Raw genomic sequence first — 52,554 nt, 5'->3', positions numbered from 1 at the left:
CCCAGGGGCTCAGCGAGCCGAGACCGCCCCCGCGCTGCGCTGGCGGGCGCGGCTGTAGGCGAAGGCTCCGCCGATGAGCACGCCGCCGATGGCGACGAAGCTCAGCGCGCGCCACAGCACCCCGGCGGTCGCCAGGTCGAAGGCGACGACCTTGACGGCCGCGCACACGATGGCGCTCAGGCCCAGCTGACGCCACAGCTCGACCTCGGCGCGCAGGCCCGCGACGAGCAGGCCCAGGCCGGCTCCGGCGACGCACAGGGTGTAGCCCAGGCGCGCCAGGCCGACGCCGCCGTCCGTCCCCAGGCCGAGGCCCTCGGCCAGACCCGCGACCAGGCCCATCGCGGCGAGGGTGGCCGCCCCCGTCAGGGCGATGGCCAGGCCCTCGGGGCGCCCGGGGCCACGCTGGTCCGAGCGCAGCTCGACGAACAGGCCGCCCAGGCCGACGGCGAGCATCGGCACGACCACGGCCAGGGGGTGCAGCTCGCCCCAGGGCTTGCTCTTGGTCAGGGTCAGGGCGTCGAACTCGAGCAGCAGGCCGGTGCACAGGACCACGGCGCCGAAGCTCAGCCAGGTCGCCAGGCTGCGGGCGATCTCCCCGCCGGTGCTGGCTCGGGCCAGGGCGGCGAGCACCGGCAGGGCGCCGACGCAGAGCTTGACCGCGACGCCGCCAGGCACGAGCACGGCCGCGCCGACGATCCACATCAAGGTGCCGAGGACGGTCAGGGCGACGTGGGGCTCCTCGAAGCGCGCCCCCTCCTCGCTGCTCTCGCGGGGCCACAGGCCGGCCACCAGGGGCAGCGCGGCGGCGAGGCCACCGGTCAGCGCGACCCAGCTGTCTTCGGTGGGCGCGTAGGCCAAGCTCCAGCCGAGCGCGGCCAGGGCGGGCACGACGATCCAGCCCGCGTGGGTCCACGGCCGCTCGCGCTCACCCGTGAGGTGCACCGCCAGAGCCAGGCCGGCCATGACCAGCCACCACAGGGCCACGCCGGGAGCGTCGATGGCCGCGTCGCCGCGGTCGAAGGCGCCGAAGTGGGCGAAGGGCGCGACGAGGAAGGCCTGGGCCCAGGCGAGCACGCCGAACACGCGGCTGGTCTTGGCCCGGCTCATGGTCTCGAGCTCGGAGCGCGCGGGCTCCATGGGCCGGGGTTGGCGGCGCAGCATGGCCGCGAGGGCGCCGTGCCAGGCGGCCAGGGCCAGCGTGCCCCCGGCCAGCATCACCGGCGCGTCGACGCTGATCCACGCGCCCACGGCCCAGGTCGCCAGGCCCGCGACGAGCAGGCGGATCACGGCGTGGTTGCGCTCGCGCGCCTGGGTCTCGACGTCGCCGTCGGCCTCGAAGCCCTCGAACAGATCGGCGGCGACCAGGCGCCAGGCCGAGGCGGCGCTGGCCAGCAACAGCGCGACGGACCAGACCAGGAAGTAGGGCGCCTGCTGGTCCGCGCCGGTCAGGCCCGCGTCGTGGACGTGGAGGCCGAGCCAGCGGCCGCCGAGGGCCCAGGTCGAGAGCAGGGCCAGGGTCGGGAGCTCGGACCAACGCCGGCGCTGATCCAGGACCATCGCCCCGCCCACGACGACCAGCTGGTAGACCATCAGCTCACCCAGGCGATCGACGGTGGCCGGGACCAACAACGGCGTCGCGCAGGCGGCCACGGTCGCCAGCCGAGCCATGAGCCGCAGCCGCAAGCCGTCGGCGATGACCAGGCAGGCCGCCGCGCCGACGCCCAGGGCGACGAAAGTCTGACCCGCGGACACCAGCTCGTGGGCGTGACGGGCGACGAGCCAGGTGGCAAACCAGGCGCCCAGGCCCGCGCCGCCCAGGGCTCCGGCGACCACCCCGTGGCCGCGCTTGGCCACGGGCCAGGCCGAGGCCGTGAGCAGGGCCGAGGCGAGGGTCGCCAGCACGAAGCGAACGCCCGGGGACAGCCAGCCCTGCTCGATGGCATAGCCCACGAAGAAGGCGAAGCCGACCAGCATGGCCGCGCCGCCGGTGGCCGCGAGCAGGCGCATGGGGTCGAGCTCGCGGCCCTCGTCGCCGGTCTCGAGCTCGAGCTGCGTCGCCGGAGCCTGAACCGGAGCGGGCTGCGTCTCCGCCTTGGCGACCTTCGGGGCGGCGGCCTCGCTAGGCTCGGCGGCCTTGCGAGCCACCGGCGCCTCGGTCTTCTCGACCCTCACGAGCTGCTCGGTCGCGGGCTGCTCGGGCGAGTCCGCGACCAAGGGCACCACCGGGATCTCGGCGATCACCGGCACCACCGGATGGGCGACGACCGGGGTGCCCTGCGCCGCCACGGGCACGGGAACGCCGGGCGTCCCTTCGAGCGCGTCGACGCGCGCGTTCAAGTTCAGAACCCACGAGTGCACCGCGTCGAGGCGGGCATCGAGGGCTTCGATGTCGTCATGGGAAGCCATGTCCCCCCCAACTGGATGACTCGACAGTTGAATCCACGGGCGAATGTCGATGCGCGGGCGCCCAATGAGCTGCACGCCGCGCTCGAAAGCCCGAGCCCGCGACCCCCGAGGGCTGCGCGGACTTTGGGACCTCGATCACACTCGCAGACCGTGAAATGAAGGTCTCAGCCCTCAAACCAGACGACGACAGGTGGCCACGTCCCGACGACTCGGCGCAGACACGACGGTGACATGGCGAGCCCGGGTCCGAGGATGGGTAAAACTCTTCCCTCCACTCCGGTCCACGCACATCACGCCACGTCGCCCTTCAGCGCCATTGGGCCCAAAACTGGGACCTGAACCCACGCGCGACCACACCCAGCGAAACCTGGCCAGACTGTTATGGTGTCGGCCCTGTGATGCCTGGCCCCTTCGTCGCCCCTCTCATCGGCCTCATCCTCGCGGTCACCAACCCCGTCGTCGACCCCCTCGCGGACCCCTTCCGCCAGCTAGACGAGGATCTGCCCACGCCGACGACGACGCGCGCGCCTTCGGGCGCCCCGGGCCATCGCTACTGGCAACAGGAGGTCGACTACCGCATCGCCGTCACCCTCGACGACGCGACCCAGCGGATCATCGGCAGCGAGCGCATCGACTACCAAAACAACTCCCCCGACGGCCTCGATTACCTGTGGCTGCAGCTCGACGCCAACATCTTCGCGCCGGGCTCGGCGGCGGCCCTGACCTCGACCAGCTACGCCCTCGAGCGCGTGCCCTTCTCGGGGCTGGTGCGCATGCTCGCCCGCCAGACCTTCGACGGCTCGGTCACGATTTCGCGGGTCGAGAGCAAGGGCAAGGCCCTGCCGCACACCATCGTGGGCACGATGATGCGCGTCGACCTGGCCGAGCCCCTCGAGCCCGGCAAGTCGATGCGCTTCGAGGTCGACTGGAGCCACGCCGTCAACGAGTCCAAGCGCGTCGGCGGCCGCGGGGGCTACGAGCGCTTCGAGGACGGCAACACCCTCTACGAGATCGCCCAGTGGTTCCCGCGCCTGGCCCCCTACGACGACGTCAACGGCTGGCAGCACAAGGCCTACCTCGGGGCCGGCGAGTTCGCCCTCGAGTTCGGGGACTACGAGGTCGAGATCACCGCGCCCGCCGACCACATCGTGACCGCGACCGGCGTGCTGCAAAACCCCAAGCAGGTCCTGAGCAAGGCCCAGATCGATCGCCTCAAGGCCGTCGAAGACGCCGGCAAGGCCCGGGTCAAGGCCGCCAAGAAGGTCGACGAGACGCCCAAGAAGGGCACCCCCGCGTTCATCGTCACCCCCGAGGAGGCCGCGCAGACCGCCGCCTCGCCCAAGGCCACGGACACCAAGACCTGGAAGTTCAAGGCCGACAACGTCCGCGACTTCGCCTTCGCCAGCTCGCGCAAGTTCATCTGGGACGCCGAGTCCGTGCGCGTGGGCGAGCAGGACGTGCTCGCGATGTCCTTTTACCCCAACGAGGCCGAGCCGCTGTGGAGCCGCTACTCGACCACGGCCATCGCCCACACCCTGCGCAGCTACTCCCACTACACCTTCGAGTACCCCTACCCCGTGGCCATCTCCGTCAACGGCCCCGTCGGCGGCATGGAGTACCCGATGATCTGCTTCAACGGGCCGCGCCCGGAGAAGGACGGGACCTACACCAAGCGGACCAAGTACGGGCTGATCTCCGTGGTCATCCACGAGGTCGGGCACAACTTCTTCCCGATGATCATCAACTCCGATGAGCGTCAGTGGACGTGGATGGACGAGGGCCTCAACACCTTCTTGCAGTTCCTCACCGAGCAGGCCTGGGAGACCGACTACCCCAGCCGCCGCGGCGAGCCCGAGAAGATCGTCCCCTACATGCTCAGCGACTACCAGGTCCCGATCATGACCAACGCGGACTCGCTGCTGCAAAAGGGCAACAACGCCTACGCCAAGCCGGCCACGGCCCTCAACATCCTGCGCGAGACCGTGCTCGGGCGCGAGCTCTTCGACCACGCCTTTCGCACCTACGCCCGGCGCTGGCAGTTCAAGCGGCCCATGCCCGCGGACTTCTTCCGGACCATGGAGGACGCCTCGGGCGTCGACCTCGACTGGTTTTGGCGCGGGTGGTTCTACACCACGGGCCACGTCGACATCGCCGTCGAGGGCGTCACCGCCCACGTCATGGAGCCCCTCGACCCGCGCGAGGCCAAGGCCCTGCAAAAGGCCGAGCGCGACGCCCACCCCGTGACCCAGAGCCAGCGCCGCAACGCCGAGCAGCCCAAGCTCGTCGACGAGATCGAGGGCCTGAGCGACTTCTACAACGAGTACGACCCCCTCGACGTCGTGCCCGAGGACATCGCCAGCTACGAGCGGCTGATGAAGTTCCTCAGCGACGAGGACAAGGCGCTGATCCAGAAGCTGCCCCACTTCACGGCCGTGACCTTCGCCAACCGCGGCGGCCTGGTCATGCCGCTGATCGTCGAGCTCGAGCTGGCCAGCGGGGCCCGCGAGGAGGTCCGCATCCCCGCCGAGATCTGGCGCCGCAACGCCGAGCGCGTGACCAAGCTGTTCATGACCGCCGAGCCCGTGGTCGCCGTGCACCTCGACCCCCACCTCGAGACCGCCGACGCCGACACGAGCAACAACCACTACCCGCCCCAGGTCGAGAGCACGCGCTTTCAGGTCTACAAGAACCCCAAGGGCGGCAAGAACCCGATGCAGCAGGCCCGCGACCGCGAGACCAAGGCGACGGATCAGAGCCAGCCCGAAGCCAAGCCCGAGGCCGCGAAGTGAGCCTGTCTCGCCGCGGTCTGGGCGGCCTGGGCGGCCTGTGCGTGGTCGGGCTGGCGAGCGCGCTGGGCCTCCCGCGTCGCGCCGCGGCGCACCCCTACCACGTCAGCATCGCCGAGGCCCACCACCGCCCCGAGGCCGGGCGCCTCGAGGTCTCCCTGCGCCTGACCCCGGAAGACCTCGACGCCGAGCTGAGCCGGCGCCTGGGCAAGGCCGTGAGCGTCGCCGAGCAGCCCTTCGACGCCCGCAGCGAGGCCGACCGGGAGCTCGAGCGCATGCTCCGGGAGGACTTTCGGGTCATCGGCGCCGACGGCATCCTCTACGGCGTGCACCTCGTCGGCCGCGAGGTCGGGGTCGACGAGGCCTGGATCTACTTCGAGTTCGCCGTGCCCCCCAAGCTGACCGGCCTGAAGCTCCACGTCCGCCTGCTCTTCGAGCTCGAGGTGCAGCAGGAGAACACGGTCAACCTCGTGCTCCCCGAGGGCCGGCGCAGCCTGCTGTTCCGCCGCGGCGACGAGCCTCAGGCGCTCTAGCAGTCGCCCACCCCGGCCGCGCCGGGACCCATGATCCACGAAAGCATCGTCCACGGACTCAGCTGGCGTTGAACCCGTGGGCGGCTGCCTTTCTCGGTAGGACATCGGAGCTCGTTTTCACCGCTCGGCAGACTGGAGGGCGTAGCCCGACCGCCGGGGATGGGCGGTGAAACCACCCCGTTTTTGCGGGAGTCTTTGGCAATGCCCCGAAGCCTTCTATTGTCGACGGGCGCGCCATGGTCATCGAGATCACCCTCTTGCTCGCCGCCGGCATCGGCAACCTCGCCTGGGACGTCACCGGGCGGCGGCTCAGCGCGCGGGCCCGGCGACGCGACCGTCGAGCCCGGCGCGGCGTCGCCCTGCCCCTGCCCTCCGCGGACGAGAGCGCCACCGACCCCTTCGAGGCCCTCGACCGCGTCACGGCCCAGATGCCGCCGGACTTCCTCGAGCGCACCCGCGTGGTCCTCGAGGAGCTCGACCGCGTCGTCGACCACTTCGACCTGGTCCTGCTCCGGGCTCAGGCGGGGGAGTCCCTCGTCGGCGACATCGTCTACGTGGGCGGGGAGGCCCCCCGCCTGCGCGGGCGGGAGCTGCTCGAAGGTTGGCTCGAGGCCGTCGCCCAGCTCCCCGGCGACCTGCGTGAGCGACTCCAGGCCTCGGGCATGCCCGACGCGACCGTCATCGACATCGTCGAGCGCGAGCGCGAGCGCGCCCGCTGGCCCAACGTCGACACCGCGACGCACCTGCTCGAGGCCACCGCCAGCGACTTCGAGCGCACCGTGGTCTTGATGGTCACCTTCCTCCACGGCCTGTCCGCGGAGCCGGGCGACCCCTACCGCTGATTGGGCTCGTCCTCCGCTCCAGCGCGCGTTGGCGGCGGAGCCGTGTGCGGCGTCGGCTCCGGCAACGGTCAGGTGACCGTCAGTTGGGGTCAATGATTGAGTCTGGCTTGCGCGCGACCGTGAAGCAGACGATCGGATCCGCGCCGACGTCGGGGCACTCCACGTCGACGAAGCCCGCCGCCTGGATGTCGTCGACCAGGGTCTGCGTCGCGAGCACGTCCACGCGCTTCGGCGCCTTCCCGAGCCAGCGCATCACGGCCAACATGGGCTTGTAGGGCACCCAGGTGTTGCCCAGGCACACCGTCGACGCGACGAAGAAGCCGCCCGGCTTCAGCAGCCCGTAGATGCGCTTGAGGGCGGCCTGACGGTCATCGAGGAGATGGAGGATGCTGTAGGCGAGGATCCCGTCGACGGTCCCGGGCGCGAAGGTGTCGAAGCGCTCGTCGAAGGGACCCACCTCGAAGCTGAGGTTGGTGACGCCCTCGCGCTCGACCTTGCCCTCGGCGATGCGGATCATCTCGCTCGAGATGTCGATGCCGTGGATCCGAGCCGCGTGGTCGGCCAGACGCAGGGCCAGCGAGCCCGTGCCGCAGCCGACCTCGAGGATCGTGTCCGCGGGCTTCATCTTCCCCTGGGTGATCGCGATCTTGCGCTCGAAGGCGTCGGGGTCCTGGACGGGTCGGGCGGCGTAGCGCGGGGCGAGGTCGTTCCAAAATGTAGCTTCGGTCGGCATGCGGCGGTCCTGCGTGGGGGTCGCTCTTCAAGCTACGCTGGAATTCCCATCGGCGCCGGGCGCATCGATCGGACGCTGCGGTGCATGAACCGGACACTCCCCGCGGAAGGTCGGGGCGGCGGCCTCGAACAGCTCGCGGATCTTCGCTCGAATCGCCCTCAAACGCGCGTTGTCCCGGAGATCGGGGTGGCACACGAGCCACAGCTCGCCGACGTGGCGTGGGGTGTCGCCGGCCAGCCGGACCAGCGAGGGCGCTCGATCGCCGACGTAGGTGGGCAACATCGCCAACCCCAAGCCCTGACGCGTCGCGCGGACCATCAGCTCGAAGGAGGAAAAGCGCCCCCACAGCGGGAGCGCCGGGTAGGCCGAGGTCGCGACCATGGCCCGCTGCACCCGCGCGTCGTCGAAGCCCAGCCAGCGCGCGTCGGGGCCCTCGGGGTCGAGGCGCTCGACATGCCCCGCGCCCACGTAGCTGGCCAGGTAGATCGGCTGCAGGCGCACGCCGAGCAGGTGCTCGGCCGGGGTCTCGCCCCGCGCCGTCGCTCGGATCGCGATGTCCGCCTCGCGCTTGGACAGGTCGAAGAGCCGGCTATCGACGGCTACCTGCAGCTCGATCCCCGGGTGCGCGGCGAGGAAGGGCCCGAGCCCGATGACGAGCAGGTCGGCGATCCAGTGGTCGCAGCAGGTGATCGACGCCGTGCCCTCGAGGCGCTCGTCCTGGCCGACGAGCTCGCGCTCGAGGCTGTCGACCGCGCCCTCGATGCCCTCGGCGCGGGCGAGCATTCGGCGTCCGGCCTCGGTGAGCGTGTAGCCGTCTCGGCTGCGGTCGAACAAGCGGGTGCGCAGCCGCGCCTCGAGGCCTTCGACCCGGCGCGCCACGGTCGAGTGGCTCACCCGCAGGCGCTTGCCCGCCGCCCGGACCGAGCCCGAACGCGCGAGGGCGAGGAAGTGGCGGAGGTCGTCCCAGTCCACCGCCCTAGAGTAGCGGAGTTCAGGCCGAGGTCAGCAGGACCAACAGCCCCAGGGCCCCGTGGCCGCTCGCCAACGCGAAGGCGCCCACGCGCATGCGCGCCTCGGGGGCGCCGACGAGGACCAGCACGGACATCGAGAGCCCGCCGACGAACCAAAAGAAGGCGGACTCGAGCAGCTCGGCGTCCCCGGCCCCGCTGAGCAGGGCCTGGCCGACGAGCACGAGGATCGCCAGGGCTCCCCACCACAGCGCGCGGTGACCCACGCGGGTCAGCAGCTCGCGCTTGGCCCAGCTCCACCGGGCCGCGGAGCTCAGGCCGCGCCAGCTCAGCTGTGCTGTGGCCACGCTCGCGCGCCGCAGTCGAGGCCAGACCCAGCGCGCAGCGGATGCACACCCTCGGCCCACGGCGCGGCCAGCCGTGACCAGCGCACCGCCCACGCCCTCGCGCAGCAGCTCGCCGCCGCGGACCATGGCCCGGCGCACGGCCTCCACGGTCTCGGGATCGACCAGCAGCTGCTCATCCGGGCCGGATGAGGGCTTCGCGGCGCGGGGTCGAGAATTCGGCGGGCCTTCGGCCATCGCGTCGAGTCTCTCCAGCTCGGCCGGGGCGTCAACTTTTTGGCGCAGGCGCCCCCCCTGGTGGCGAAGGTCCGGGCCTTCGATCCATACTCACCCCGTGCTCCGCCTCGCCGCGCTCACCGCCTTGCTCGCGCCCCTCCTGCTCCAGGGGCTGCTCCAGGGCGAGGCTCCGGGCCGGACGCCGCCAGGCGCGGAGGAGGCCCGCGCCCTCGGCAACGAGGGGGTGATCGGGGGCGAGTCGGACCCCAAGCTGCGCGAGGCCCTCGAAGGCAAAGAGGCCGGGGAAGCGGCCGAGCAGGCGCCCAAGTCCGTCAAGGCCACGGCGACGGTGTGGGCCCAGGCCAACAGCCGCTCGTGGCTGACCTGCAGCAACACCGCCAACGAGGGCGGGCAGCAGCTGTGGAGCTTCAGCGAGCGCGCCAACACCTTCCGCGAGGGTCACCACTGGGAGTACCAGGTCCGGGACTGCCCGAACACGCCGGAGGTCCTGACCATGGCCGTCCGCGTCGAGCTCATGCGCCGCTTCGACCTGCCCGAGGGCCTCGACGAGACCACCGACCTGAGCGCCCTGGCGGCGGACACCGAGGCCAGCAAGCGCCGCGCCCTCGAGTGGATCGACCGGGCCGAGGCGGAGCTGCGCCGCCGTCGAGACCACCGCGCCTTCGGCCTCGAGTACTGGCGCGGCCGGGCCCTGCTTCAGCTCCGCGACTTCGACGGGGCCGACGCCGCGTTCGAGCGCGCCCTCGCCGAAGGAGCCATCGAGGGCTGGAAGCTGCGCCGCTTGTTCGCCCTTGCTGCGCTCTACGCCGGCGACCTCGACCGCGCCCTCGCCTTCGCCTCCCGCGCCCTGCTCGACGCCCCGGGCAACGACCGCGTCGCCTCGCTCTACGTCATGGGCCTGGTCCTCGACCGCGCCGGCGACCCCTCGGGCGCCAAGCGCTACATGATCTCGGCCCTCAACGCCGACGGCGACCGCAGCACCCACCGCGGCCTCGAGACCGCCATGCCCCTGCACGAGCGGCTCTACTTCCGCGCCTTCGCCAAGACCGTCAAGCTCGAGCAGTCCGGCGCCCTGCGGCTGTGGAAGGCCTACCTCGCGCGCAGCGAGCCCGAGGCGCCCGAGCGCCGCCTGGCCGAGCGTCACTTCGAGTCGCTCGAGCCCCGGCCCACCAGCCTCGGCGGCCCCGCGCGCCCCGGTGAAGCCCCCGGCGGCTGACCCGTGCAAGCCGCCGCGCGTTGCAAGCAGGCTAAAAACGTCGTACTGGGGGCCCATGGTCGCATCTCCCCCTCGTAAGCCCGTCACCGTGCCCGACATCCACGCGCGCAAGCGGGACGGCGTGCCGATCGTGATGATCACGGCCTACGACGCGACCTTCACCCGCCTCGTCGACGCCTGCGACGTCGACATCGTGCTCGTCGGCGACAGCCTCGGGATGGTCATGCAGGGCCGCGACCACACCCTCGAGGTCACCGTCGACGACATGATCTACCACGCCCGCTGCGTCCGCCGGGCGCTGCGCTGCGCCCACATGACCGTGGACATGCCCTTCATGAGCTACCAGGTCAGCCCCGAGAAGGCGCTCGAGAACGCGGGCCGCCTGGTCAAAGAGGGCGGCGCGGCCTCGGTCAAGCTCGAGGGCGGCGCCCGGGTGGTCCCGGCCATCGAGGCCCTCGTCGCCGCCGGCATCCCCGTCATGGGGCACCTCGGCCTGACCCCCCAGAGCGTGCACGCCTTCGGCGGCTTCAAGGTCCAGGCCCGCGAGGAGGCCGAGGCCCAGCGCCTGCGCGAGGAGGCCCTCATGCTCCAAGACGCCGGCTGCTTCTCCATGGTCCTCGAGGGCATCCCCGCCCCCCTGGCCACGGAGGTCTCCGCCTCGCTGAGCATCCCGACCATCGGCATCGGGGCGGGCAACGGCTGCGACGGCCAGGTGCTCGTGATGCAGGACCTCCTCGGCCTCGACGACAACTTCAAGCCCAAGTTCGTCAAGCGCTACGCCGAGCTCGCCGACACCGTGCGCGACGCCTTCTCGGAGTACGCCCGGGAGGTCCGCAGCCGCGCCTTCCCTGGGAAAGAGCACACCTTCAAGGCCAAAAAGCGCAAGTCCAAGGACGCCGGCCTGCGCCCCGTCGACGAGCCCGAGGCCGGACCCAGCTCGGGCAGCGACGAGCCCCGCCGCCGCGGCTACGGCCCGGCCTGAGCCCCTCTTCATCGAGCCGCGTCGAGGCAACGCCATGAAGGTCCTGCGCACCGTCGCCGAAGTCCGCGCCTGGCGAGCCGAGCTGGCCCGAGCCGGCCGCCGCGTCGCCTTCGTCCCGACCATGGGCTACCTCCACCAGGGCCACGTGCAGCTCATGCACGAGGGCCGCAAGCGGGTCCCCGCCGACGCCGGCGAGCTCGCCATCTCGATCTTCGTCAACCCGGCGCAGTTCAACGACGCCAGCGACCTGGCCGCCTACCCCCGCGACCTCGACGGCGACCTGGCCAAGGCCCGCTCGGCCGGCGTCGACATGGTCTACCGCCCCGACGACCCCAAGGAGCTGTACCCGCCCCTGGCCAGCACCTGGGTCGAGGTCGCCGGCCTCGACGAGCACCTGTGCGGCGCCACCCGCCCGGGCCACTTCCGGGGCGTGTGCACCATCGTCTGCAAGCTCTGGCAGCTCGTGCAGCCCGACTTCGCCCTGTTCGGCCAAAAGGACTTCCAGCAGCTGGCGATCATCCGCCGCATGCACGCCGACTTGTTCCTCGGCGGAGAGGTCGTCGGCGTCCCGACCGTGCGCGAGCCCGACGGCCTCGCCATGTCCAGCCGAAACGCCCGCCTCGCCCCCGAAGATCGCCGGGCAGCTCTGGCCATTCCCCGCTTCTTGTCCGAGGTGCGCAGCCGCTACGCCCGGGGCGAGCGGGACGCAGCCGCGCTCATTGCCGGGTCCGAGCAGGCGTTGAAGCCTGGCGAGATTCACTACGTGTCCGTGGTGGACGCGGACACGCTGCAACCCGTGGAGTCGACGACGGCGTCTTCGGGTGGGCGGACCCTCGTCGCGCTCGCGGCCTTCTTTGGCGGGGTGCGGTTGATCGACAACCTCGTCCTCGAAGGTTGAGCCGCTACAGGCAAGGTGGCCAGCGCGTCGAGTTGCGCGCCCCCAGAGCGTGGGGGACGCTCGCTCTCCGTGCAGCCGTTATTTTTGACCAACCTCAACCCCGCGAGCCTCCGGCCGGACGAGCACGTCAACCGGGACCGCGAGGCCCAATGGTTGAAGTCTGGGCTGACCGCCTTCCTGCGCGCCCAGTCGCCCCTCAGCGGTGACGCCTTTTGCGTCCTCGGCGACAAGGGCATGGGCAAGAGCCTGCTGACGCGCAAGGTCTTCGATGATCTTCGGCGAACCCACGCAGCGACCGTGCTGCTCCTCGAGGTCGACTGCCGACCGCTCCGCAACCAGCGTCACGTCTACCGCGAGATCGGGCGGCGGCTCGTCGACGAGCTCGGCTATCGCACGAGCGTGCCCAGCGCGCTCAAGGCCGCCGCGCGCTCCTTCGGCCAGCTCGCTCGATTCGAGACGCTGTCCCTGAGCGAAGCCCACGAACAGCTCATCGGCAACAAGATCGAGCTTGGCCTCGAGAGCGGAGAAATGCGCCTGTTTGGCTGGCTCCGGACTCGACTCAACATCGGCCTGGAGCGCTCTTCCCAGGTCATCCGCTCGCTCCAGGGCAAGGTCCAGGTTGACGGACCGCAGCTCCAGGAGGCCCTGTTCGCGCTGCTCCACGACATCGTGACCCAGACCGAGCTGCGCGTGGTCGTCCACCTCGACAACCTCGAAGAGCTCAACCACGAGGCCATGCTCGACGAGAGCACGCGCGAGCTCGTCCGCGCGGACGTCGAGGCGCTCCTGCACCTATCCGAGGCTCCCATGGCCCTCGTGCTGACCATGCGGACCTACTACTCCAGCGTGCTGACTCGCCGCATTCAACGGCGTCAGACGCTGCGCCCGCTCGGCGTCGAGGACCACCTCGAGATCTTCAGGCGCCGAGCTGCCATGGAGCCGACCGACATCCAGCGCGCCCTCGAAGACCCGAGCCTCGACGCGGGCCTGTCCCGCCTCGCCGCCGAAGCTCGGACGCCCCTGGCCTTTCTCGAGTGGACGCGCTACCTGCTCGAAGAGGGGCGACTCGACGAGGAGGAGCCCCTCGAGGTCTTGCGGGCGCGCCTAGACAGCCACTACGCCCAGATCGCCCCCTTCATCCCCAAGGTCGCGTCGCTGTTCGACTCGCTCGAGGAGGTCGTCCCCTTCGAGGCCATCCACCGCGCCTGCGACGGCCGGGACGTGACGGTGCGCCAGCTTCAGGAGCTCCAGGTCATCCTGCCGCGCAACTACTGGGATCCGCAGGACTTCCTGCTCGATCCTCAGCTGGGCTTCCTGCTCGCCAGCGCGTTCACAAGTAGTTGATCCGCACCTTCTTGGTCACCGCCGCCCCCGCGCTCACCTCGAACTTCGCCTTTGAAAAGCGCGGCAGCCCGCTGCCGTTGTTCGTCACCCCGACGCCCTCCTTGGGCATGCCGATGAAGTTGGTCTTCAGCTTCCCGTTGCGATCCTCGTCGTGGAACACGAGCACGGCGTAGGTCCCGGCGGGCAGGTTCGAGAACGAGGTCCGGGCCTTGCCGCCGCTGATCTCGGCGGTGCGGTAGTCGTCGCAGGCCTCCGTGTCACGGGGGAAGCCCGTGGCGCTGGTGTAGAGCAGCGCCACGATGCGCCCGGCGTCATTGTTGAGCTCCGACACCTCGAGGACGATGCGGCTCTCGGCGCCTTCGCTCGCGGGCTCTCGCTCGGGCGCGACGGCGAGCGTCGACAAGAGAGCCGCAACGAGGAAGGTGCGCGTCGCCACCGATCGAGTTTGGCTCACTCGACGCGGAGGTCCAACCAATGGCCGCTGCACCCCCCACGCGGCGTCTACTGGCCCACCCGCGCTCTGATAGAGTGGCCGGCGCGATGAGCTCCGAGTCGGCCGCCCCTCCCAAGAAGTCCCGCAAGCTGCTCAAGGGCTCCGCCGTCGGCCTTGGCGTCCTGCTCGCCGGCGGGGTCGGCTTCGTCAACGCCAAGATCGCGCCGACCGGGACGGGCTACTACGCGAAGATCCTGTGCTCGACGGTGTTCGTCTCGGGCCTCCCCCAAGACCGAGTGGTCGCCGAGGACCTCGAGCCCTACTGGTACGTCTCGGGCACCGTCGACGAGTCCGCCGGCACCGTCACCGCGCGGCTCATGGGCATGGCCCCGCGCACGGCCGTGTACCGCGAAGGCCTCGGCTGCACCCTCGCCATCGACACCACCGAGGCCGAGCTCGACGCGGCCACGCCCGAGCTCCCGCCGCGCCCCGACTGGAGCGCCCTCGATGCCCTGCCCTTCCCCGCGGGCGCCAAGGTCGAGACCACCGTTAGCGGGGCCGGAGCCGTCGAGGGGGTCGACTACCCCAAGCTCGAGGCCGCCCTCGACTACGCCTTCGCCGATCGCAACCCCGAAAAGCCGATCCGCACCCGGGCCTTCGTGGTGGTCTACGACGGCCAGGTCGTCGCCGAGCGCTACGCCGAGGGCGTCGGCGAGCACACGCCCCTGCTCGGCTGGTCGATGACCAAGAGCGTGGGCGCGACCTTGGTCGGCGTGCTCGAGCGCCAGGGCGAGCTCGACCACGCCGCCCCCGCCCCCGTGCCCGCGTGGCACAGCGAGGGCGATCCGCGGGCCGCCATCACCCTCGACCAGCTCCTGCGCATGAGCTCCGGCCTGGCCTTCGAGGAGGTCTACGGGCCCCTGTCCATGGCGACCTTCATGCTCTTCGAGAGCCACGACACCGCCGCCGTGGCCATGGCCCAGCCCCTCGCCCACGAGCCCGACAGCACCTGGTACTACTCGAGCGGGACCTCGAACATCATCGCCTGGATCGTCCGCCAGACCATCGAGCAGCGGGCCAAGGACGCGGGCGAAGACCCCTGGTCCGCCTACGTCAACTTCCCGCGTCAGGAGCTGTTCGAGCCCCTCGGCATGCACACCGCCGTGATGGAGCCCGACCCCTCCGGGACCTTCGTCGGCTCCTCCTTCATGTACGCCAGCGCCCGCGACTGGGCCCGCTTTGGCCTGCTGCACCTCAACGACGGCGTGACCCCCGACGGCGAGCGCCTGCTGCCCGAGGGCTGGGTCGAGTACGTGTCCACGCCCACGCCCAAGTCGGACATGGGCGACTACGGAGCGCAGTGGTGGACCAACGCTGGCAAGCCCGACGACCCCGACACCCGCCGCTTCCCGAGCGCGCCCACGGACCTGTTCCAGGCCAGCGGCTTCCAGGGCCAGGCCGTCATCGTCATCCCCTCCCGCGACGCCGTGATCGTGCGGCTTGGGGTGGCCCATGACCGCACCCACGTGGACATGGACGGGACCATCGCCCAGGTGCTCGAGGCGCTCCCGGAGCCAAGCTAAACCTCGAGCTCCGCTGGTCCGGGTCAGAAGCCGGGCGACCCCCCACATTCCCCCGCGACCACAGCGCAGGAGCTGTCAACGAGTCCACGCCCCGCTCGCGGGGGCGACCCCATGCCCTCTCCAAGGCACGAACCCCATTGCCCCACGACCACAGCGGAGGAGCGGACAGCGACGAAGCGCCCCCGGTCCCCGAGACGACTGCGGGGGCAAAGCAAAACTCAGCGCTGTCCGGCCGCGCGCCGAGCGATGTTGATGAGCCTGTGGAGCAGCTCGAGGTAGGAGAGCCCCGCCGCCTTCGCGGAGCTGGCGAACTCTTCGACGTGGGCGATGTCTCCGTTGGGGTTGGCCTCGAGAAAATAGGGCTCGCCGTCCTCGGCCAGGCGATAGTCCATCCGGCCCCAACCAGTCATCTTGAGCAGCGAGAACGCGCGCTTGCTCATGTCTTGAATGCGCCGCTCGAGCGCGGGAGGCAGCCGCGCGGGCCCGAGCTCGACGCCGACCCTGTCCTGGTACGCGAGGTCCCACTTGACGCGTTGGGTCGCGATGTTGAGGGCGCTCGTCGGAAGCTTGGTCATGCGAAGCTCCCAGACCGGGAAGGCCGTCAGCTGGCGGTAGCCGATGACCCCGCAGTACAGCTCGCGCCCGGAGATGTACTCTTCGACCAGCGCGTCGCCGTGATGGCGATGGATGAAGTCCACGCGAGCGGCGAGCTTGCTCGGGCTGCGAACGACCGAGGCCTGCGCCAGGCCCTCCGAGGCGTCGCCGTGCAGCGACTTCACGATGAGCGGGAAGCGCAGGCGCTTGCGCGGCGGCTTGCGACCCACCGGGACGACGACAAAGTCGGGGGTCTGGACCCCGTAGTGCAGCAGCAGCGCCTTGGACAGCGCCTTGTCCTGGGCCATCATCTGCCCGCGGGGGTTGCAGCCCGTATAGGCGACGCCGCGCAGCTCGAGGTAGGCGAGCACGAGGTGCGAGCCTGCGCGTGAGCCCTGAAACTCCTCGAGCAGGTTGAACACGACGTGCGGGCGGAACTCATCGAGCGCCCGCTCGAGCGGCTCGAGCGAGTCGCTCACTCCCACGACGAGCACCGTGTGGCCGTAGTTCTCGAGCTCGACGCGGACGTCGTACTCAGTCTTGACCCGATCGAAGTGCTCTTCGTCCACCTCCTCGTAGTGAGCGGGCGGCTCGAGGTCTTCGTCGATCAACAAGATGATGCGCAGCGTGTTCACGGTCACCGCCTACATCGCATGCCACTCGCGGCCGCGGTAGAGGTAGGTCATGCTGTGGACAGTCAGCAAGATCGAAAAGTCCATCAGCAGCTGCTGCTTCGGACCCTTCGCCCGGAGCCCGAGCTCCCGGCACCGACCGATCATGTGGCGCAAGACGTAGTCCACCGTGAGCTCCTGCCCTTCGGTCCAGCGGACCACGTGACCCCGGATCTCCGCGGAGTGCTTGCGCAAGAAGGCCGCAGCGGTCGGCGCGCGCTTGCTGTTCGTCCCCTCGTCAAAGAGCCGGCGCAGGTCATCGTCATAGTTGGTCGAGTAGCCAGGGTTGAAGCGCTCGCGCTTTCGCTTGTAGTAGGTCTTGAGGCGCAGGCGAAAGCTCGGGAGAGAGTACGGCCGCTCCCGGCTACGGACCGCCGGTTCAGTGCCGGCGATCGCGTCCATGAGCTGGTCGACGGCCTCGAGCTTGCGCAGCGCAGGCCAGGTGGCGTAGCGCTCGCGCCAGCGCGAGCGCGGGTTGAGCCACACCGCGAAGGTCTCGGCGAAGTCCTCGTCCGGGTGAGCCTGAGCGTACCATGCGTCGAGGTGCTGGACGAAGCGGCGGCTCGCGGGGTTGGGCCGATACCACTCCGGGTAAGGCTGACTCGAAGAGCCGAAGGCCTCGCGCCAGCGCTGCCGACGGTGCAGGCGGTAGGCGTGATCGATCGCGTGGCCGAGCTCGTGGCGCAAGAGCATCATGCACTGCTTGCGGGTGCCGCCTTCGACCTCGAGCATCTGGCTCCGCTCGAGCCGTATCAGCCGCGGGTGCGCGAGGTAAAAGGGGACCCCGACGCCGGGCACCCCCGCCGGAGAGAGCCACTCGTCGGAGAGCCAAAAGCGCGCCCCAAATTCTAGCCCGCGTCGGCTCAGCTCGCGGCGAGCTTGCTCGACCAAGGGCTCGAGCCAGCTGCCTTCGATGCGGAGCCCGAGGTCGCACAGGCGCTGCTCGAGCAGCTCATCGTCGCTCAAGACATCGAGATCGGGTGGAGGGCCTCGCCGCGCCATGACGCCACTATAGCCAGTATGCCACGCGAGGAATCGAGCGGACCAGAGCGCTGCCATGCCCCCCTCTGAGCCCTGCTACGAGTCCGCGCTGAGTTCGACGATCTCGTAGCCGCCCGAGCGCTCGTCCTTCTCGAGCACGAGCAGGTCTCGGTCGCGCGCATCCTCGAGCAAGCGGTTGAAGCTCCGGTAGCCGTGATAGCTCTCCGAGAACTGCGGCCGCTTGCGCTTGATCGTCTGCTTGACCATCGACCCCCACAGCCGGCCCGAGCGATCACGGAGCATGGAGTCGACCGTCTCGATGAGCAGCTCGATGGCCTCCTCCTTCCGCCCCTCCCCCGGCTCCTGCGCTGTCTTCGAGCCTCGGGCCCGCCGTTGACCGTCGCGTCGCTTGTCCCGGACGAGATCATCGTAATAGATGAACTCATCGCAGATCTCGACGAGCAGCTTGCTGGTCGACTGGCGCACGCCGACTCCGACCACCCACTTGCCATTCTCGCGCAGCTTGCTGACTAGCGGAGAGAAGTCGCTGTCGCCGGTCAGCAGCGCGAACACCCCGACGTGGGCCTTGGTGTGGGCGAGATCGAGGGCGTCGACGACCAAGCGGATGTCCGCGGAGTTCTTGCCCGACAGCTTGACATGCGGCACCTCCACGAGCTCGAAGCTGCGCTCGTGGAGGCGCTTGCGCTCGCCCTTGTAGCGCACCCAGTCGCAATAGGCTTTGCGGACAACGACGTTTCCTCGCTCGAGCAGGCGCTCGAGCACGAGGGCGATGTCGAACGCGTCGTACCCCGCTTCGATGGCTCCGAGCGCGACGTTCTCATAGTCCGCGTAGACCGCGATGTTCGGCGCGCTGGTGACCAGCTCGGTCATCCGCTCAAAAGCCCGACGGCGGCGCGCCCATGACCACGGAGCGGATCGCCTCGTGGCAGGCCTCGAACCCGGCGTAGTCAGTCGACGCCTCGACGATGCCGTAGGCTTGGTAGGGGCCCCCGTCCTGGACGCACTCGATCCCCATCTCTTCGAGGTGAAGCCGGCATTCGTCCTCGAGGGCCTTCGTGGTCAGGTGAAAGCTCAAGTATGTGTACTCTTTATCCTCATGCGTCATGGATGCGTTTCGTGGCATGATGCTCCTCGCCCCAAGGGGGCAGCTTCAGTTGTTTGTTGGCTGGCTCCCCCACCGCTCGGGGGGTCGCTGGCTCGTTGGTCATCGTAGCGTTCAATGTCGACGAGCAGCACGTACGGGTGACGGCCACAGCGCGCAACGATCGCTTCGATACCCCTCTCTTAGCACGATCCTCGACACGGCTCAAGGCGCGCCCCGAAGCTGCTCCGGGATCGGAGACACCTCTGCGGTGGGCACGGCGCCTCCCCTGACCAATAATGGGGCGGCCCATGCCCCGCTCGCTCCCCGACACCACATGGTTCTCGCGAGCACCCCTCGAGACCGAGCCCGAGCTCCAGGTCTCGCTGAGCCCCGCCGGCCTGACGGGCCTGGCGGCGGCCCTGTTCCCGCCAATCCGCGCGGTGCCGGCGATCGAGGCCCTGCTCGGCCCCGGGTTCGCCGTCGAGGAGCTCATGGGCCTGTGCTGCGAGCCGGCGCGGGCCGGACGGATCGCCGTGATGGCGGTCGCCCGGGCGCGGGTCGGAGACGACGCGCCGGTCCGCCGGGTCAAGCTCCGGGTCGTGCTCCGACCGCTCGTCGACGTCCCCGAGCCCGGAAGCTTGCGCCTGTCCCTGGCGACCCCGGGCGAGCCCGAGAGCGGAGACTTCGGGTGCTGGACGAGCCCCGCCCTCGTCGAAGAGCCCCTCGACCACGCCGCCCTCGACCAGCTCTCGGCGCAGCTGAGCGAGCGCCTGCGCGGCGCGGCCAAGCAGGCCCTGACGACCCCCGTCGAGGTCCACCGCGTGGCCTACCGCCCCCTCGGCGAAGCAATCGCCTCGGCCCAGCTCGACATCGACGCCCAGGGCTGGGCGAGCCTCGACCTGGCGCTCTTGGCCTGTGAAGACCGGGACGGACCGGGGCCCGAGGCCGAGCTGGCGCTGAAGCTCGAGACGGGCTGGAGCCCCTTTTTCGGGGCCCCCATCGAGCTGCGCCTCCCCGGGCGCTTCCCTGGCGAGCCCGCCCTGAACATCGGCGGCGCGGTCGAGGTGCTCGAGAACCGGCTCGTGTCCGAGGGCGGCGACCTCCACGTCCGCGCCGAGCTCGACCTCAACCTCTCCTATCGCAGCGAGGCGGACGACGGACCGCGCGGCGACATCCAGCTGTCCGGCGTCGCCGAGGCCCGCCTCGTGCCCGGCCCGGGCCCCAGCCTCACCCTCGGCGCCCCCGAGCTGCGTCCGCCCCAGCGCCTTCGGCTCGAGGCGCCGCCGCGCCCGGGCGATCGCGTCGTCGCGCGCATCCTCGACGCCCTGCCGGCGCAGCTGTGGCCGGTGATCCACCAGCCCACGGCGGCCTCGGGGGAGCCCGCCGCCGAGGGGGCGCTGGCCTTCGGCGCCGCCCCGGGCTTTGGGGGCGGACCCCCCCGGGTCCGCTACTTCCGCGAGCGTTCGACCCCGGCCCGCTTCGCGCCCAGGGTCATCCGGGCGAGGGACGGCGCGCAGTGGCGGCTGCAGCTGAGCGAGGCCTTCCTGGTCGGCCTGCTGCGCCAGTCCCTCGACGACGCGCCCTCCCAGCCGAGGCGCGGCGCGAAGGTGTCCGTGACCCGGCTGCCCGATCGCCTCGTCGTCGACGAGCGCGAGCCCGAAGGAGACGCCGCGCGCCAGGCCACGCTAGCGATCCGGTCCAGCAGCTTCGGCCCGAGCTTGCTCGCTCAATTTGGCGACCAGCGCCTCCCGCTGACCCACCTCGGCTTTTCCTCCTCGGACCTCGCCGGCCTCCTCGCCCTGACCCTGAGCATGGTCATCGGCCACGACACCGGCGTGGCCACGGTGCTGCGGACCTCGAGCGCGGGCTTCGACGACGGCGCGCTCGCGCTCGAGGGCCAACTCCAGCCGTGGATCGACACCCAGACCCTGGTTGAGGCCGCGCGCCACTTCGAGCTCGGGGCCCAGAGCGTCCACGGCCGGCTCGGGCGACCCGACGAAGCCCCGTGGGCCTTCCGCCTCGGCTGCGGGGCCTTCATCCACGCGGACGCGCTGTTCGAGCGCCTCGCCCGGGGCGACGAGGTCCTCCACTACCACCTCTCGCACAGCGCCCTGGGCACCCCCTACCTGCGCGGCAACCCCAACGAGGTGAGCTTCGACAACGTCGAGGCGATGCCCTACGTGCCGATGTTCGCCCGCCGCAACGATCCCGACGCGGTCATCGGCGAGGGCGTGGGGCTGCTAAAAGCGCTCGGCGTCGAGCCCAGCGCGCGGCCCGTGCGGCTGGTCTGGGACGCAGACACGCCAGCGCGCGACCGCTGGCCGAGCCCCGACGCGCCCGACCGCTTCCCGCAGACCTACGACTGGACCCGCGGCCGCGCCTGCCCGAGCGCCCCCTCGGCGCGCGTGTCCTCCCGGCGGCGCCGCGTGCTGTTCAACCCCGCGATGGTCCAGCCCGACGCCCTCGGCCACCGCCGCCACGGCTACGACGACGCCGGCGAGCGCCAGGAGTTCGAGCTCCACGCGGGCGCGCTCCGCTGGCGACGCAGCGCCGCCGCGGACTGGATGGGCCTCGAGCCGACGCGCGCGATGACCTACGCCCGCCAGCGCGCCGGCGAGCGCCTCGAGCCGCCGCGCTTCGACCTCCTCGCAACGGGCGGCGCGCGCATCCTCGCCAAGCAAGAGGGCCGCTTTCGCCTGTTCTTCACCACCGTCGCCCCCGAGTTCCACCACGCCACCCCCGGCCACCGCTCGTGCCTGGAGCTCGCGCCGGGGAGCGCCGTCCGCCTGCCTCCCTCGACGCCGGACATGGCGGTCCTGGGCATCTTCGCCGCCCTCGATCCCGCCTTCAACCGCCACCTCGACGACGACGGACAGCCGCGGACCAAGGACGACTGGTCCGCGATGGCCTGGCCGACCCTCGACGCCGCCAACGGGCACCCCTCCCTCGCGCCCTTCACCATCCCCCAGCTGGACGTCCAGGCCCTCGAAGCGGTGCTGCGCGCGCTCATCCACGAGGTGCTCGCGGCGGTGAGCGCCCTCGCCCTCGGCTCGCCCACGCTCGGGACCGTGCTGCTGCTCGTCGGCGTGCTCAGGCCGCAGCTGGAGGCCAAGCTGAGCCAGGCCCTCGCGGCCCTCGACGCCCTCGGCGGTCAGTCCCTCGCGCGCACCACCAAGGCCCTCGGCCTGTCCCCCGACGTGATGCTCGTGCCCGTCGAGCCGGGGGTCTGGTACCACGTCGACGCGCGCCCGCCCTACGACCCGAGCCGGCTGAGCGAGCCGCCGGCCTTCGTGCGCTGGGAGGCCCTGGTCACCTACGAGCGCATCCGGGAGACCGCGCCGCGCTACCGCTTCAAGACCCAGCATGGCGTGCGCGCCGGCCAGGTCCTCGACATCGGCGTCGGCCACGTCTACCGGCACCTGTCGTGGGATGCGTCCAACGGCGGCGAGTTCGACACCCTGGATGCCCTGGGCCGCTTTTGGTACCCGAGCCTGCTCGGGCCCGTCGACGACGGCGGCGGCTTCATCGACGGGACCACCAACTTCTACGCGCTGGTCGAGCTCGAGGTCAGCGACGACGGCTCGCTCCGCGCCCTCGAGGTCCAGCGCCAGGCCCCCGACGACTTCGACCTGCTCGGCGCCGTCGAGGGCATGCTCGACCCGACGAAGGTGCCCGCCCAAGAGCGGCGCGACGACGACCTGCTGCGCGAGATTTCCACCGCGCAGGACCAGGCGAGCTTTCGCAAGAGCTTTGGGATCGTGTGGATCGACGAGCAGAGCTACGCCTCCGACCGCTTCCACTTGCTCCACCCCTGCGACGCCTACTGGCGCCTGGGCAAGAACTGGAGCGCCCTCGGCCAACAGTCTCAGCGGTCCCCGCTGCCCGCCTTCCTGCGCGGGCTCATCGCCAATCACCCGACCCTCGGCGCGCTCTACCCGATCGACGCCGAGGACGAGACCCGCTTCGACCCCGAGTCTTTTTGGTGCCCCTTCGCCAGCGACTGGTTCGAGGGCAAGGCCTGCGTGTCCGCGGACAGCCGCATGGCCGTGTCGCGGCAGGTCGTCCTGGTCACCGGGGCGCTGCCCGACGAGCCGCGCACGCCCGTGCTGTTCAGCGTCAACGCCAGCTACGGGACCCTCGATCGCAGCTGGCGATGGCGCGCCTACCCGGCCCCCGTGGTCCCGGGCACGGACTGGTCCGCGCTGGACTCCAGCCCGGCGGCCGAGCTGTGCGTCCCCGGCTCGCTGCGCTTTCGAGACGACGGGACGATCGTGCTGATCGGGCGCCGCGGCGGCGTCGACGGCCACTGGACCCAGCGCTACCTGCCCGCCGACACCATGGAGGTCCCCTCGGGGCGGGAGCTCGACGCTGCCCACGTCCCCGGCGAGCGGGCTCGCGTCCCCGCCCGCGGCTACGCCCACCCGTGGAGCTTCCTGCCGCGGACCCACCAGGGCCGGGCGCTCTACCCCGACTACGACGCGCAGCTGCACTTCGGCGTGCCGGCCCGCAGCGCGAGCCGCTCGCAGTTCTACCTCGTCGATCGCATCGTCGACGCGGCCGGCGATCGAGCCCAGCTGCTCGCGGGGGGCGGCGAGTGGACGGAGACCCGCGACCGCCTGTTCTGGCCCGCGCCCACGCAGCTGGTTCGGCCTCGCAAGCGACGCTCGCCCTACAACCATCGCCTGCGCTTTCACCTGCGCGCGCGCGGGCACTGGGGAGCGCTGCTGAGCTTCGCGGACAAGCGCGACGACGAGCTCCCGCAGCTGACCACCACCCTCCCGCGGCTCGGGGATCCCCCGCCGCCGATCGGCGAACTCGAGCTCCAGGCCGGGTCCAGGGCGATCACCCTCGAGGTCGGCCGGCGGATCCGTCGCTGGGCGCCGCCCGCCGTGCAGCGGGCCGAGCTCGCCGTCGACCCCATCGCCGGGCTCCTCGCGCTGCGCTTTTACACGCGCATGCCGGGGCTCGCCCGGCGCCACCGCTCACGGACGATCCCGTGGTGGCTCGACAGCCTCGGCCCCGACGGCGTGGACGTCGGCGCGCACCTGCCCACCAACGAGGACCTCGCTCGCCTCGACCCCGAACTCGTCGAGCGCTTCCGGGACGGCGTCGGCCCGAGCGTCGCCGCCATCGAGTCCGACCTGCGCGACCCGACCTTCCCCGCCCTCGACGCGACCCCCCGCGACCTCCCCGACTTCATGATCTGGCGCGCCGAGCTCGGGCGCCTCGGCGACGGCGGCTCGCTCTGGTCCGCGGAGCTCGGCTCCGTCGACGCCGACGGCCAACGCCAGTTCCGCTTCCGACGCCACGGCCACTTCCTCTACGTCGCCACCGCGCGCGCGCCCGCGCTCGCCCAGCAGCTCGCCCCCGAGCTCCGGGGCGGCGGCTTCGGGCTGCGATTGTGGTTCGAGGACGTCGTCGGGCACCTCGCCTGCGCCGAGCAGACCGAGCTGCGGGTCGAGACGCTGGCCTGACTCGAGTCCCTAGCTCAGCGCGCGCAGGGCCTCGGCGATGCGGGGCAGCGCGGCGTCGATGTCCGCCGGGCCCACGGCCCCGACGCTGAGCCGAAACCAGCCCTTGGCGTCCTCCGAGCTGACGCCGAAGGCCTCGAAGGGCACCACCCCGACGCGGGCCTCGTCGAGCAGGTAGCGGCGCACGTCGTCGTTGGTCTCGAGCACCTTGCCCGCGGCCGTCTGCTTGCCGAAGGGGTGCACGCGCACGGTCAGGTAGATGGCGCCCATGGGCGCGGCGCAGTCGACCGGCAGGCCCTCTCGCTTCATCGCCTGCAGCCCGCGATAGAGCCGGCGCAGGCGGTCGAGGATCCCGACCTTGAACTCGGCGTGGTAGGCGGTGATGGCTTCGGGGTCGTCGAGCAAGCCGACGCTGGCCAGCTGCTCGGCCCGGGGCGCCCACGCGCCGACGTGGCCGAGGATGGCCGACATGCGCTTGATGACGTCGACGGGCCCGACCGCCCAGCCCACGCGCACGCCCGTGGCCGCGAAGGCCTTGGAGATGCCGTCGATGAACACGGTGTAGCGGGCCATCTCGGGCACGAGCTGCGGCGGGGTCAGGTGCTCGACGCCGTCGAAGGTCAGCATCCAGTAGATGTGGTCGTAGAGCAGGTAGAGCGGGGCCTCGCCGGCCTGCTCGCGGCGCTGGTTCTCGGCCACGATGGCCTCGCAGATGCCCAGCAGCGCGTCCTCGTCGAACGCCGTGCCCGTGGGGTTGAGGGGCGAGTTGAGGCAGACCATGCGCGCCTTGGGCAGGGCGTCGATGATCGCGTCGCGGGTCGGCAGGAAGTTGGTCTCGATGGCGCAGGGCACCTCGAGCTTGTTGGCCCCGAGCATGTGGCAGTAGTGGTTGTTGTTCCAGCTCGGCACCGGGTAGGCGACGGTGTCGCCCGCGTTGACCACGGCCCGGTAGGTCGCGTAGATGCACGGCCGCGCCCCGCCGGCGATGAGCACCGAGTCGACGGAGTAGCGCAGGCCCAGCTCGCGCTCGTAAAAGCGCTGCACGGCCTCGCGCAGCTCGAGCAGGCCGTTGCTCGGGGGGTAGTTGGTCTGGCCGTCGGCGAGCGCGGCCTGGATCCCATCGCTGAGCTCTTGCGGCACGCGGAACTGCGCCGGCTTGAAGTCGCCGACGGTCAGGTTGCAGACCTCGACGCCGCTGGCCACCAGCGCGCGGATGTCCCCGGCGATCTTGAGGATCTCGCTGCCGACCAGGCCCGCGGCCATGGTCGAGATGCGGCCCTCGGCGTCGCGCGGCGCCGCAGCCAGCTCAGTCAGGTCGTGAATCGCTCCCCCCTCGACGGTCATGGGCGGACTATGCCGCGGGCCCAGGGGGAGGCCAAGGTCGCTCGGGGGGCGGCCAAAGTGCGTCAAGGCTGCGCAGGGCCTTTCGCGGATCCCCGCATGACACCCCAACGACGCCCGTGAAAACTCGATTCCCCCATCGGCTAGCCCCCCTCCGTGGCCCGGCGCGGGTACACTCCTGCGCCATGACGAGCGCTCGCCTTCCGTGGTTGACCTCCCGCCTGCAGGGCTTCGGCACGACGATCTTTGCCGAGATGACGCAGCTCGCCATGCAGCACGGCGCCGTCAACCTCGGCCAGGGCTTCCCCGACTTCGAGGGCCCGGAGTTCATCAAGCGCGCGGCCATCGAGGCGATCGAGAGCGGCCACAACCAGTACTGCCGCACCCACGGCCTGCCCGTGCTCAACGCGGCCATCGCCGAGCACCAGCGCCGCTTTTGGGGCCTCGACTACGACCCCGACTCGGAGATCACCGTCTACGCCGGGGCGACCGAGGCCATCTACGCGACCTTGGCCGCGCTGTGCGAGGTCGGCGACGAGGTCATCTTGTTCGAGCCCTACTACGACTCCTACCGCGCGAGCGTGGCCATGGCCGGCGCCCACGAGCGCCTCGTGACCCTGCGCGGCCCGGACTTCTCCTTCGACCCCGAGCAGCTGCGCGCCGCGTTCACCCCCAAGACCCGGGCGATCCTCGTCAACACCCCGCACAACCCCACCGGCAAGGTCTACAGCCGCGCCGAGCTCGAGCTCATCGCCCAGCTGTGCGTCGAGCACGACGTACTCGCGATCACCGACGAGGTCTACGAACACCTGGTGTTCGACGGCGAGCACCTGTGCCTGGCGAGCTTGCCGGGCATGCGCGAGCGGACCGTGGTCATCTCCTCGGCCGGCAAGACCTTCTCGTTCACGGGCTGGAAGATCGGCCACACTTGCGCCCCCGCGGACATCAGCCGGGCGCTGCGCTCGGCCCACCAATTCATCACCTTTTGCAACGGCACGCCCTTCCAGGTCGCCATGGCGCAGGGCTACCGCGCCCCCGACGAGTACTTCGACACCTTCCGGAGCGAGTACCGAGCGCGCCGGGACAAGCTCTGCGCCGGCCTCGCCGAGGTCGGCCTCGAGGTCCTGACCCCCGCCGGCACCTACTTCGTCCAGACCGACATCCGCCCCCTCGGCTTCGACGACGACTTCGAGTTTTGCCGCATGCTCCCCGCCAAGGTCGGCGTCGCCGCGATCCCGACCTCGGCCTTCTACGCCAACCGCGAGGCCGGCAAGCACCTGGTGCGCTGGGCCTTTTGCAAGACCGACCCCGTCCTCGAAGAGGGCATCCGCCGGCTCCAGCAGCTGAAAGCTTGAGTCAACCACCATGAAGCTCGCCGCCTTGCAGACCGACATCGCCTGGGAGGATCCCCAGGCCAACTTCGAACGCCTGCGCCCACAGATCGCCGGGGCCGCGGCCAGCGGAGCGCGCATGGTCGTGCTGCCCGAGATGTACGCGTGCGGGTTCTCCATGGACACGCAGGCCATCGCCGAGCCCTTCGAGGGGCCGAGCGTGGGCTTTTTGCGCGAGCAGGCCAGGGCCCACGGGCTGTGGATGGCCGCCAGCGTGCCCGTGTTGGCCCCGACCGAGGTCGGGTCCGCGTCCAGCCCCGGCGCCAAACCCAGCAATACCTTCGTGCTGGCCGGGCCCGCGGGTGAGGTGCACCGCTACGCCAAGCGCCACCCCTTCACCTTCGCCAAGGAGCACGAACACTACGCCGCCGGCGAGGACACGCTCACGGTGACCATCGAGGGCGTCCGGGTCAGCGCCTTCATCTGCTACGACCTGCGCTTCGCCGACGAATTCTGGCGCCTCGCCCACGACACCGACCTCTACGTCGTCGTCGCCAACTGGCCACAAAAGCGGCGCATGCACTGGCAGACCCTGCTGCGCGCCCGCGCCATCGAGAACCAGGCCTGGGTCGTGGGCGTCAACCGAGTCGGCGAGGGCAGCGGCCTGGCCTACAGCGGCGACAGCATGATCATCGATCCCTGGGGTGAAGTCGTGGCCGCGGCGAGCCGCGACGCGACCACGCTCTTGGCCGAGATCAGCGCAGCGCGAGTCGCCGACGCCCGGCGCAAATTCCCAGTGCTCGAAGATCGACGCCCACCCACGCGCTGAGCGGGGTCCCTCGCGGGCGAGTCCGCTCTCCTCGCGCGAGTCGACCCCAGCGGGGGGAGTCGCTAAGCTGGGTTGGTCATGAGATCGAGCCCCTCGCCCACGCGCGCCCTCGTTTACTCCGTCGCGCTCGCGGCCCTGCCTGCGTGCCTGGGCGACAACCCCGACTTCGTCCCCCGAGACACGGGCGCCGACGAGGCCGAGACCGACACGGACTCGACCACCACCGACACGGACACGTCGACGGACACCAGCTCCGAGACCAACGACGACACGACGACGGCGGAGACCACCGAGGAGACCACCGGCGGCGAGGGCTGCGACAACGGCGAGCAAGACGGCGACGAGACCGACGTCGACTGCGGCGGCAGCTGTGCGCCTTGCGACAACGGGGGCGGCTGCATGGAGGACACCGACTGCGCCTCGCTCTACTGCGACGAGGGGACCTGCGCCGAGGCGAGCTGCGAGGACGGGGTGCAAAACCAGGGCGAGGCCAGCGTCGACTGTGGCGGACCGTGTGCGCTGTGTTCGGGGACCTTCGTGGCGGAGCTCGACGACTACGAGAGCGGCGACGCGAACTCCCCGGCGGCGGCGATGTTCGACGACGGCTCGTTCGCGCTGAGCTTCAACAACTCGCTCGACAGCCTCCGCGTGCGCTGGTTCGACGCCGAGGGAGCTCCAGTGGGCCTGGGCGAGAACCACGCCATGAGCCTCACTCACGATCCTCCACGCCACGCTCCGCTGGTCGCCGCGCCACTGCTCGACGCCCCCGACCGCGTCCAGGTCGTGTTCTCGGCGACCGCCCCCGACACCCTCGTCCAGCGCGAGTTCTTCCTCGGCTACCACGCTCCTGGAGCGGAGGAGCCCCCCTCGCGGGTCGCCGACGAGATGACCCTGTCCAACGGCGGCGACTTGATGCGCGCCGGGAGCAAGACCACCACGGTCTGGCAAGCTGACGATCAAGTCTGGGTGCGTCGCTGGGACGACGAGATCGGCGAGGGCACCTGGACCGACATCAACTGGTTCCCCGCCGAGACCGATCCCGCGAACTACACGGTGCTCAGCTCCTCGATCCCCTGCGCCAGCGCCGGCCCAGACGGCATCGACGTGGTCGCCTGGGTCCGCTGCTCTCAGCTCGACGAGTCCTCGTGTCAGGTCGTGGCGCGGCGCATCGACGACGACTGGATCGACGACGCGCCGCGGGTGCTCTCGGAGGCCGCGGCATTCTTCGCCGACGTTGCGATCAGCCGCGGTGTCGACGGTCGGACGGCGGCGGCCTGGAAGCAGATCAACGGCCCCGACAGCCTCAAGGCCCAGGCGCGCTTCCTCGACAGCGAGCTCAACGGGCGCGGCCCGGTCTTCGACCTGACTCCCTTCCAAGCCCTCTCACCCGACCCCGACGTCGAGGCCCTGAGCGACGGCAGCTTCGCCTTCGTGTGGATCGACGCCGGCATCACCGGCCCCCGACTCCAGCGCCTCACCGCCCCCGACACCCCCTTCGTCCCTGACCTCGCCGAGGAAGCGAGCTGGCCCGGGCTCGACCTCCCGAGCGACCCCGCCCTGGCCAGCGCCGACGGCCACCTGGTCGTGGTCTGGACCGCCATCGACGGCAACGATCGCCAACTCCAGGGCCAACTGTTCAGCTTCTGACCTGCCCTCTCGCCATGCCTGCCCCCCAGCCAATCGCCCTCCCCCTCGTCCTCGGCGCGGCCCTGGCCGCGGGCGCCTGCCTGGGGCCCAACCCCGACTACGTCCCCCGGGACACGGGCGCCGACGAGGCCACGACCACCGCCGGGGATACGAGCGAGGAGACCACGGCGGAGAGCTCGACCGAGACCGAGACCACCACCGAGGGCAGCGAGACCGACGAGACCGAGAGCGCCGAGACCTCCGAGGGTCTGCCGGAGTGCATGAACGGCCGCCTCGACGGCGACGAGACCGACGTCGACTGCGGCGGCAGCTGTGAGCCCTGCGCCGACGGCCTGGGCTGCGCCGAGGGTCCGGACTGCGCCTCGGGGGTGTGCGAGGACGGGACCTGCCAGGCGCCGACCTGCGACGACGAGGTCGCCAACGGCGGCGAGTACGGCGTCGACTGTGGCGGCCCGTGCATCGTCTGCGCCTACTCGGAATTCGTCGCCGAGCTCGACGACTACGCCGAGAGCTCGGCCCTCTACCCCACGGTCTCGATGTTCGCCGACGGCACCTTCGCCGTGGCCTACATCGCGCTGGACGGGACGCAGCCGCAGGCCCGGTGGTTCGACGGCTTCGCCGAGCCCCAGGGACCCGGCGTGGTCCTCGACGATCAGTACGTCCTCGCCCTCGGCGTCGGGCTGATCCGCGCAGCGGCCGTCGACGCCAACCCCGAGGACCATCGCGTGATCGTCTCGCTGCCGACCAGCTCCATGAGCCAGGTCAGCCTGCGCATGGTCGTCCGCGACGCGGAGCAGCTCGAGGACAGCGCCCTGATGGCCGAGGGCTCCCCCTCGCCGAGCTACGCCGACGTCGCCAGCCTCGGCGGCGGCGCGGTCACGGCCTGGATGCAGGACGATCAGATCTGGACCCGCACCTACGCCAACGGGTGGGCCGGCGAGGCCGTGACCGTCGAGCCCGACCCGCCCAACCACATCGGCGACGTGCCCAGCGTGGCCGTGTCCGCGGCCGAGCGGGTGTTCGCGTGGCGCCGCTGCAACACCATGGGCCAAGACTGCGGCGTCGTGACCCGGCGCTGGCAAGACGGCTCCTTCGTCGGCGACGCGCCCACGCTGCTCGACACTGGCTACCCCGAGTCCACCGCCGTCGCCATCGGCGAGGACGGCCGGGCGGTCGTGGTCTGGGTCGCGCAGCAGATCATCCGGGCGGCCTTCGTGGACGCCGAGGGCGCGCTGCTCGGCGAGCCCTGGCAGCTGCAGGCCGGCCTGTCCAACAACCTGGTCTCCGTCGCCGACGTCGCGGCCTTGAGCGACGGCAGCTTCGCCATCGCCTGGCCTGACACCCAGGGCGCCAAGATCCACATGCGCCGCTTCATCGGCCCCGACGAGCCCCTCGTCACCTCCGTGGGCGACGAGGCGATCTGGCCCGGGAGCACGGGTCCCCTCGGTGTCTCACTGGATGCCCGGGGCCAGCACATGGTCGTGACGTGGAGCGCCGTGGTCGAGGGGACCTATCAGATTCAGGGGCAGGTCGTCGCCTTTTGACGGCGCCCAACCCCCGTTCCAGTTGACGCCCCACCGGGCGAGGTACTAGTCAGGGGTGTGGCGAGCCCCTACTTCACGCTCGAGCAAGCCCAAGCGCTGCTGCCGGTGATTCGTGCGCACCTGAGCCAGGCGCTGCAGATCCACGGGCACCTGCGCGCGTCGATCGTCGAGCTCACCGACGCGGGCGTCGAGGTTCGCTGGACCATGCTGCGCGGCGAGACCGAGCTCGACGAAGACGCCGGGCCCAGCGCGCGCGCGAACCTCGAGCGCGCGCGCATGCTCTACCGGGCGCTGCGCGACTCCATCGCGGACATCGAGGGCCGCGGCGCCGAGGTCAAGGACGTGGTCAGCGGGCTGATCGACTTCCGCAGCTGGCGAGACGGCGAGGAAGAGGTGCTGCTGTGCTGGAAGCTCGGCGAGGCCCGCATCGAGTGGTTCCACGGCGAGCAGGAGGGCTTCGCCGGTCGCCGCACGATCGAGGGCCACGAGTTCTTCGCCGAGCGCCACGCCGCGCCGCTCATCAGCGAGATGAGCGAGCTCAGCGAAGCCGCCGCCCGCGACTGAGCGTCGCGGCTACAGCATGTCCAACACGCTGCGGATCTCGGCCAGGTCGGAGTCTCCAGGCAAGGCCTGCTCAGCCGCGGCCAGGTCCGCCTCGGCCTGCTCGAGCGCCCCCAGGCCGGTGGCGAACACCTCGGCGTAGGACAGGATCGCCTGGCCCTTGTCGAGCATGGGGCTCTCGGCCCCGAGCAGGTCCGCGAAGGCGTACTCGACCGCACGCTCCCGCGCCTGCTTGGAGAAGGGCTCGCGCCAGCGCACCACCACGCCGAGCAGCGCGTCCTCGGTGGCGAGCTCCGGCGCGCAGGTCTCGAGCTCTTGATAGAAGACCATCGCGTCGTTGGGCGCGAGGTGCTGGGGCTCGATCTCGCTGGGGTCGTCGCTGAACTCCTCCCCCGAAAAGCGCACGATCTCGAAGCCTGGGGGCAGGCTCAGCTCCACGCGCACGTCTCGGGCGGCCACGCCCATGGTGCTCATGAAGCGCTCGCCAAACATCCGCTCGGCCTCGGCCTCGTTGGGGATGAACACCGACGCGCCCTTGCCCTGGTCGGTGACCGTGTCCATGAGCTCGTCGTTGTAGCGGCCCACGTCGCCGACCCCCACGCCGACCATGTAGATGCCCTCGCCGTCTTCGAGCTCGGCCATCTGCGCGATGAGCTCCGCGTCGGTGAAGCCGAGGTTGGCCCCGCCGTCGCTGACCAGCACCACGCGGTTGATGCGATCGGCCGAGAAGTTGGCCTGAGCCAGGGCGTAGCCCTGCTCCAGGCCCGCGTGCAGGTCGGTCCCGCCGCCGGGCTCGATGGCGTCGATGGTGTCCAGCAAGGTCGCGTCGTTCGACCCCGCGACCGCGTGGCTGGCGAGTCGGACGTTGTTCGAGTTGCTCCAGCTGACCAGCGAGATGACGTCGCCCTCGCGCAGGGAGCCTGCGATGGCGCGAGCCGTCGCCTTCATCGCGTACATCGGCGCTCCCGTCATCGAGGTCGACTCGTCGAGGACCAGGGTGATGTTCATGGGCAGCCGCTCGCTCGGCGAGACGATCTCGCTGGCCACACCGATCTGCAGCTGGAAGCGGCCCTCGTCCTTCGAGCGCAGGTCGACATGCACGCTCAGATCCCCCGGGTCGGCCGCGGGATACTCGAAGGAGTAGTAGTTGAGAAACTCCCACGGCCGGATCCACTCGAAGGTCGTGTAGAAGCCGTAGGGGGCGACCTCACGGGTCATCACCGGCGAGGCCATGGAATTCGAGTCGTCCGGCGACAGGTGCAGCGTCACCGGCGTCTCCTCGTCACAGACCTCCGAAGGCTTCGGCAATTCCTGCTCTTCCGGCGGGGGCTCGGGCAGCTCCCCATCATCGACGCCACAGCCCGCGCACTCGCCGAGCTCGTCGTCGTAGCTCCCTCCGTCGTCGCCGCAGCCAACGCCGATACAAGCGAGCGAGACCGCGATTGCGCACAGAGCAGGAGCAAGGTCATTCATGGCCTTGCAGTCTCGGGCGCGTCGATCTGGTTCAGATCAATCCGAGGGTTCCGAATCGGGACCAGGCTCGACCTCGCCGGGCGCGGGCGGCTCGGGGCCTTCGGGGATGGGCCGCCCCGCCTCTCGACCGTCGCTCAATCGCGGCAGGTAGGGCTTGAAGGACTCCTCGCCCACGTTGACGTTGGTCGGCGCGACCTTGGCCGCCACCGCCACGATGTTGCAGTGGCCGATGACCGACCCGGCTCGCGCGCCCGTGCTGCTCTTGAAGGCCAAGCTGGGATCGAAGGAGTAGTCGTAGTCCCAGCACTGGGTCCCCTCGGCGCAGACCGGCGCGGGGCTGAGCAAGGCCTCGCCCTCGGGCTCCCAGGACAGCGAGCAGTCCTGGGGCGGCGTCTTGGTGTGGCGGTAGATCCACGCCTTGGCGACGTTGTCGGGGATGCGCAGCTGGGGCTCGGCGTCCTCGCTGCCCTCGCCCTCGTCGCGGCTGCCGAGGGGAGCGATGAGCACCATGTTCTGAACGCGCGCGCGCGCGTCCGAGACCCGGCCGTCTTCGCGCAGGGCCCGGGGCACGTCGAGGGCGGCGAAGCGACCGCCCTCGGACCAGCCGACCACGTTGAGCTCACAGGCCGGGTCCTCGTCGCCGTAGCGACCGTCGCCGTCTTTGTCCAAGCTGGCGATCACGGCGTCGAAGGCCACGGACCAGTCCGCGACCGGCCACAGGCTCTGGCAGCGCTCGCCCTCGCAGCGCTTGACCACGCCGCTCATGCGCCGGCAGCTCTCGCTGAGGTGGCGGTTGGGCGGCTGGCCTGGCTCCCCGCGCCCCGCGAAACACAGCGTCCGGGCGCAGCCGCCTTGCTCCCGACCGATCTTGGCGTGGACGCCCTCGGGTGCGGGCGGGGGCTTGGCCTCCTCCGCGCCCGCCTCAGCCCCGGCCTCGACCTCCGCCTTGGCCGCGGCCTCGCGCTCGGCGTCGCTGCGCACCCGCTTGCGATCCACCGGCGGCCCCTGACAGGCCCAGGCCGCGGACACGAGCACGCACGAGAGCGCGGAGAGGGTTGCGGACCGAGAGCGACGCACGCCTCAAATCTACGCCCTCCGGCGGCGGCGAACCACTACCGCCGAGGCGCGGCGGGGGTCATGCGCGTGGTCTGCTCGGCGCCGTCGCGGGTGAACCCGACCTCGACCTCGACGCCGGGCTCGAGCTCGCCGAAGGCGGCCATGTAGTCGTCGATGTTGTGGATCTCCCGCTCGCCGATGCGGGTGATGACGTCACCCTTTTGCAGGCCCGCGTTGGCCGCGGGGCCCCCGTCCCGGACCCCGCCCAGGGCCATGCCGTCGACGTCCCGCCCGTAGTCGGGCATGGTCCCCAGGGACACGCGGAAGGCCGAGCCGCCCTGCTTGGGGCGCTCGGTCTTCACGTAGTCGAGGTTCTCGTGGGCCATCAAGCCCACGGCCACGCGCCCGGCCAGGTCGCCGATCGCCGCCGCGCCAGCGAAGTCGAGCTTGTCCAGGTCGTCGCTGGGCTTGTGGTAGTCCTCGTGCGCCCCCGTGAAGAAGTGCAGCACGGGCACGCCCTCGCCGTAGAAGGAGGCGTGGTCCGAGGGACCCCAACCGCTGGCCTGGGTCTCGAGGGTCAGCGTCGACGCGCCGTCGGCCTGGACCGCGGCCTGGGCGTCGGCGAGCAGGGCCTCCCACTGCGGCGCCGTCCCGACCCCGCTGATCAGCAGGTTGTCGCGCAGGCGGCCGACCATGTCGAAGTTGAGCATCGCGACGATGCGCTCGCGCTGCTCCGGGGCCATCGCCTCGACCATGTGCTGGCTGCCGAGCAAGCCCAGCTCCTCGGCACCAAAGGCCACGAACACCAGGTCGTGGGGGCGCGCGTCCGCGGGCAGCTGGGCGAGGGCCTCGGCCATGGCCAGGATCACCGCCACGCCCGAGGCGTTGTCGTCGGCTCCGTTGTGGACCGCGTGCTCCCCCGGGGCCAGCGAGCTCGCCGTGCCCATGCCCAGGTGGTCGAGGTGCGCCCCGACGTAGATCTGGCGCCGCTGCGCCTCGGGGGCCGAGCCCGGCAGCACGCCGACGACGTTGGCGGTGTCGAGGGTCACGGCCTCGATGGGCGTCGACAGGCTGTAGGCCTTGCGGCTGTTCGCGCCACGCTTTTCGCCGCCGGCCCCGTCCGCGGGGATGCGCAGCGCCTTGGCCAGGGCCTCGCTGCCGGTCTTGCCCACGAACACCGCAGGGATCTCGAGCTCGCCAAAGGGCCCGCGCCCCGCCGGGCCGCGGTCCGAGTTCGGCTCCCACAGCACGAAGCCCACGGCGCCGCGATCGCGGGCGGCGATGAGCTTGGACTGGGCGCGGGTCTCGAGCCGCGACGCGTGGGGATCGGCCGCGCCCGCGAGGGCCACGACGATCGCCCCCTTCACGTCGACCTTGGCGAAGTCGCCCGCGTCCTCCCCCTCGCCAGCGATGCCGTAGCCCACGAACACCAGCTTGCCGGTCACGGCCCCACCCTCGAGGCCGCTGGTGTCGTGGCCGAAGGGCACGATGGCGTGGGCGATGCCCTGGTCGAGCTTCTTGGCCGGCGCCAGGCCGCTGCTCGCCCCCTCGCGCAGCGCCGCGCCGGCGCCCACGGAGAAGCTCTGCTCCGAGGTCTCGAGGCCCGCGGCCTGCATGCGCTCGATGACCCAGGCGCGCACGCGGGCGTCGGCGTCGGTCCCCGGCGGGCGCCCTTGCTGGGCATCGTCCGCGAGGAAGGCCACGGCGCCGCGGATCCCCTCGGCGTCGAGCAGCCCCAGCCGAGCCTGCGTCGGGATGTCGACGACCGCTGCCTCGCTCGGCTCGACGGGCTGCGGCGTCGGCTGACAGCCCGCCGCGAGCAAGGCGACGAGGCCGAAGCTCAGCAGCGAGCGCGACACGCGAGACGAAGAGGGCGCGGAGCGAGGGCCGACCATGGCCGCCACGCTACCGCCCCCATTCGCCTTCGTCGACTCGGAGACTGTGTTCACGGTCTCTGGCGACCTTGGCCGTCGTGGATGACGCCGCGCCCTCCCTGCCCTCAGCTCTCTTGCTGACGGGCGTGGGCGGAGTGCCAGCGCTTCATCTTGCGCTTGATCATCTCCTTTTTGACCATGCCCACCAGGTCAATCATCAGCTTCCCGGTGAGGTGGTCGTGCTCGTGCTGCAGCGCGCGGCCGAACAGCTCGTCGCCGTCGACCTCGAAGCTCTCGCCGTTGACGTCGAGGGCGCGGACCTTGGCCCAGCGCGGGCGCTTGACGTCGACGAACACGTCCGGGAAAGACAGGCAGCCCTCCTCGGCCACGACCTGGCCCTTGCCGGTCTCGACGACCTCCGGGTTGATGAACACCAGCGGGTCGCTGTTCTCGTCGCCGCCGGCGACCTTCCCGTCGATGAGGAAGATGCGCTCGAGTCGGCCGACCTGAATGGCGGCGATGCCCGCGGCGTTCAGCGCGTACATCGTGTCCGTCATGTCGCGGACGAGCGAGCGGATTTCGTCGTTGACGTCGGCGACGTCGAAGGTGTCCTCGCGCAGGCGAGGGTCGGGGTATTTGACGATCTCGAGGACAGCCATGATCGTGGAAATTCGCGGACGGGGAGCGAAGCGGTGGCCTCGGCGCACCCCGGCAGGGGCGGGCTCGAAGCCCGCGAGTCCGGCCAGGGTAGCCCGAAGACAGGGGAGGTGCTAGGAGGGGCCCAGCCCCGAGGATGTGCGGGCCGAGAAGCTGATGAGCGAAGTCACTGTCGAAAGCGTCCGCAACGCCCTGAGCACCGTCAAAGACCCGGCCACCGAGCGCGACATCGTCAGCAGCCGGCAGCTGGGCGAGATCACCGTCGGTGAGAAGGAGCTGCGCGTGGCCGTCGCGCTGCTGTCTCCGGGCTACCCGATGAAGGGGACCCTCGACGCGAGCATCCGCGCGGCCCTCGAGCCCTTCGGTCGGACCGTCGTCATCGACTGGGGATTGTCTGTCCCGCGCAAGCCTCCGCGTCAGGATTTGGACCGACTGCCGACGGTCAAGAACGTGCTCGCGGTGGCCGCGGGCAAGGGCGGCGTCGGCAAGAGCACGGTCTCGTCCAACCTCGCCATGGCCCTCCAGCGCCTCGGCGCCCGGGTCGGCATCCTCGACGCCGACATCTACGGCCCGAGCATGCCCAAGATGATGGGCCCGCCCAGCCGCCCCTGCGACAAGAACGCCAGCGGCGATCGCATCATCCCCGCCCTGCACCGCGGCATCCCGGTGATGAGCGTCGACTTCTTCGTCGAGACCGGCCGCGCGGTGATCTGGCGCGGGCCGATGATCCACAAGCTCCTCCAGCAGTTCCTCGAGGACGTCGAGTGGGGCGAGCTCGACTACCTGATCATCGACCTGCCCCCGGGGACGGGTGACGCCCAGCTGTCCCTCGGCCAGCTCCTGCCGATCACCGGCGGGGTGATGGTGACGACCCCGCAGGAGGTCGCGCTCCTCGACGTGCGCAAGGCCGTCGACATGTTCGCCAAGCTCGAGGTCCCCCTGCTCGGGGTGATCGAGAACATGAGCCACTACCGCTGCCCGAGCTGCGGCCACGTCGATCACATCTTCGCCAGCGGCGGCGGCAAGCGCCTCGCCGAGGAGCTCGAGCTCCCCCTGCTCGGCCAGCTGCCCATCGATCCCAAGGTCAGCGCCGGCGGCGAGCGAGGCGACCCCGTGGTCCACTCCGCGCCCGACAGCGAGCACGCCAAGGTCTTCCTCGAGCTCGCCGCCCAGGTCGCCCTCGAGGCGGCCAAGCGCCACGCCACCGGGCCCAAGCGCAGCTCGCTACTGCGCACGGTCTGACCCCGGCCGACCCCAACCCCTGTCAGGGCGAGGCGCTGCGGCTCAGTGCCGATGGAGGTGCCGATGGAGCAAGCTCGCGAGCATTCGCGCGCTCGCCCTCGGCGTGGGTGGACTGATGCGTTTGGGTGTACGGTTTGGGGGTGAGCGCCACGGACACTCCCATGGCCGACACCCTCACGCCTGGGGCCGACCCCGAGCGCGAGGGGCCGCTGGGAGAGCCGCTGCTTCGCCGCCGACGACTCGAGCCGGGCGTCGCCGTGGGCCGCTACGTATTGCTCTCGCGCCTGGGCGCGGGCGGCATGGGTGAGGTCTGGGCGGCCTACGACCCGGAGCTCGACCGCCGCGTCGCCCTCAAGCTGCTGCTGCGTCGACGCGGCACCCAAGAGGATCGCCTGCGCCTGCTCCGGGAGGCGCAGGCCCTGGCGCGCCTGAGCCACCCCAACGTGGTCGCTATCCACGACGTCGGGACGTGGGCGGGTCAGATCTGGATCGCCATGGAGTTCATCGAGGGCCAGACCCTCGACGAGTGGCTGGCCGAGCGCCCGCGATCGTGGCGCGAGACCATCCAGATCCTGGTCGCCGCCGGTCGGGGCCTGGCCGCCGCCCACGAAAAGGGCCTCGTCCACCGCGACTTCAAGCCCGACAACGTCATGGTCGACGCCGACGGCCGCGTGCGCGTCATGGACTTCGGCCTGGCCCGGGCCGAGGGCGCCCTCCCGCCCCTGCCCGAGCCCAGCCAGGAGCTGCCCCTGTCACCGGACCAGCTCGAGGCGGGGGACAGCTTCATCACGGGGTCCTACGCGAGGCTCGGCACGGGCAGCTACAGCGATCTGAGCTCCTCGGAGATCAACCCCCTGGCCTCGAGCCTGACCCTCGACGGCTCGATCATGGGCACGCCGGCCTACATGGCGCCCGAGCTGTTCGAGGCCCTCGACCCCGGGCCCGCCGCGGACCAGTGGGGCTTTTGCGTGACCGCGTGGGAGGCCCTCTACGGCGAGCGCCCCTTCCAGGGAGAGACGATCGCCGCCCTGTCCGTGGCCATCCTCGAGGGCCGCCGCCAAGATCCCTCGAGCGGCGCGCGGCGGGTCCCGAGCTGGGTCCGGCGGGTGATCCTGCGCGGCTTCGAGGACGACCCCGCGGCGCGCTGGCCGTCCATGGACGCCCTCCTCCACGCCCTCGACAGCGACCCTTGGGTGCTGCGGCGGCGCGTCGCCACCCCCTTCCTGGCCGTGGCCGCCCTCGCGGGGGTGCTCGGCTGGCGCCACCTCGACCGCCAGGCCACCCTCGGCAGCTGCACCCAGGCCGCCGACGCGGGCCCGGCGATGTGGTCCGAGTCGACCCGCGAGCGCTCCAGGCAGGCCTTCGACGCCAGCGGCCTGGCCTACGCGGGCGAGACCTGGACCCACGTCGACGACGGCCTGCGCACCTACCTGAGCCAGTGGTCCGAGCTGCGCCGCGAGGTCTGCGTGGACACCGAGCTCGAGGACCGCCACCCCCCGGAGTTCCGCGCCCAGGTCGACGCCTGCCTCGACGAGAGCCGGGCCGCGGTCGAGAAGCTCCGCGACGCCCTCGTCGAGCCCGAGCTCGAGGCCGACCTGATCCAGCGCGCGGTCCAGGGCGTCGCCGACCTGCCCCGGCTCGAGCGCTGCACCGACTCGCGCTGGCTGGCCAGCCGCGCCGCGCCGCCGGACCAGCCCGCGCTCCAGGACGAGGTCGCCCGCCTGCGCCAGGAGCTCGAGGCCATCGGCGTGCAGTCGAGCGTGGGTCAGCACGAGGCCGCCCGGGGCCGCGCCGAGGGCCTGCGCGAGCGCGTCATGACCACGGGCTGGCCGCCGCTGATCGCCGAGTTCGAGGTCGTGTGGGCCGGGACCATCGCCCACAGCGGCGACTACGAGCGCGCCGCCGAGGTGCTCGAGGACGCCTTCGAGCGCGCCGCCCGGTCGGGCCACGACGAGGTCGCCGCCCTCGCCCTCGCCAAGCTCGCCTTCGTCGTCGGCAACGATCTGGTCCGCCACGACGAGGCCCTGCGCTGGGCCAAGCTCGGCGAGCTCTTCCTCGACCGCGCCCACGCCGAAGACGGGCTGACCGCCGCCACGCTGCACAACGCGATCGGGCAGATCCTCCGCGCCAAGGGCGACAACCGCGCGGCCCGGGAGCACGCCGAGCTCGCCCTCGCCATCTGGGAGCGACGCCTGGGCACCGAGCATCACCGGGTCGCGGCGGCGCTCAACAACCTCGGCTCCGTCGCGCGGGCCGAGGGCGACATCGACGAGGCCCTGGCCTACTACCAGCGCTCCCTGACCATGCGCGAGGACCTGCTCGGACCGACCCACCCCCAGGTCGCCACGCCGCTCAACAACATCGGCACCCTCGCCTACGGACGCGGCGACCACGAGCAGGCCCTGGCCGCCTACGAGCGGGCCTACGCCATCCGCGAGGCCGTCTACGGCCCCGAGCACCCGGCCACGGCCTTTTGCCTCAACAACGTCGGCATCGCCCAGCTCGGCAAGAAGGACTACACGGCCGCGTTCGCGTCCCTCGAGCGCGCCGCGGCCGTGCGCGAGCGGACCCTCGGGCCCGAGCACCCGCTGCTCTCGACCACCCTCGTCAACCTCGCCGTGGCCCACCACGAAACGGGGGACTTCGCCGCGGCCCTGCCCCTGCTCGAGCGCGCGCTGACCATCCGCGAGAAGACCTACGACCCCGGCCACCGCAAGATCATCATCGTCCTCCAGCACCTGGGCCGGGTCGAGCTCGACCGCGGCGAGCCCGAGGCCGCCCGCGAGTACCACCGCCGCGCGCTGGCGATGATCGAGGCCAAGCGTCCGCCCCCGCACAAGCTCCTCGGCGAGACCCTCCTCGACCTCGCGCGCGTCGACCTCGCGGACCCCGAGCCCACCGACGAGGTCCTCGAGCGCGCGCTGAGCCTCGCCGAGCACGCGCTCGAGAGCTACATGCAAGTCGAAGAGCTCAGCACCGAGCGCTTGGGGAGGGCCCACTTTGAGATCGCCTCGGTTCACCTCGCCAGGGGCGAGCGCGAGGCCGCCACGAAGCACGCGCGCATCGCCGCGAGCACCTACTCCGAGCAGGACGCGAGCACCCTCGCCGAGCTCCGCGAGTGGGCAAAGCGCGAGGCGATCCCCCTCGGCGCCCCCTGATTCCCTCGCCGGCCGCGGGCCTTTGCGAGAGTCTCCACTCACGCGCACTGATTGCCCCGCTGACGCCATTGCGAGAGTCTCTCGATGCCGTGGATGGACCGGGACCTTTGCCCGGTTCCCCGCGGGGTTGGAGTTTTTGATGCCCCGTTCGACTCGCCGACTTGGAAGCCTGCCCCTCCTCGCCCTCTCCCTCGCCCTCCCGCTCGCGTGCGCCGACGACGTGAACGGCGACGACGCGGAGGCTGGCTCCGAGGCCACCGATGACGAGGTCGGGACCGAGGGCACCAGCGAGAGCTCCGAGACTGGGTCCGAGTCCGAGTCCGAGTCCGAGACGACCGAGACGGGAACCGAGACCGAGACCGAGACCGAGACGGACACCGAGTCCGAGACGGACACCGAGACCGGCGAGGAGCCCAGCCACTTCCAGGTCGGCGTCGACATCCGCAACCTCGACCCCACCCAGGCCGAGCAGGCCGGGCTGTTCCTCGGGGGCTACGGCGCGCCCTTTACCCGCGGCGTGACCACGGGGGTGCACGACTCGATCTACGCCCGGACCATGGCCGTGGGCCTGGGCGACGACGGCGTGATCCTGAGCGTCGTCGACGCGGTCGGCATGGGCAACCAGTGGACCCGGGAGATCCGCCAACAAGCCGCCGCGGCCACGGGCCTGAGCGAGGAGCAGATCATCATCTCGACCACGCACACCCACTCGGGCCCGGACTTCCAGGGCCTGTGGGGCGGCGTCAGCTCGGCCTACCGCGACAAGGTCATCGACGAGACCGTCGACTCCATGGCGAGCGCGTGGGCCGACCGCGTCGACGCCAACCTCAGCGCCGCCGCGGGCACGGCCGACAACCGCAACCGCCGGGACTGGGGCTTCACCGACGACGAGCTGTTCGTGCTCGAGGCCCGCAGCCTCGCCGACGACGCCTTGTTGGGCACCCTGCTGTCCTTCGCCGCCCACCCCGTGATCCTGCCCGAGAGCAACAAGGAGCTGTCCCGGGACTACTGCGGCTACGTCGTCGACAACCTCGAGGCCGACACCGGCGGCCCGGTGCTGTTCTTCAACGGCATCCTCGGCGACGTGTCCCCCGACGTCCCCGACGGCATGTACGCCGACGACTTCGAGGAGGCCGCGGCCTACGGCGAGCTCGTGGCCACCGAGGCCGCCCTCGCCCTCGAGGGCACCGAGGCCGTCGAGCCGATCCTCGTCCACGACTACGCCGAGTGGGACCTGCCCGTCGACAACGCCCTGTTCAACCTCGCCGCGCTCCTGGGCATCCTGCAGTACGACTTCGACGGGGGCGGGGGCGGCAACTCCGTCACCACCCAGACCACCTACCTGCGCCTGGGCGAGCAGGTCCAGCTCATCGCCTTCCCCGGCGAGTCGCTGACCCGCAACGGCCTCCCGGTCAAGGAGGCCATGACCGCCCCCTACCGCGCCGTGCTCGGCAACTCGGGCGACGCCCTGGGCTACTTCGTGCCCAGCGACGAGTGGCAGACCGGCCTCAACGACGACTACGAGGAGAGCGTGTCCCTGGGCCAGAGCGTCGGCGACACGACCCAGGGGATCATGGTCGCGCTCATCGGCCTGGATACTTTCTAACCCTCAGCGGGTATCCACGACCAGCAGGGTCTTGCCCGCGCGCGCGCTCAGGGTCAGGTCGCCGGGGACACACCACTCGACGGTGACGGGGGCGACGAGGCCGGCCGCGATGTCGCGGCGGATCCACCTCAGGCGCGCGAGCAAGAGCTCGACGACGCGCGCCCCGAGCTCGGCGCTCTCGACCTGGCCGCGGGCGGGCACCAGCTTGATCACCAGGCGCTCTCGGTCTCCCTCCCGCGACACGTGCAGCTGGAGCGCCGCGGTCCGCACGCCCGCCTCCGCGACCACCCGCTCGACGTCGGCGAAGGTGTAGGAGCCCGCGGACAGCGACCAAAACGCGGGCGCGCGCCCGAGCAGCTGGTACTTGCGGCCTGGGCCCGGGGGCTCGACCCACATCGCCTGATCGCCGACCTGGTAGCGGATCATCGGCTGCAGGCGACGCACGAGGGAGGTCACCAGCAGCTCCCCCGGCTGCCCCGGCTCGTCGATGACCGCCCCGGTCTCGGGGTCGACGATCTCGAGGCGCACGCACTCGGACAGCTCGCGGTGCTCCCCCAAGGCGCAGCTCGGATCGGCGACGCCGACCAGGCCGATGTCGACCATCGAGTGCCCCGCCGAGGCGATGGCCAGGCCGGGGACCCACGCGCGCATCTGGTCGGCCTGGTCCTTCGCCAGCATCTCGCCCAGAAAGAGCAGCTTGCGCAGACTCTTGGGCCCCGCCCCCCGCTGGCGCGCGTAGGCCTCGAGCACGCGCGAGAGCACGCTCGGGGTGCCCACGAGGGCATGGACGCTCAGCTCGTGGATGCGCTCGGCGAGGGTCTCGGGGGGCAGGGCGCTGCCCAGGGGGAGCTCGAGCATGGGCACGCGGGCGTGGAGCACCGAGGCGTGGATGAACAGCATGGAGGTCGCCAGGTCGCCCGCCGTGCACAGGTTGCCCACGCGGTCGCCGAGCTCGAGGCCCGCGCTCAGCAGAGCCTCGCTGCCGGCCACGGCGATCTTCGTCCACTCGTTTTGGCTGACGTGGGTGCGCTTGGGCGCCCCCGTGGTCCCGCCCGAAGACAGCATCAGGCCGTCGACGTGCTCGCCGCACAACACGCGCTCGCGCGCGGCCCGGTAGGCGGACCAGTAGGCCCCCTGCTCGACCCGCGGGAGCTCGGCGAGCGAGCGCACCACCTCCGGCGACTCGGCGTAGAGCTCCCGGTAAAAGGCGCAGCGACGCGCGTGCCGGACCAGGGCCTCGAGCGCGGCGGTCATGCTCCCGCCCCCCAATGCTCGCCGAGCCCGAGGGCCTGCGCGCCCTGGTCGCGAATCACCAGGCGCAGCCGCTCGGCCTGCGGGAGGGGCTCGAGGGCGCGATGGGGCCCGCGCAGATCGTGGGCGTAAAAGCGCAGCTCGCCGGGCTTCGCCCCGAAGCGGACGCCCTCGAAGGGCCGGCGGCCGTGGAAGTGAATGTCGGCGTAGGGGGTGACGAACATGGGAAAGCAACCTGGGACGCGCTCGGCGACGGCGCACGAGCGCTCGCCGGTGCTCATGGAGGTGACGGTCTTGATCCCGCCGAGGCCCCTAGCCAGATCGACCACCCGCTGGCGCATGGCGTGGGCGGGCGCGCCCTCCCCCGGGCGCTTGGCCGTCATCGCGATGTAGGCCATGGGGAACAGCTTCTCGCGCAGGCCCCCGTCGAGGCGACGAGCCCGACGCATCAAGCTCGCCTCGAGCTCGAACATCAGCCGAGACACCCGCCGCTCCCACTCGCCGACCATGGCCAGAGGCTGCGTGGGCACGTCTCGCGCCCGCACCACCTTCGCGGCCAGGGCCCCGACGACCTCGCCCTCGGCGTCCGGCTGGCCCGGGCGCAGCTTGAGCCGGACCACGCTCAAGCCGCTGCCGACGCACTCGTCCACCGCCTGCCACAGCCCGTAGCGCAGCGCCTCGAGCTCCGCCTTCGCGCGCAGCTGGCCGGTCTGGCGCAGCCACGCGATCATCTGCTCGCGCTCGAGGAACTGCTCGGCGATGAGCTCCCGCGCGGCGTGGATCTGCGCGGCCTGGACGACGTTGGGGCTGAGCAGGCGCTCGCGGTACTCCCAGGTCGGCGCGCGCACGAGCGCTGGGGCCTTGCGGGGTCCGCGGGCGGGCTCGCCCAGGCTGTAGCGCCACGGGAAGGCCCGGGAGGTCTGGCCGTTGAACTCGCCCGCGGTGTCCATGTAGGCCGCGCCGCGCAGCCGCAACACGTAGCGCTCGTTGGCGGGGCGGCGGCTCAGGTCGGGCAGCAAAAAGCGGATCATCTCGCCCCCGCGCTCGGGGGCGGCGGGGTTGAGGCAGTCCGTGGGCTCGCAGCTCTTGCCAAACACCAAGGTCGGCACCAGGGGCCCCTCCGCGTCGACCCTGGCGACCTCTCCGTCTTCGCGCAGCACCCACAGCTCGGGCTGGAGGCTGACGAAGCGTGAGACCGGGACCGCCCACGCGCCCGTGGCAGTGACCAGCCACTGCTCGCGCTCGGCGTGGACCGGGGTGCTTCGCTTGGCCCACAGGAAGCTCCCCGGCAAGGTCGGGACGCACACGCGCGCGCTCCGGCTCGGGTTGTCGCGGTGCTCGACGAACTCCACCGGCGACAGCATCGAGCCCGCCCGACCGAGGGCCCCCTGGCCGATCTCGGACCACACCTCGCGCAGCTCCGGGACGCGCTGGTGCAGCCTCCGGACCCCGCGGCCGAGCTCGCGCACTTGATCAGCGACGGCCAGCGTGCCCAGGTAGCGGTTGGGCGTGTCGTCGAAGCCCAGACCTCCGCCGATGTCGACGATCCACGGCGCGACGCCAGTGCGCGCCTTCGCGGCCGCGAACACGGCCTCGGCCTGGGCGAACACCTGCTCGTAGACCGCCGTGCTCCGGGCCCCGATGCCGACGTGGAAGGACACCCCGGTGAGGGCCGAGCCCGCCGCGGCGAGGCGATCGAGGACGGCCTCGAGCAGGCCCGGGCTCTTGTCCACGTCGAGGCCAAAGCGCTCCATGCTCAGGGCCGCGCTCGCGTAGGGAGCGGCCAGGCGCAGGAGCGGCCGCAGGCGCGCGACGCCTCCTTCGCGCGTGCGCGCGCAGTCGAGGACGCGGGCGAGCTTGGCGGGGTGGTCGAAGCAAAAGGCCGTCACGCCCAGGTGCATCGCAATCAGCAGCTCCCGGGCGTTGAGGTTGGTATTGCCAAACACCACCGCGCCCGGCCGTACGCCCACGCACAGCGCCGTGTAGAGCTCGGGCAGGCTCGCCACCTCCACGCCCGCGCCCGCGTCGGCCTGGACCCGCGCGAACTGCAAGAGCGAGCTGTGGTTGGCCTTGAACGCGGCCATGTTGCGCAGGGGCAGCTCGCCCACGCTGCGCTGGAGCGCCTCGACCAGGACCCGCTCGCGCTCGAGGGCCGCGTCCACGTCGAGCCACACGACGCCTCCGTGGGTCGGAGACAGGGGCGAGGCCATGGCCCGGATGAGGGCCGCGAGGGTCTCGCGCTCCGAGCTTCGAGACACGCTCGACGCTGCGATGGGGACGCGCGCGGGGTGGAGGAGGGGGAGCGGCTCGGGAGCGACGCCGGCCCTGTCGAGGGCAGCCAGCAGCCGCGCTTCGCCGGCCTCGAGGGCGCGGGCGTGGGCGTCGACCATGGACTCGGCGCTGCTCGAGGGCTCGACCGGGGGGAGGTAGGCCTGGGCAGTCACGATCGCCCTTGTCATCGCCGTCGCTCGGATTTCCGTCACCGTCGAGTTTCGCCGCGCGGGCCCGGCCCACCCCGCGCTCGGCTCTCGCTTCGACCCTCGACGAGGCCCACCGCGGGCTCTCGCTCGCTGCTACCATCGCGCAATGGCCCGTCTAGCTCGCTCAATCATCGTTTGCTCCCTATCGGTGCCCCTTTGCTCGAGCCTCGGCTGTGCCGACGACGCCCAGCCGGGGGACGGGGGGAGCGCGGACGACGAGATCGGCGGCACGGCGGAGGACACGGACGCGTCGAGCGAGGACGAGTCGGGCAGCGAGCAGGGCGAGACGAACTCCGAGTCGGACAGCGCCGCGTCCGAAGACAGCGAGGCGAGCACCGGCATGGAGCCCGACCTCCCCCCGCCGGACCCCACCTACGACGGCGAGCCCCTCCCCGAGGCGCCCCCCGGGGAGTGGAACTGGGTCGACTTCCCCGACGCCCAATGCATCGACGGCACGCCGGCCGGCATCGGCGTGCGCTACGGCATCTCCGACGAGCTCGTGATCTTCTTCGAGGGCGGCGGCGGCTGCTTCAACGCCGCGACCTGCGGGCTCTTCTACGCCAGCTTCGCCAACTTCGGCGAGCTCGCCTTCGACCTGATCTGGCAAAACACCGTGCTCCAGGGCGGGCTGTTCGACACCGACAACCCGGCCAACCCGATGCGCGACTGGAACGTGGTCTATGTGCCCTACTGCACCGGAGACGTGCACGCGGGCACGGCCCCGGACACCTCCGTGCCGGGCTTCGCGTTCGGGGCCCCGCAGCAGTTCGTGGGCTACTCCAACATGGACCAGTTCCTCGATCGCATCGCGCCGACCTTCGCCGACACCTCCCACGTGCTGGTCACGGGCATCAGCGCCGGCGGCTTCGGGGCCGCCTTCAACTACGACCGCATCGCCTCCGACGCCTTCCCCAACACCACGGTCACCTTGCTCGACGACTCGGGCCCGCCGCTCACGGACCCCTACCTCGCCCCCTGCCTGCAAGAGCAGTGGCGCGAGCTGTTCAACCTCGACGCCTCCCTGCCCGAGGACTGCGACGGCTGCTTCGCGCCGGACGGCGGGGGCATCTACAACCTCACCCACTACCTCGCCGACAAGCACGCCGACCAGACCCTCGGCGTGATCACGGCGGAGCAGGACCTCATCATCCGCACCTTCTTTGGCTACGGGATTCAAAACGAGGGCGGCCTGCAGTGCCCGCCCGGGATCATCGAGCTGCCCATGAACGGCGGCTACTTCGAGGACGGCATCTACGCCCTGCGCAGCGAGGTCGAGGGCTACGACAACTGGGGCACCTACATCCTGCCCGGGATCAGCCACACTTACCTGAGCTTCCCTGCCTATTACAATCAGGACGTCAACGGCATCCTGCTCGTGGACTGGGTAGCGAACATGCTCGAGGGCCAGACCTCCCACGTCAGCCCCTGAGTCATGGACGTGGGGCAGGGAGGGCGTGGCGTCGTCCACGACGGCTAAAACAGATCGAGGGGTTGGCCAAACTCGTTTTGGCCGACCCTCTGAGACCGGCCCCCGGGCCTCCCTTTCCAGCCTTCGCCTTCGACGTGACCGCCCCCGCCGGGGGCGGTCCAACTAATTTTAGTGCGCATATTTGGGCATGGGGACAGGCGCAGCCCCCTTCGAGTCGCGCGCGCACTACACACATCACAATACGCACCCTCCTCCCTCCGCACATTACAGTCTGATCATAACGGCCCGAGAGCCGGGGCGCCTTTTTCAGCAATACTGAATTGCGCGATTTTCGAAGCACAACCATGCACAAATTAAGTTGGCAGTGCTCAGTCATCGATGGTACCGACTATATATGGTGGTTCGAAGGAGTTGTCGCTGATGTCTGAATACCCATTTCGCGCATGGGGCCTCCATTTGACTCTCGTCACTTGCGCAAGCGCATGTACGACGATTGACGACACCGACGACTCCGCCGAGCTCGAGGCGGAGGCAGACGCTGACGATCAGGACGAATTCCGCTGGGGCTGCTACCCGAGCTGCAACAACCCCGCGCTCGTCGCGGACGTCCGCGCGCTCCTCGACGAGCACGACATCAGCCCCTACGCGCTCCCCGAGCCCATTCGCCCGGAGCTCGTCGAGCTCGGCAGGGCCCTGTTTCACGACAAGATCCTCAGCGGCTCTCACGACGTGTCCTGCGGCACCTGCCACAACCCCACGCTGGGCCTGACAGACCGCCGGCCGCTCATGTCGGGGGTCGGCGGCCACGGCCTGGGCCTAGACCGAGAAGACGGTCAGGTCGGCGGGCGCCACACCCAAGCGCTGTTCAACCTGCACTCCCTCGACACCCTGGCCATCGACGGCAAGGTCGCGGGCGACGGCCAGGGCTTCGTCCTCGGCCTCGGCCTCCCGCTCGTCCCGGCCATCTACCAGGCGGCCTTCGAGGACTTCCCCGGGGTCGCGTCGCCCCGCGTGCTCGCGGCCCAGGCCATGCTCCCCGAGGTCACCTCTCCCGAGATGCTCGGCTTCCCAGGCCCGGACGCCGACCCGGACAACGAGCTGCTCGCCTGCCTCGACCCCCAGCTCCCCCTGCCCGTCGTGTTCTCTTGCATCTTCGACGGCTACATGGCCCGCCTCGGGGCCATCCCCGAGTACGTGGCGATGTTCGAGGCGGCCTACGGCGTCCCCTTCGAGGAGCTGAACTTCGGCCACGTCGGCAACGCCATCGCGGCCTACGAGATCGACGCCTTCACCTTCAACGCCAGCCCCTGGGACCAGTTCGTCGCCGGGGACGACTGCGCCCTGAGCAACCGAGAGCTGCGCGGAGCGAAGCGCTTTTACTCGGCCAACAAGGGCAACTGCGTCAGCTGCCACTCGGGCAACGCGTTCACCGACAACGCGTTCCACCAGACCCTCGCCCCCCAGTTTGGCTGCGGGAACGACCTGCCCAAGCGCAACGGGCCCGAGGGCTTCGACGACTTCGGCCAGGCGCGCAACGACTACGCCGTGCCCTGGGTGCTCGGCGGCGCCGGCGATGAGCTGTTCCCCGAGCAAGAGCGCTACCGCTGGCGCACCGCGCCCCTGCGCAACGTCGAGTTCACGGCGCCCTACGGCCGCCTGGGGCAGTTCGCCGAGCTGTCCGACTTCGTCGCCCACTACGAAGACCCCGCGGCCGCGCTGCTCGACTACGACATGACGTCGACGACCAACATCGAGCTCGTCGACGACTCCCCCTTCGCCTGTCCCCACGACGAGCTGTCCGAGTCCCTGCTCGACAACCAAGCGGAGATCCTGGCCGCCGGGATGGCCCCCGAGCTCGCCGAGGTCCGGGTCAAAAAGAAGCGCCACGTCAAACAGCTCGTCGCCTTCCTGCGCACGCTGTCCGACCCCGCCGCCGACCCGGCGGTGCTGAGCGCCGCGATCCCCAGCTCCGTGCCCAGCGGCCTGCCCGTCGACGGCGCCCCTTGACCCGGCCCAGGCGGCGTCGCACCGTGGAGGCATGCGACGCCGCGCCTGGCCCCTGCTCGCCTGCTGCCTGGGCTGCACCCCAGCGACCGCGCCCGAGGACGCGACGGCGCCTCCGGCCGTGCTCGTCGAACGAGGCGGCTCGGCGAGCGCAGCCGAGGCCGGAGGGGACGACGCGACCCCGGCTGCCGAGGCCGCGACGACGACCTCTCCCGAGCTCGAAGACTTCGTCCCCGCGACCGTCGGCAATCCCCGCTGCGAGGTCGCCGTCGTCGAGCTGCTCGAGGCCGAGCAGTACCGCGGCCCCGGGCCGATGACCCCGGCCCTCGACGCGCAGTTCGCTGCGGACCCGGACTTCGCCCGCTTCTACCAGTCCGAGAGCCACGGCGATCAGCACATCCAGTGCCACTACGCCGTCGAGCTGAGCTCGCACCCCAAGCAGCGCTTTCGCTGGCGAGAGGTCCGCTCGAACACCCTCGAAGAGCACACGCCGGCGGTCTGCAACGGCCTGGCCGCCGAGGTCGCCGAGTCGATCCTCGAGACCACCGGCGACTGCCTCGACCTCGACGCTGGCGCCTACTGGGGCTACGTGCTCGAGCCGATGCCCTGAGCCGAACGACCGCAAAGAGAGGCTGTGGATGACTCCACAGCCTCTCTTGGGTCGCTTGCGAGACGGCTGTCCTCAGTCGCCAGCGCCGGGGTCGACGACGCGGCCGACGAACAGCGGCGTGCGGCTGGGGCGATCGTAGACCACGACCACGAAGGGCTTGTCGGCCACGAAAGTGTACTCGGGCTCGAGCTCACCGCCGCCGCCCTCGTCTTGGACGATGGCCGTGGCCGCGGCCGCCTCGATGCCGCCCTCGTCGGTGAGGATGACGGCCTCGTGGATGACGTCGAAGATCGGACCCATGCCGTTGGTCAGCACGCCGGTGAAGTCCTCGCCGTTGTCGAAGGCCGCGGGCATGCCCAGGTCGGTCAGGGCCTGCTTGAGCGAGGCCTTGGCGCGCAGCTCGAAGCGCGGCATCGAGGTGTCGATGGTCGCGTAGTCCATGCCCTCGAGGATCCCGCCGAGGGTCTCGGCGTCGAGGCCCGCCTCGAAGCTCGCCAGGTCCTCGGGCAGGACCAGCGCGAGCTCCAGAGAGTTGCCGCGCAGCGGCACGCCCACGGCGGCGTAGCCCTCACCCTCGCCGTAGTAGCCGTTCATGGCGTACTGCTGCATCATCTGGACGTCCCGGGTGGAGCCGTCGAGGAGGGTGAAGCTCGCGGTCTGGGTGGCGAACTCCTCGAAGGGGGTCGCCCACGGGGCCTTGAGGTAGAGGGTGTTGACCAGGACCATCGACGAGCCGTCGGGGATCACCGGGATCAGGTCCTGGACGAGGCCGTGGGTGCGATCGGCGACCCAGCCGTTGATCGCGATGCGCTCGCCGTCGGCGTTGCTGTTGAAGTCCGCGAGGTAGACCCCGGTGTCGTAGTGCACGGCGAGCAGGTCGAGGAAGTCCGGGATCAGCTCCTCGGAGCGGGCCTCGTTGATCCACGCGCGGTTGGCCGTCCCCAGGATCACCGGATCCTCGTTGGCGAACTCGCTCTCGAGCTTGGGCATCTCGCGGGAGGCGAGCTGGAGGTGCTGCCAGTTCATGGCCACGTGCTGGCGCTCCTCGCCGAGGGTGAAGTGCAGCGTCGACTCCATCTGGGTCTTGGTCACGCCCTCGGTCGCGCCGTAGAGCATGCCGAAGGCGGTCTGGATGCTGACCGGCGAGTTCACCACGTTCTGGCCCTCGAACGCGCCCTCGCCCATGTAGTGGTAGAGGTCCAGGCCCAGGGCGAGCTGGTCCATGGCCAAGTCGAGGCGCTCGACCTCGTCGGCGTCGGGCTGGTCGTCGTAGTCGAGCTCGGAGTGGACCGACTCCCACAGCTCCATCTCCCCCTCGTCGTCGTCGCCGTCGTCGTCTCCGACGTCGTCCACGCCCTCCTCCTCCTCACCGGCTTCGGTGCACGCGACGGCGGGGAGGGTCAGGGCGGTCAGGGCAAAGGCCGCGAGAGCAAAGCGGCGGGGGAACAAGAGCTTCGAGCTAGTCATGCCCCGGATGTGCCGCGGGGGCTCCCACTCGATCACCCCGCGCGCTGCACGAACTCACATTCCACCCGCCTACCAGACCGGGTACAACCCGCGGCATGCATGGCCGCTCAGGATAGCGCTGGAGCGCGTCTCCCGTGGCCGCTTCGAGTCATCGAGATGGCCCAAAAACCATGGTTTGGTTTCACCCAGATGCGTCCGGATCCGCCAGCGCATGGTTCGTGACGAGCTCGGGATCGTCGAGGGCCTCGAGAAAGGCGACCACGGCGTCGATCTCCTCGTCCGTGGCCTCGAAGGGCCGCACCAACCCCGACTTGAGCGGGCTCAGCCGGCCGTCCCCCGCGAAGGGGCCCGACTCGATGACCCGGCCGCCCGCGACGTAGTGCTCGACCACCTCGCGCAGGGTCTCGATGCTCCCGTCGTGCATGTAGGGCGCGGTCGAGGCCACGTTGCGCAGGCTCGGCGGGCGGAACAGGCCGCGGTGATCGGGGTCGAGGGTCAGCTCGTAGAGGCCCTGATCGTGGGCGGGGTAGCTGCCCTCCCCGTCCACGTTGTAGAGCCCGTTGTTGAAGAACACCAGGCGCGCGTCGGCGGCGGGGGTGTTCGCGTCGCGGTAGGAGGTGGTGAACTGGACGCCGCCGTGGCAGTGGAAGCACTCGAAGCGCTCGCCGTTGAACAGCGCCATGCCCAGGCGCTGCTCCTCGCTCAGCGCGTCCTCGTCTCCGGCCAGGAAGCGGTCGTAGGGGCTCGCCCCGCTGATGATCGTCCGGCAAAAGCTCGCCAGGGCGAACACGACCTGGTTGATCGTCGCCCCGCTCGTCGCCTCGGGGAAGGCCGCGGCGAACAGCGCGACGTACTCGGGGTCGGCGT

Annotated in this window: 38 protein-coding genes; 20 read left to right on the top strand and 18 right to left on the bottom strand. The window is 71.0% G+C overall.

Annotated elements, in window-relative coordinates; all coding sequences use genetic code 11:
• Positions 1-9: 9 nt before the first annotated feature.
• Positions 10-2,406 carry a DUF2339 domain-containing protein gene (locus PPSIR1_RS29040; RefSeq protein ID WP_006974779.1) on the bottom strand — a complete coding sequence of 799 codons (2,397 nt, stop codon included), beginning with the start codon at positions 2,404-2,406 and terminating at the stop codon, positions 10-12.
• A gap of 398 nt (positions 2,407-2,804) precedes the next feature.
• Here PPSIR1_RS29040 and PPSIR1_RS29035 point away from each other — a divergent pair, with 398 nt between their 5' ends.
• The 3 genes from PPSIR1_RS29035 to PPSIR1_RS29025 all read left to right on the top strand — a co-directional run bounded on the left by PPSIR1_RS29035 (position 2,805) and on the right by PPSIR1_RS29025 (position 6,567).
• Positions 2,805-5,195, top strand: a complete 2,391-nt coding sequence (locus tag PPSIR1_RS29035) for a M1 family metallopeptidase (RefSeq protein ID WP_157596089.1) — start codon at positions 2,805-2,807, stop codon at positions 5,193-5,195.
• Positions 5,192-5,725: a DUF6702 family protein gene (locus tag PPSIR1_RS29030; RefSeq protein WP_006974777.1), complete on the top strand. Its 534-nt coding sequence runs from the start codon at positions 5,192-5,194 to the stop codon at positions 5,723-5,725. The genes PPSIR1_RS29035 and PPSIR1_RS29030 overlap by 4 nt, the downstream gene beginning before the upstream one ends.
• Before the next feature lie 236 nt (positions 5,726-5,961).
• Complete coding sequence (locus PPSIR1_RS29025; RefSeq protein ID WP_006974776.1) at positions 5,962-6,567, top strand: hypothetical protein; 606 nt, start codon at positions 5,962-5,964, stop codon at positions 6,565-6,567.
• A gap of 79 nt (positions 6,568-6,646) precedes the next feature.
• Here the strand turns inward: PPSIR1_RS29025 and PPSIR1_RS29020 are convergent, their stop codons facing one another.
• The 3 genes from PPSIR1_RS29020 to PPSIR1_RS29010 are packed head-to-tail and all read right to left on the bottom strand — an operon-like array spanning position 6,647 to position 8,849.
• Positions 6,647-7,300: a class I SAM-dependent methyltransferase gene (locus PPSIR1_RS29020; protein ID WP_006974775.1), complete on the bottom strand. Its 654-nt coding sequence runs from the start codon at positions 7,298-7,300 to the stop codon at positions 6,647-6,649.
• Positions 7,301-7,327: 27 nt separating this feature from the next.
• A complete protein-coding gene (locus PPSIR1_RS29015; protein ID WP_006974774.1) occupies positions 7,328-8,272 on the bottom strand; it encodes a LysR family transcriptional regulator in 945 nt (314 codons plus the stop codon).
• A 19-nt stretch (positions 8,273-8,291) separates the two neighbouring features.
• The gene (locus PPSIR1_RS29010; RefSeq protein WP_006974773.1) at positions 8,292-8,849 is read right to left on the bottom strand and encodes a hypothetical protein; all 558 of its coding nucleotides are present in this window, start codon (positions 8,847-8,849) and stop codon (positions 8,292-8,294) included.
• 97 nt (positions 8,850-8,946) lie between these two features.
• On the opposite strand from PPSIR1_RS29010, the gene PPSIR1_RS29005 reads away from it, so the two are divergent.
• The 4 genes from PPSIR1_RS29005 (at position 8,947) to PPSIR1_RS28990 (ending at position 13,289) form a co-directional block, all read left to right on the top strand.
• Positions 8,947-10,065, top strand: a complete 1,119-nt coding sequence (locus tag PPSIR1_RS29005) for a tetratricopeptide repeat protein (protein ID WP_006974772.1) — start codon at positions 8,947-8,949, stop codon at positions 10,063-10,065.
• Positions 10,066-10,120: 55 nt separating this feature from the next.
• A complete protein-coding gene (gene panB / locus PPSIR1_RS29000; RefSeq protein ID WP_045116958.1) occupies positions 10,121-11,047 on the top strand; it encodes a 3-methyl-2-oxobutanoate hydroxymethyltransferase in 927 nt (308 codons plus the stop codon).
• Positions 11,048-11,081: 34 nt separating this feature from the next.
• Positions 11,082-11,945, top strand: a complete 864-nt coding sequence (panC, locus tag PPSIR1_RS28995; protein WP_006974770.1) for a pantoate--beta-alanine ligase — start codon at positions 11,082-11,084, stop codon at positions 11,943-11,945.
• A 69-nt stretch (positions 11,946-12,014) separates the two neighbouring features.
• Positions 12,015-13,289 carry an AAA family ATPase gene (locus PPSIR1_RS28990; RefSeq protein WP_157596088.1) on the top strand — a complete coding sequence of 425 codons (1,275 nt, stop codon included), beginning with the start codon at positions 12,015-12,017 and terminating at the stop codon, positions 13,287-13,289.
• Here the strand turns inward: PPSIR1_RS28990 and PPSIR1_RS28985 are convergent.
• Complete coding sequence (locus PPSIR1_RS28985; protein ID WP_006974768.1) at positions 13,276-13,725, bottom strand: DUF2141 domain-containing protein; 450 nt, start codon at positions 13,723-13,725, stop codon at positions 13,276-13,278. The genes PPSIR1_RS28990 and PPSIR1_RS28985 overlap by 14 nt on opposite strands.
• A 104-nt stretch (positions 13,726-13,829) precedes the next feature.
• On the opposite strand from PPSIR1_RS28985, the gene PPSIR1_RS28980 reads away from it, so the two are divergent.
• On the top strand, positions 13,830-15,305 hold the full coding sequence (locus tag PPSIR1_RS28980; RefSeq protein WP_045116966.1) for a serine hydrolase domain-containing protein: 1,476 nt from the start codon (positions 13,830-13,832) through the stop codon (positions 15,303-15,305).
• 218 nt (positions 15,306-15,523) lie between these two features.
• On the opposite strand, the gene PPSIR1_RS28975 is transcribed toward PPSIR1_RS28980, so the two are convergent.
• The 4 genes from PPSIR1_RS28975 to PPSIR1_RS28960 form a co-directional block, all read right to left on the bottom strand.
• On the bottom strand, positions 15,524-16,534 hold the full coding sequence (locus PPSIR1_RS28975) for a D-alanine--D-alanine ligase family protein (protein ID WP_045116965.1): 1,011 nt from the start codon (positions 16,532-16,534) through the stop codon (positions 15,524-15,526).
• Positions 16,535-16,543: 9 nt separating this feature from the next.
• A complete protein-coding gene (locus PPSIR1_RS28970; protein ID WP_045116957.1) occupies positions 16,544-17,572 on the bottom strand; it encodes a putative zinc-binding metallopeptidase in 1,029 nt (342 codons plus the stop codon).
• Between the two features lie 75 nt (positions 17,573-17,647).
• Positions 17,648-18,442 (bottom strand): NYN domain-containing protein, encoded by a 795-nt coding sequence (locus PPSIR1_RS28965; protein ID WP_006974764.1) that lies wholly within the window; start codon positions 18,440-18,442, stop codon positions 17,648-17,650.
• 4 nt (positions 18,443-18,446) lie between these two features.
• Positions 18,447-18,647, bottom strand: coding sequence for a hypothetical protein (locus tag PPSIR1_RS28960; protein WP_157596087.1), 201 nt, complete (start codon positions 18,645-18,647; stop codon positions 18,447-18,449).
• Between the two features lie 317 nt (positions 18,648-18,964).
• Here PPSIR1_RS28960 and PPSIR1_RS28955 point away from each other — a divergent pair, with 317 nt between their 5' ends.
• A complete protein-coding gene (locus PPSIR1_RS28955; protein ID WP_045116956.1) occupies positions 18,965-24,130 on the top strand; it encodes a hypothetical protein in 5,166 nt (1,721 codons plus the stop codon).
• Positions 24,131-24,139: 9 nt separating this feature from the next.
• On the opposite strand, the gene PPSIR1_RS28950 is transcribed toward PPSIR1_RS28955, so the two are convergent.
• Positions 24,140-25,471: a pyridoxal phosphate-dependent aminotransferase gene (locus tag PPSIR1_RS28950; RefSeq protein ID WP_006974761.1), complete on the bottom strand. Its 1,332-nt coding sequence runs from the start codon at positions 25,469-25,471 to the stop codon at positions 24,140-24,142.
• Between the two features lie 182 nt (positions 25,472-25,653).
• Here PPSIR1_RS28950 and PPSIR1_RS28945 point away from each other — a divergent pair, with 182 nt between their 5' ends.
• The 5 genes from PPSIR1_RS28945 to PPSIR1_RS44135 all read left to right on the top strand — a co-directional run bounded on the left by PPSIR1_RS28945 (position 25,654) and on the right by PPSIR1_RS44135 (position 31,383).
• Positions 25,654-26,823: a pyridoxal phosphate-dependent aminotransferase gene (locus PPSIR1_RS28945; RefSeq protein WP_045116955.1), complete on the top strand. Its 1,170-nt coding sequence runs from the start codon at positions 25,654-25,656 to the stop codon at positions 26,821-26,823.
• 10 nt (positions 26,824-26,833) lie between these two features.
• Positions 26,834-27,628, top strand: coding sequence for a carbon-nitrogen family hydrolase (locus PPSIR1_RS28940; RefSeq protein ID WP_006974759.1), 795 nt, complete (start codon positions 26,834-26,836; stop codon positions 27,626-27,628).
• A 78-nt stretch (positions 27,629-27,706) separates the two neighbouring features.
• On the top strand, positions 27,707-29,275 hold the full coding sequence (locus tag PPSIR1_RS28935) for a hypothetical protein (RefSeq protein WP_045116954.1): 1,569 nt from the start codon (positions 27,707-27,709) through the stop codon (positions 29,273-29,275).
• Positions 29,276-29,289: 14 nt separating this feature from the next.
• On the top strand, positions 29,290-30,819 hold the full coding sequence (locus PPSIR1_RS28930) for a hypothetical protein (protein WP_006974757.1): 1,530 nt from the start codon (positions 29,290-29,292) through the stop codon (positions 30,817-30,819).
• 57 nt (positions 30,820-30,876) lie between these two features.
• The gene (locus tag PPSIR1_RS44135; RefSeq protein ID WP_006974756.1) at positions 30,877-31,383 is read left to right on the top strand and encodes a DUF2203 domain-containing protein; all 507 of its coding nucleotides are present in this window, start codon (positions 30,877-30,879) and stop codon (positions 31,381-31,383) included.
• Positions 31,384-31,392: 9 nt separating this feature from the next.
• On the opposite strand, the gene PPSIR1_RS28920 is transcribed toward PPSIR1_RS44135, so the two are convergent.
• The 4 genes from PPSIR1_RS28920 to def form a co-directional block, all read right to left on the bottom strand.
• The gene (locus PPSIR1_RS28920; RefSeq protein WP_006974755.1) at positions 31,393-32,853 is read right to left on the bottom strand and encodes a vWA domain-containing protein; all 1,461 of its coding nucleotides are present in this window, start codon (positions 32,851-32,853) and stop codon (positions 31,393-31,395) included.
• Between the two features lie 36 nt (positions 32,854-32,889).
• Positions 32,890-33,930, bottom strand: a complete 1,041-nt coding sequence (locus tag PPSIR1_RS28915; RefSeq protein WP_157596086.1) for a hypothetical protein — start codon at positions 33,928-33,930, stop codon at positions 32,890-32,892.
• 35 nt (positions 33,931-33,965) lie between these two features.
• Positions 33,966-35,804, bottom strand: coding sequence for a M20/M25/M40 family metallo-hydrolase (locus PPSIR1_RS44130; protein ID WP_086001787.1), 1,839 nt, complete (start codon positions 35,802-35,804; stop codon positions 33,966-33,968).
• A gap of 104 nt (positions 35,805-35,908) precedes the next feature.
• Positions 35,909-36,442, bottom strand: a complete 534-nt coding sequence (gene def / locus PPSIR1_RS28905) for a peptide deformylase (RefSeq protein WP_006974752.1) — start codon at positions 36,440-36,442, stop codon at positions 35,909-35,911.
• A 154-nt stretch (positions 36,443-36,596) separates the two neighbouring features.
• Between def and PPSIR1_RS28900 the strand changes: the two genes are divergently transcribed.
• The 3 genes from PPSIR1_RS28900 (at position 36,597) to PPSIR1_RS28890 (ending at position 42,446) form a co-directional block, all read left to right on the top strand.
• On the top strand, positions 36,597-37,682 hold the full coding sequence (locus tag PPSIR1_RS28900; protein ID WP_045116961.1) for an Mrp/NBP35 family ATP-binding protein: 1,086 nt from the start codon (positions 36,597-36,599) through the stop codon (positions 37,680-37,682).
• A gap of 140 nt (positions 37,683-37,822) precedes the next feature.
• Complete coding sequence (locus PPSIR1_RS28895) at positions 37,823-40,840, top strand: serine/threonine-protein kinase (RefSeq protein ID WP_006974750.1); 3,018 nt, start codon at positions 37,823-37,825, stop codon at positions 40,838-40,840.
• Positions 40,841-40,979: 139 nt separating this feature from the next.
• Positions 40,980-42,446 (top strand): hypothetical protein, encoded by a 1,467-nt coding sequence (locus tag PPSIR1_RS28890; RefSeq protein ID WP_157596085.1) that lies wholly within the window; start codon positions 40,980-40,982, stop codon positions 42,444-42,446.
• Positions 42,447-42,449: 3 nt separating this feature from the next.
• Here PPSIR1_RS28890 and PPSIR1_RS28885 read toward each other — a convergent pair whose 3' ends face one another.
• Both PPSIR1_RS28885 and PPSIR1_RS28880 read right to left on the bottom strand, forming a co-directional pair.
• Entirely contained in the window at positions 42,450-43,700 is a 1,251-nt protein-coding gene (locus tag PPSIR1_RS28885) for a phenylacetate--CoA ligase family protein (RefSeq protein ID WP_157596084.1), read from the bottom strand.
• Entirely contained in the window at positions 43,697-46,141 is a 2,445-nt protein-coding gene (locus PPSIR1_RS28880) for a type III PLP-dependent enzyme domain-containing protein (protein WP_006974747.1), read from the bottom strand. Before PPSIR1_RS28880 ends, PPSIR1_RS28885 begins: the two co-directional genes overlap by 4 nt.
• Positions 46,142-46,325: 184 nt before the next feature.
• On the opposite strand from PPSIR1_RS28880, the gene PPSIR1_RS28875 reads away from it, so the two are divergent.
• The 3 genes from PPSIR1_RS28875 to PPSIR1_RS28865 all read left to right on the top strand — a co-directional run bounded on the left by PPSIR1_RS28875 (position 46,326) and on the right by PPSIR1_RS28865 (position 50,220).
• Complete coding sequence (locus tag PPSIR1_RS28875) at positions 46,326-47,606, top strand: pectin acetylesterase-family hydrolase (RefSeq protein ID WP_006974746.1); 1,281 nt, start codon at positions 46,326-46,328, stop codon at positions 47,604-47,606.
• Between the two features lie 456 nt (positions 47,607-48,062).
• A complete protein-coding gene (locus PPSIR1_RS28870; protein WP_006974745.1) occupies positions 48,063-49,613 on the top strand; it encodes a cytochrome-c peroxidase in 1,551 nt (516 codons plus the stop codon).
• A gap of 31 nt (positions 49,614-49,644) precedes the next feature.
• Positions 49,645-50,220, top strand: a complete 576-nt coding sequence (locus PPSIR1_RS28865; protein WP_006974744.1) for a hypothetical protein — start codon at positions 49,645-49,647, stop codon at positions 50,218-50,220.
• Between the two features lie 72 nt (positions 50,221-50,292).
• Here the strand turns inward: PPSIR1_RS28865 and PPSIR1_RS44125 are convergent, their stop codons facing one another.
• Positions 50,293-51,687: a serpin family protein gene (locus PPSIR1_RS44125; RefSeq protein ID WP_157596083.1), complete on the bottom strand. Its 1,395-nt coding sequence runs from the start codon at positions 51,685-51,687 to the stop codon at positions 50,293-50,295.
• Positions 51,688-51,868: 181 nt separating this feature from the next.
• The coding region (locus tag PPSIR1_RS28855; RefSeq protein ID WP_006974742.1) for a cytochrome c peroxidase at positions 51,869-52,554 on the bottom strand (686 nt) is incomplete at its 5' end.

Source organism: Plesiocystis pacifica SIR-1, assembly GCF_000170895.1.
Taxonomy (GTDB): Bacteria; Myxococcota_A; Polyangia; order Nannocystales; family Nannocystaceae; genus Plesiocystis; species Plesiocystis pacifica.
This window is presented reverse-complemented; position numbering and strand designations above follow the sequence as displayed.

Excerpts from the sequence above, each read along its gene's own strand:
- PPSIR1_RS29040 (WP_006974779.1), bottom strand. The coding sequence starts at position 2,406 with ATGGCTTCCCATGACGACATCGAAGCCCTCGATGCCCGCCTCGACGCG.
- PPSIR1_RS29035 (WP_157596089.1), top strand. The coding sequence starts at position 2,805 with ATGCCTGGCCCCTTCGTCGCCCCTCTCATCGGCCTCATCCTCGCGGTC.
- PPSIR1_RS29025 (WP_006974776.1), top strand. The coding sequence starts at position 5,962 with ATGGTCATCGAGATCACCCTCTTGCTCGCCGCCGGCATCGGCAACCTC.
- PPSIR1_RS29020 (WP_006974775.1), bottom strand. The coding sequence starts at position 7,300 with ATGCCGACCGAAGCTACATTTTGGAACGACCTCGCCCCGCGCTACGCC.
- PPSIR1_RS29010 (WP_006974773.1), bottom strand. The coding sequence starts at position 8,849 with ATGGCCGAAGGCCCGCCGAATTCTCGACCCCGCGCCGCGAAGCCCTCA.
- panB (WP_045116958.1), top strand. The coding sequence starts at position 10,121 with ATGGTCGCATCTCCCCCTCGTAAGCCCGTCACCGTGCCCGACATCCAC.
- panC (WP_006974770.1), top strand. The coding sequence starts at position 11,082 with ATGAAGGTCCTGCGCACCGTCGCCGAAGTCCGCGCCTGGCGAGCCGAG.
- PPSIR1_RS28980 (WP_045116966.1), top strand. The coding sequence starts at position 13,830 with ATGAGCTCCGAGTCGGCCGCCCCTCCCAAGAAGTCCCGCAAGCTGCTC.
- PPSIR1_RS28970 (WP_045116957.1), bottom strand. The coding sequence starts at position 17,572 with ATGGCGCGGCGAGGCCCTCCACCCGATCTCGATGTCTTGAGCGACGAT.
- PPSIR1_RS28965 (WP_006974764.1), bottom strand. The coding sequence starts at position 18,442 with ATGACCGAGCTGGTCACCAGCGCGCCGAACATCGCGGTCTACGCGGAC.
- PPSIR1_RS28955 (WP_045116956.1), top strand. The coding sequence starts at position 18,965 with ATGCCCCGCTCGCTCCCCGACACCACATGGTTCTCGCGAGCACCCCTC.
- PPSIR1_RS28950 (WP_006974761.1), bottom strand. The coding sequence starts at position 25,471 with ATGACCGTCGAGGGGGGAGCGATTCACGACCTGACTGAGCTGGCTGCG.
- PPSIR1_RS28945 (WP_045116955.1), top strand. The coding sequence starts at position 25,654 with ATGACGAGCGCTCGCCTTCCGTGGTTGACCTCCCGCCTGCAGGGCTTC.
- PPSIR1_RS28940 (WP_006974759.1), top strand. The coding sequence starts at position 26,834 with ATGAAGCTCGCCGCCTTGCAGACCGACATCGCCTGGGAGGATCCCCAG.
- PPSIR1_RS28935 (WP_045116954.1), top strand. The coding sequence starts at position 27,707 with ATGAGATCGAGCCCCTCGCCCACGCGCGCCCTCGTTTACTCCGTCGCG.
- PPSIR1_RS28930 (WP_006974757.1), top strand. The coding sequence starts at position 29,290 with ATGCCTGCCCCCCAGCCAATCGCCCTCCCCCTCGTCCTCGGCGCGGCC.
- PPSIR1_RS28920 (WP_006974755.1), bottom strand. The coding sequence starts at position 32,853 with ATGAATGACCTTGCTCCTGCTCTGTGCGCAATCGCGGTCTCGCTCGCT.
- PPSIR1_RS44130 (WP_086001787.1), bottom strand. The coding sequence starts at position 35,804 with ATGGTCGGCCCTCGCTCCGCGCCCTCTTCGTCTCGCGTGTCGCGCTCG.
- def (WP_006974752.1), bottom strand. The coding sequence starts at position 36,442 with ATGGCTGTCCTCGAGATCGTCAAATACCCCGACCCTCGCCTGCGCGAG.
- PPSIR1_RS28900 (WP_045116961.1), top strand. The coding sequence starts at position 36,597 with ATGAGCGAAGTCACTGTCGAAAGCGTCCGCAACGCCCTGAGCACCGTC.
- PPSIR1_RS28890 (WP_157596085.1), top strand. The coding sequence starts at position 40,980 with ATGCCCCGTTCGACTCGCCGACTTGGAAGCCTGCCCCTCCTCGCCCTC.
- PPSIR1_RS28885 (WP_157596084.1), bottom strand. The coding sequence starts at position 43,700 with ATGACCGCCGCGCTCGAGGCCCTGGTCCGGCACGCGCGTCGCTGCGCC.
- PPSIR1_RS28865 (WP_006974744.1), top strand. The coding sequence starts at position 49,645 with ATGCGACGCCGCGCCTGGCCCCTGCTCGCCTGCTGCCTGGGCTGCACC.
- PPSIR1_RS44125 (WP_157596083.1), bottom strand. The coding sequence starts at position 51,687 with ATGACTAGCTCGAAGCTCTTGTTCCCCCGCCGCTTTGCTCTCGCGGCC.